Here is a 57163-nt window from a genome sequence, read left to right as displayed (position 1 = left end):
TTCCCGGACGACAACCGCTTCCGCGAGATTATTAAAGATGTCGGCGTGGCGATTATCGGGCAGACCAGCTCCCTCGCTCCGGCGGACAAACGTTTCTATGCCACCCGCGATATTACCGCGACGGTGGACTCCATCCCGCTGATCACCGCCTCGATCCTTGCCAAGAAGCTGGCGGAAGGGCTGGATGCGCTGGTGATGGACGTCAAAGTCGGCAGCGGCGCGTTTATGCCGACTTATGAACTTTCCGCCGCGCTGGCGGAAGCGATCGTCGGGGTCGCCAACGGCGCCGGCGTGCGCACCACCGCGCTGCTGACCGATATGAACCAAGTGCTGGCCTCCAGCGCCGGGAACGCCGTTGAAGTTCGCGAAGCGGTCCAGTTCCTGACCGGCGAATACCGCAACCCGCGTCTGTTCGACGTGACGATGGCGCTGTGTGTAGAGATGCTGATTTCCGGCAAGCTGGCGGCGGACGATGCCGACGCGCGCGCGAAGCTGCAGGCGGTACTGGATAACGGTAAAGCGGCGGAAGTCTTTGGCCGTATGGTCGCGGCGCAGAAAGGACCGAGCGACTTTGTCGAGAATTATGATCATTATCTGCCGACGGCGATGCTGAGCAAAGCAGTCTATGCTGATACCGAAGGTTTTGTCAGCGCGATGGATACACGTGCGCTGGGTATGGCAGTGGTTTCTATGGGCGGCGGCCGCCGTCAGGCATCAGACACCATTGACTATAGCGTTGGCTTTACCGAGATGGCGCGTCTGGGTGACCGCGTGGACGGACAGCGTCCGCTGGCGGTGATCCATGCCAAAGACGAGAACAGCTGGCAGGAGGCCGCGAAAGCGGTCAAAGCGGCCATTAAACTGGACGATAAAGCTCCGGAAATTACACCGACAGTCTATCGCCGTATCACCGAATAGCGATATACTGATCTGATCGCTTTTTTGCAGCGCAAGATGTATGGAGAACAAGATGAAACGTGCATTTATCATGGTGCTGGACTCCTTTGGGATTGGCGCAACGGAAGACGCAGACCGCTTTGGCGACGTCGGCGCCGATACCCTGGGCCACATTGCGGAAGCCTGCGCCAAAGGCGAGGCTGACCACGGCCGCAAAGGCCCGCTGAATTTACCGAACCTGACCCGTCTGGGGCTGGTGAAAGCGCATGAAGGCTCTACCGGTAAAATTGCCGCCGGAATGGATGGCAATGCTGAAGTGATTGGCGCCTGGGCCTGGGCGCATGAACTCTCTTCTGGTAAAGATACGCCGTCCGGCCACTGGGAAATCGCCGGCGTGCCGGTGCTGTTTGACTGGGGCTACTTCAGCGATCATGAAAACAGCTTCCCGCAGGAGCTGCTGGATAAGCTGGTGAAACGCGCCAACCTGCCGGGCTACCTCGGCAACTGCCACTCTTCCGGGACGGTGATCCTCGATCAGCTCGGCGAAGAGCATATGAAAACCGGGAAACCGATTTTCTATACCTCCGCTGACTCCGTGTTCCAGATCGCCTGTCACGAAGAGACCTTTGGCCTCGACAAGCTGTATGAGCTGTGCGAAATCGCCCGTGAAGAGCTGACCGAAGGCGGCTACAACATTGGCCGCGTCATCGCTCGTCCGTTTATCGGCGATAAAGCCGGTAACTTCCAGCGTACCGGCAACCGTCACGATCTGGCGGTCGAACCGCCGGCGCCGACCGTGCTGCAGAAGCTGGTTGACGAGAAGAACGGCCACGTGGTGTCTGTCGGTAAGATAGCGGACATCTACGCAAACTGCGGCATCACCAAAAAAGTGAAAGCCACCGGGCTGGACGCGCTGTTCGACGCGACCATCAAAGAGATGAAGGAAGCCGGCGACGAGACTATCGTCTTCACCAACTTCGTCGACTTTGACTCCTCCTGGGGCCACCGTCGCGATGTCGCCGGCTACGCGGCGGGTCTGGAACTGTTCGACCGCCGTCTGCCGGAGCTGATGGAGCTGGTAGGGGAAGACGACATCCTGATCCTCACCGCCGACCACGGCTGCGACCCGACCTGGACCGGTACCGACCACACCCGCGAGCATATTCCGGTGCTGGTGTACGGCCCGAAAGTGAAACCAGGATCGTTAGGCCACCGCGAAACTTTCGCGGACATCGGCCAGACGCTGGCGACATACTTTGGTACCTCGCCAATGGCCTACGGTAAAAACATGCTGTGATGCAATTGCCCGGTGGCGCTCAGCGATCCGGGCCTACGGTTTTGTCGGCCGGGTCAGGCGTGCCGCCGCCCGGCAAAAACAACAATGTAAAAGGAACTGAAGATGGCAACTCCTCACATTAACGCAGAAATGGGCGATTTCGCTGACGTAGTCTTGATGCCGGGCGACCCGCTGCGCGCCAAGCACATTGCAGAAACCTTTCTCGAAGACGTGCGTGAAGTGAACAACGTGCGCGGCATGCTGGGCTTCACCGGCACCTATAAAGGCCGCAAAATCTCCGTCATGGGCCACGGGATGGGTATTCCGTCCTGCTCTATCTACACCAAAGAGCTGATCACCGATTTCGGCGTCAAGAAAATCATCCGCGTCGGCTCCTGCGGCGCGGTGCGCGAAGACGTCAAACTGCGCGACGTGGTGATCGGTATGGGCGCCTGCACCGACTCCAAAGTGAACCGTCTGCGTTTTAAAGACCACGACTTCGCGGCGATTGCCGATTTCGGCATGGTGCGTAACGCGGTAGACGCGGCGAAAGCGCTGGGCGTTGACGCGCGCGTCGGCAACATCTTCTCTGCAGACCTGTTCTATACCCCGGACCCGTCCATGTTCGACGTGATGGAAAAATACGGCATCCTGGGCGTGGAAATGGAAGCGGCGGGTATCTACGGCGTGGCGGCGGAATTCGGGGCGAAAGCGCTGACCATCTGCACCGTGTCTGACCATATTCGTACCCACGAGCAGACCACTGCCGCGGAGCGTCAGACCACGTTCAACGACATGATTAAAATCGCGCTGGAATCCGTGCTGCTGGGCGATAAAGAGTAAAAGCTGTTGTGCCGGGCGGCGGCTTCGCCTGACCCGGCCTGCGGTTTTCCAGGCCCGCTAAGCGCTACGCCAGCGGGCTTTTTTTTAGCGTACCGCGCCGGCAATCCACACCGACAGCGCTTTGAGTTCCGCTTCCTGCTCCGGGAAGTCCTCCATCAGCGCCTCACACTGCTGCTGCAAAACCTCAGCCCGATACTGACAGCCGATTAAGCGTTCCGCCAGCGCCTCCAGCGGCGCCGGATTCAGGCTATCGGTAAAGGCCTGCGCGCGGGTAATATGGCCCTTCTCAACGTCAAAATGCAGCTCGACGCCACCCCAGGGGAAGCGCTCGTCCAGCAGGTGGGAAAAGGCAGGCGCCTGGCCGAAGTTCCACTCCCAGCTGCTCTGGCGTGCGAAAGTGTCGGCAAAGTTCGGCAGGTCCGGCGTGTTGTCCGGGGAGATCACCTCGGCGTCTACCCGTTCGCCGTAATGGCTGAAGAACGCCTCCTGGATCGCCTCGCAAACTTGCTGATGGGTAATGCCCGGCAGCAGCTCAACCAGGTTCGCCACCCGCCCGCGCACCGAGGTAATGCCTTTAGCCTGCAGCTTTTTCTGGTCCGGGTTGAGGTAGTTGGCGAGACGGCTTAGATCGGCGTTGAGCAGCAGGGTGCCGTGGTGAAAACCGCGGTCCATGGTTTCACGATAGGCGGAGCCGGAGACTTTGCGGTCGCCGCTGTCGGTTTTGACCACCAGATCGTTGCGCCCGGAGGCGTCGGCGGTTACGCCCAGTGAATTGAGCGCCGCCAGCACAATAGCGGTGGAGACAGTTTTGTCGTACTCCGGTTTGCCTGCCATAAAGGTAAAGCAGGTATTGCCGAGGTCGTGGAACACCGCGCCGCCGCCGCTGCTGCGACGGGCCAGCCGCACATGATCTTCCTCCATGCGGCGGGTATTACACTCCTTCCACGGGTTCTGCGCGCGGCCGATGACCACGGTATCGGCATTGCGCCACAGGAACAGCACCCGCTGGGTGGCGGGCATCTGGCGGAAAATGCACTCCTCGACCGCCAGGTTGAACCACGGGTCGTAAGAGTCAGAAAGCAGGAGGCGCAGTGTGGACATTATAGATTTCCTTTCTTTTCATCGTCTTCATCCTCAACCGGCTTGTTGGCGGTGAGCAGGAAGGGCGATTGCTGCCAGCGGGTGCGTTTGCCCTGCAGCAGCGTGCGGGTCAGTACCACGCCGATGGCCAGGGACAGCAACAGCATCAGGCGTAAGATATTGGTGGTATTATCCACCTGCTTCGCCTCGGTCGCCAGCGTATGGGTATCGAGGGTCAGACGCAGGTAGCCCAGCGGACCGTTTTTTCCCGGCACCGGCTCGACAATCTGCTGGTTGAAGTAGCCGCCGGCTTTCTTACCATCCAGCGCCAGCCGGTCGCGAACCTCGACGCTTTCGCCAGAGCGCGCCACCAGGTCGCCCTGGTCGTCATATACCCCGGCGTCCAGTACGCGGCTGTTGTGGGTGAGCTGCGTCAACAGCTGATTGATGCGCTTTTCGTCCGGCGTCTCGCTGCGCATCAGCGGCGCAAGATTCAGCACCACCTGCTGCGCCAGCGTGCGGGCCAGCTCTTCCAGCTGCGGATTGCGTTGTTTCTGACTGTTCTGACTGAACCACGAGGCGCCCTGCATCAGCGCGACGAGCAGGGCGAGACAGATAAGGACAATGACCGCACGATGCAGCCGGAATTTCAGTTTTGCGCGAACCATATTCCACCTTTGAAAATTTGCAGCTTAATGTTGCCAGAAGCGCTGGTTACAAGGTAGCCTCATGCGTTATTTTCCTCGCCTGAATGAAGAGATGTGGAGCCGTAATGCCTAACAGTTTGACCTGGTGCGACCTGCCTGAAGACGTTTCCCTGTGGCCTGGGTTGCCGCTTTCCCTGAGCGGTGACGAGGTCATGCCGCTGGATTATCACGCCGGGCGCAGCGGCTGGCTGCTGTACGGGCGTGGGCTGGATAAACGCCGTCTGACGGACTGGCAGCGTGAGCTGGGCGCCGCGTTAGTGATCGTCGCCTCCTGGGTGGTCGAGGATTACCAGGTGATCCGCCTGGCCGGTTCGCTGACCCCCCGTGCGACGCGACTGGCACATGAGGCGGGGCTGGACGTCGCGCCATTGGGTAAAATCCCTCATCTGCGCACCCCGGGACTGCTGGTGATGGATATGGACTCCACGGCGATCCAGATCGAATGCATCGATGAGATCGCGAAACTGGCCGGCACCGGCGAGCTGGTGTCGGAAGTGACCGAGCGGGCGATGCGCGGGGAGCTGGACTTCACCGCCAGCCTGCGCCAGCGCGTGGCGACGCTGAAAGACGCTGATGCCAGCATTCTGCTGCAGGTTCGCGACGCGCTGCCGCTGATGCCGGGCCTGGCGCAGCTGGTGCTCAAGCTGGAAACGCTGGGCTGGAAGGTGGCGATCGCCTCCGGCGGCTTCACCTTCTTCGCCGAGTATCTGCGCGATAAGCTGCATCTCGACGCGGTGTTCGCCAACGAACTGGAGATCCGCGACGGCAAGCTCACCGGCAACGTGCTCGGCGATATCGTCGATGCCAAATACAAAGCCAATACGCTGCGCAAGCTGGCGGAAAAGTATGAAATCCCGCCAGCGCAAACCGTCGCTATTGGCGATGGCGCAAACGATCTGCCGATGATTAAAGCGGCAGGACTCGGCATCGCGTATCATGCTAAGCCTAAAGTGAATGAACAGGCGGAAGTGACTATCCGCCACGCTGACCTGATGGGGGTATTCTGTATTCTCTCGGGCAGCATGAACCAAAAGTAAGAGGTAAACGTGGCGAAAGCTCCAAAACGCGCATTTGTCTGTAATGAATGTGGTGCGGATTACCCGCGCTGGCAGGGGCAGTGCAGCGCCTGCCATGCCTGGAATACCATCACCGAGATGCGCATCGCCGCGTCGCCGCAGGTGGCGAGAAACGAGCGTTTGTCAGGCTACGCCGGTCACGCCGGCGTCTCGAAGGTGCAGAAGCTGTCAGACATCAGCCTGGAAGCGCTGCCGCGTTTCTCCACCGGTTTTAAAGAGTTCGACCGCGTACTCGGCGGCGGCGTGGTGCCGGGCAGCGCGATCCTGATTGGCGGTAACCCCGGCGCGGGGAAATCGACGCTGCTGCTGCAGACGTTGTGCAAGCTGGCGGAAGGGATGAAAACGCTGTACGTCACCGGGGAGGAGTCCCTTCAGCAGGTGGCGATGCGCGCCCATCGCCTTGGGCTGCCGACGGCGAACCTGAACATGCTGTCGGAAACCAGCATTGAGCAGATCTGTCAGATTGCCGAGGAAGAAAAACCGCAGCTGATGGTGATCGACTCTATCCAGGTGATGCATATGGCCGACGTTCAGTCGTCGCCGGGCAGCGTCGCCCAGGTACGTGAAACGGCGGCCTACCTGACGCGCTTTGCCAAAACACGCGGCGTGGCGATCGTCATGGTCGGCCACGTCACCAAAGACGGTTCGCTGGCCGGCCCGAAGGTGCTGGAGCACTGTATTGACTGCTCGGTGCTGCTGGACGGCGATGCCGACTCCCGCTTCCGCACTCTGCGCAGCCACAAAAACCGCTTTGGCGCGGTGAACGAGCTGGGCGTCTTCGCTATGACCGAGCAGGGGCTGCGCGAAGTGAGCAACCCATCCGCTATCTTCCTCAGCCGGGGAGATGAAATCACCTCCGGCAGCTCGGTGATGGTGGTCTGGGAAGGGACCCGCCCGCTGCTGGTGGAGATCCAGGCGCTGGTGGATCACTCGATGATGTCCAACCCGCGCCGCGTGGCGGTGGGGCTGGAACAGAACCGTCTGGCGATCCTGCTGGCGGTGCTGCATCGCCACGGCGGCCTGCAGATGGCCGATCAGGACGTTTTCGTCAACGTGGTCGGTGGGGTGAAGGTCACGGAAACCAGCGCCGATCTGGCGCTGCTGCTGGCGATGGTCTCCAGCTTGCGCGATCGCCCGCTGCCGCAGGACCTGGTGGTCTTTGGCGAAGTGGGGTTGGCTGGCGAAATTCGCCCGGTGCCGAGCGGACAGGAGCGTATCTCCGAAGCGGCGAAGCATGGCTTCCGCCGCGCCATCGTCCCGGCGGCCAATGTGCCGAAAAAAGTGCCGGAAGGCATGCAAATCTTTGGTGTGAAAAAGCTTTCAGACGCGCTAAGCGTTTTTGACGACTTATAATAAGTTAAAAGGAGATTAGCGATGTCGTCATTTGACTATTTAAAAAGCGCCATAAAGCAGAAAGGCTGTACCCTGCAGCAGGTGGCGGAAGCCAGCGGGATGACCAAAGGGTATCTCAGCCAACTGTTGAATGCCAAAATCAAAAGCCCGAGCGCGCAGAAGCTAGAAGCGCTGCATCGTTTCCTCGGGCTGGAGTTTCCCCGCCGACAGAAAAGCGTCGGCGTGGTGTTTGGTAAATTTTACCCGCTGCATACCGGGCACATCTATTTGATTCAACGCGCCTGTAGCCAGGTCGATGAGCTGCATATCATCATGGGCTATGACGACACTCGCGACCGCGAGCTGTTTGAAGAGAGCGCCATGTCGCAGCAGCCGACGGTGCCTGACCGCCTGCGCTGGCTGCTACAAACCTTTAAATATCAGAAGAATATTCGCATCCACGCCTTCAATGAAGAGGGGATGGAACCCTATCCGCACGGCTGGGATGTGTGGAGTCATGGGATCCGCGCTTTTATGAGCGAAAAAGGGATCGAGCCGAACCGGATCTATACCTCGGAAGAGGCCGATGCGCCGCAGTACCTTGAGCATCTGGGGATCGAGACGGTGCTTATCGATCCTAGGCGGACCTTTATGAATATTAGCGGCGGCCAGATCCGCGAGAACCCGTTCCGTTACTGGGAATATATTCCGACGGAAGTGAAACCGTTCTTTGTGCGGACGGTGGCGATCCTCGGCGGCGAGTCGAGCGGGAAATCAACGCTGGTCAATAAGCTCGCCAATATCTTCAATACCACCAGCGCCTGGGAATATGGCCGGGATTATGTCTTTTCGCATCTCGGCGGCGATGAGATGGCGCTCCAGTATTCGGATTACGATAAAATAGCCCTCGGGCATGCCCAGTATATTGATTTCGCAGTGAAATATGCCAACAAGGTGGCGTTTATCGATACCGACTTCGTCAGCACTCAGGCGTTCTGCCTGAAGTACGAGGGGCGAGAGCACCCGTTCGTGCAGGCGCTGATTGATGAATACCGCTTCGATCTGGTGATCCTGCTGGAGAACAATACCCCGTGGGTGGCCGATGGGTTACGCAGCCTTGGGAGTTCGGTGGATCGTAAAGAGTTTCAGTCGCTGCTGGTGTCGCTGCTGAAAGAGAATGAGATCGAGTTCGTCCATGTTAAGGAGTCGGACTACGATACGCGCTTCCTGCGCTGCGTCGAGCTGGTGAAGCAGCTGATGGGTGAGCAGGGGTAGATCCTCTGCGGGCTGATGCCTTCACCCCGGCCCTCTCCCGGTGGGAGAGGGAGCAAACATTAAAAAAGGCAACTTGCGTTGCCTTTTTGCATTTTATTTTGAGATACGTTTGTACTTGATTCGCTTCGGCTCCAGCGCGTCGGCGCCGAGGGTGCGTTTCTTGTACTCTTCGTACTCGGTAAAGTTACCTTCAAAGAACTCCACCTTACCTTCATCCTGGTAATCCAGAATGTGGGTGGCGATACGGTCAAGGAACCAACGGTCGTGCGAGATAACCATCGCGCAGCCCGGGAACTCCAGCAGGGCGTTTTCCAGCGCGCGCAGGGTTTCGATATCCAGGTCGTTGGTCGGTTCATCGAGCAGCAGTACGTTACCGCCAACCTGCAGCAGCTTCGCCAGGTGCAGACGACCGCGTTCACCGCCGGACAACTCGCCAACGCGTTTGCCCTGGTCTACGCCTTTGAAGTTAAAGCGGCCCACGTAGGCGCGGCTCGGCATCTCGGTGTTGCCGATCTTCATGATATCCAGACCACCGGAGACCTCTTCCCACACGGTCTTGCTGTTGTCCATCGCGTCGCGGAACTGATCGACGGAGGCCAGCTTAACGGTTTCGCCCAGGGTGATGGTGCCGGAATCTGGCTGTTCCTGGCCGGACATCATGCGGAACAGCGTTGATTTACCCGCGCCGTTCGGGCCGATGATGCCGACGATAGCGCCCTTCGGTACCGAGAAGCTCAGATCGTCGATCAGCACGCGGTCGCCGTAGGATTTACGCAAGTTGCTGACTTCCAGAACTTTATCGCCCAGACGCGCGCCTGGTGGAATGAACAGTTCGTTGGTCTCGTTACGTTTCTGGTATTCAACGTTGTTGAGCTCTTCAAAGCGCGCCAGACGGGCTTTGCCCTTGGACTGACGGCCTTTCGCGCCCTGGCGAACCCACTCGAGCTCTTTCTCGATGGATTTGCGACGCGCGGCTTCCTGAGAGGCTTCCTGCGCCAGACGCTGATCTTTCTGCTCCAGCCAGGAGGAGTAGTTGCCTTCCCACGGAATACCTTCGCCGCGGTCAAGTTCGAGGATCCAACCGGCGACGTTATCGAGGAAGTAACGGTCGTGGGTAATTGCCACCACGGTGCCTTCGAAGTCGTGCAGGAAGCGTTCCAGCCAGGCGACGGACTCGGCGTCCAGGTGGTTGGTCGGTTCGTCGAGCAGCAGCATGTCTGGTTTTTCCAGCAGCAGGCGGCACAGCGCGACGCGGCGGCGTTCACCACCGGAAAGATTGGCGATTTTCGCATCCCAGTCCGGCAGGCGCAGGGCGTCGGCCGCGCGCTCCAGCTGCACGTTCAGATTGTGGCCGTCGTGCGCCTGGATAATTTCTTCGAACTTGCCTTGCTGTGCGGCAAGCTTATCGAAGTCTGCATCCGGCTCGGCGTACTTGGCATAGACTTCGTCCAGACCCTTCAGCGCGTTAACCACTTCGGCGACCGCTTCTTCAACGGACTCGCGCACGGTGTGCTCCGGGTTGAGCTGCGGCTCCTGCGGCAGGTAGCCGATTTTAATGCCAGGCTGCGGACGCGCTTCACCTTCGATCTCGGTGTCGATACCGGCCATGATGCGCAGCAGGGTAGATTTACCGGCGCCGTTCAGACCGAGCACACCGATTTTTGCGCCAGGGAAAAAGCTGAGGGAGATATTTTTCAAAATATGACGTTTCGGCGGAACCACTTTGCCGACACGATGCATGGTATAAACGAATTGAGCCACGTTGGACTTCGCCTCTTTCTATTTTGATAGATAGTTCAAAGCCGAAGTGTAGCCTTTTTCGCGCGCTAATCCCAGCGAGGCGACAGGATTCACAGAAGCGTAAAAAAATGTTCAGGACATGGCGCGTTTAGCGTTGTCTGATTAGCATAAGTAAAGCCGCCTGCCGAACCGGCAGGGGCTTTTAAGCGGCACGATGCTGCGAAAATGCACCTGAAAGAGGAAGAGCTTGTGGAAAAAGCCAAAAAAATGGCGTGGCATCTTTTGGCTGCCAGCGTTGGTCTGTTGGCGTTGAGTCAGCTGGCGCATGCGGATTCACTGGATGAACAGCGCAGCCGCTACGCACAAATTAAGCAGGCGTGGGATAACCGGCAGATGGATGTGGTTGACCAGCTGATGCCCACGTTAAGCACCTATCCCCTGTATCCCTATTTGCAGTACCGGCAGATTACCGACGATCTGATGAACCAGCCGGCGCTGGTGGTGAAAAACTTTATTGACGCCAACCCGACGCTGCCCCCCGCGCGTTCATTACGTTCGCGCTTCGTGAATGAACTGGCCCGGCGCAGCGACTGGCGCGGCTTGCTGGCGTTTAGTCCCGATAAGCCGACCAGCACCGAGGCGCAGTGCAACTACTACTACGCCAAACTGAGCGTGGGGCAGTCGCAGGAGGCCTGGAGCGGAGCGAAAGACCTCTGGCTGACGGGCAAGAACCAGCCCGGCGCCTGTGAACCGCTGTTCAGCGCCTGGCGCGACTCCGGCCAGCAGGATCCGCTGGCTTATCTCGAACGGATCCGCCTGGCGATGAAGGCCGGCAATATCGGGCTGGTGAAATCGCTGGCCCAGCAGATGCCCGCCAACTACCAGAGCATCGCCAGCGCCGTGGTCGCTCTGGCTAACGATCCTAACAGCGTCCTGACCTTTGCCCGCACCACCGGGGCGACGGACTTTACCCGCCAGATGGCCGCCGTCGCCTTCGCCAGCGTCGCCCGTCAGGATGTGGAAAATGCCCGTTTGATGATCCCTTCGCTGGTGCAGGCCCAGCAGCTCAATGAGGATCAGACCCAGGAGCTACGCGATATTGTCGCCTGGCGCCTGATGGGGAACGATGTGACCGAAGAGCAGGCCATCTGGCGCGACGATGCGATTATGCGATCGCAGTCCACGCCGCTGGTGGAGCGGCGGGTGCGGATGGCGCTGGGGACGGGCGATCGCCATGGCCTGAATACCTGGCTGGCGCGCCTGCCGATGGAGGCGAAAGAGAAAGACGAATGGCGCTACTGGCAGGCGGATCTGTTGCTGGAGCGCGGCAGGGACGAGGAGGCGCAGGCGATCCTCCGGTCGTTGATGCAGCAGCGCGGTTTCTACCCGATGGTCGCCGCACAGCGTCTCGGCGAGGAGTATACCTTCCGCATCGATAAAGCGACTGGCACGCTCGATCCGGCGCTGGCCTCCGGTCCGGAGATGGCCCGGGTACGCGAGCTGATGTACTGGAATATGGATAACACCGCGCGCACCGAATGGGCGAATCTGGTCACCAGCCGCACGAAATCTCAGCAGGCGCAGCTGGCGCGCTATGCCTTCGATCAGCACTGGTGGGATCTGAGCGTGCAGGCGACGATCGCCGGCAAGCTGTGGGATCAGCTGGAGGAGCGCTTCCCGCTGGCCTATAACGATCTGTTTGCCCGCTATATCAGCGGTAAAGATATTCCGCAGAGCTACGCGATGGCCATTGCCCGCCAGGAGAGCGCCTGGAACCCGAAAGTGCGTTCGCCGGTCGGCGCCAGCGGGCTGATGCAGATTATGCCGGGCACCGCGACGCATACCGTCAGCATGTTCCGCATTCCCGGCTACAGCGGCCCGTCGCAGCTATTGGATCCGGAAACCAACATCAACATCGGCACCAGCTATCTGCAGTACGTTTACCAGCAGTTCGGCAATAACCGCATCTACGCCTCGGCGGCCTATAACGCCGGGCCGGGTCGGGTACGCACCTGGCAGGGGAACAGCGCCGGACGGATCGACGCCGTGGCGTTTGTCGAGAGTATTCCGTTCTCGGAAACCCGCGGCTACGTGAAGAACGTCCTCTCCTATGACGCCTACTACCGCTACTTTATGGGACAGCAGGATAAGCTCTTCAGCGATGCGGAGTGGCGGCAGCGTTACTGATCGCCGGGAAGTATGTTATGCTTTGTACTCGTTGAAGAGTACATTCGACGGGCAGCGTAAGCTGCCCGTCTCAATATGGTGGCGCGATATGACCCAACAATCTCCCTATTCCGCGGCCGTTGCCGAACAACGTCATCAGGAGTGGCTGCGCTTTGTGGCGCTGCTACAGCAGGCCTATGCGCAGGATCTGCATCTGCCGCTGCTGCAGCTAATGCTAACCCCTGATGAGCGCGAAGCGCTGGGAACCCGGGTGCGCATTATCGAAGAGCTGCTGCGCGGCGAGATGAGCCAGCGCGAGCTGAAAAATGAGCTCGGCGCCGGCATTGCGACCATTACCCGCGGGTCGAACAGCCTGAAGTCGGCGCCGGTTGAGCTGCGCCAGTGGCTGGAGCAGACGCTGCTGGCTAGCGATAAATAGCGTTGTGGAACGGGCTTAACGCCAGCACGACCGCCTGATGGTAAACGCTGCTGCGGGTTAATTTGCCGCCGGTGAAAACCCCAATCGCCCCCTCTTTACGACCGATCTGATCGATGCCGGTATACTGCGACATGACCGGCCCGAGGGCTTCGCCAGCGCGAACCTGCTCAAGAATAACGTCAGGCAACGGCAGCGTGGCTGAGCGCGCTTCTCCGCGCTGGCTGGCGCTTTCGATGACCACCCAGCTAAAGGTACTGCCATCGTCAATTCCGGCTTCGATGGCGACCCAGAAATCGGCATGGGGCTGGGCGAGGCGCGCATTGGCGACGCGATTTCGTGCGCCAGCGCGCGTTTCCTCGCTGCCGAAGGGCTGTTCCGGCACGCCGCTCTCGACGGATACGGACTCAATGTGGCAGGATCCTTCGCCGAAAATCTCGTCAAAAGCCTGCAGAATTGCCTGAATTTTGGCGGGATTAGTGGTCGCTGAGACAACATGGTGCATAATCAAAACAACTCAGAATAAACTAACGTCATCGCAGTATACTCTAAATCACCCCCAGGGCAGGCGGTAATGCCTGAAAGCGGTCGATAACGAGTTCAGAACGGAAAAAAAGCATGTTACAGGTATACCTTGTTCGCCACGGTGAAACGCAGTGGAACGCCGAGCGACGTATTCAGGGTCAGTCCGACAGCCCGCTGACCGCACACGGTGAGCGCCAGGCCTGGCAGGTTGGCGAGCGCGCCAGAACGCTGGGGATCACCCATATCATTACCAGCGATCTGGGACGAACCCGCCGCACAGCAGAGATTATCGCCGAAGCCTGCGGCTGCAGCGTGATCGCCGATGCGCGCCTGCGCGAGCTGGATATGGGGGTGCTGGAGAAGCGCCATATCGACTCGCTCAGCGAAGAAGAAGAGGGCTGGCGCCGCCAGCTGGTCAACGGCACGCCGGATGGTCGTATTCCTCAGGGCGAATCGATGCAGGAGCTTAGCGAACGCATGCATGCGGCGCTGGCAGCCTGTCTGGAATTACCGGCCGGTAGTCGACCGCTGCTGGTGAGTCATGGTATCGCGCTGGGCTGCCTGGTGAGCACGATTTTAGGGCTGCCGGCTTACGCAGAGCGTCGGCTGCGTCTGCGCAACTGCTCTATCTCGCGCGTCGATTATCAGCAGAGCCCGTGGCTGGCTTCCGGCTGGGTGGTGGAAACGGCGGGCGACGTCTCGCATCTTGACGCCCCCGCGATGGACGAGCTGCAGCGTTAACGGCGGATCGGGATCAGATATTCGCAGCGCAACTGAATCGGCGTGGCCTGATCCCGGCTTTCATCTTCAGGATAGAAGCGTTCAATATCCAGCCCCTTGCGACGCGTCAGGTTCAGCATCGGCATGCAGGTGCCGTAGACCGTCAGGATGAATTCCTGCAGGCCGGTACCCAGCCCTTCATACGTAAACATGACATACTCGCCGCCCTCCAGCGTCACCGGATGGGCGTTCTGCAGGTGGCCGTTAGCCATCTCCGGCGTCAGCGCGGTGGTATAGAACACTTCCTGTTCATCGTCTTTCTCCAGGCTCGGACGCGGTTCATGCAGCCCATAGAGCACCGGGGGGATCGACGGCGAGTTGCCGAGGAAATCGCGCCAGAACTGGACCCGCATTTGGTTGCGGAAGTCGGAGATTTCCTCCAGCTTACAGGTATAGCTCTGGGTTACCCCCAGCAGTTGAGTCGTGGGCAGGGCGACAAATTCATGTTTCGGCAGGGTAAACTCGCCAAGACGCAGCGGCGGACGCATACCGAACGAGCTCCAGTCCGGCGAGCGGCGGTAGAGCGCCGGCGTCAGCGAGAACTGCTTCTTAAACGCCCGGGTGAAGGTCTGCTGGGAGTCGAAACGGTACTGCAGCGCAATATCAAGGATTGGACGGGCGGTAAGGCGTAATGCGACAGCTGATTTCGACAACCGGCGCGCGCGAATATAGGCACCGATGGCATGGCCGGTGACATCCTTAAACATTCGCTGCAAATGCCACTTGGAATAACCCGCCTTCGCCGCCACATTGTCCAGAGAAAGCGGCTGATCCAGGTGACCTTCCAGCCAGCTAAGGAGATCGCGAATAATCCCTGCTTGATCCATAAAATGTCCCCATCCTTAAACACAGGTGCCTGATATTAAAGTAGCGGATAATAGCATTTTTTGATGTTTTAGCATTCAGTGTTTTTTTTGCTTTTAAATGCGGTAGGTCCGTGGATCTGAACGAGAATTTTGTAAAGCTGTGATCTATAAACCTTTTCCGAAAAGTGCGTGATAATCACTCAGCTATATTTTTTAAGAATGGTAACAATATGAAATACAAGAAGTTTGCGATGGGCCTGCTGCTGCTGGCCGGCTGCCAGGTCGCTCAGGCGGAGCAGATTGGTTCCGTGGATACGGTCTTCAAATGGTTAGGGCCGGATCACAAAATTGTCGTCGAAGCCTTTGACGATCCGGATGTGCAGAACGTGACCTGCTATATCAGCCGGGCGAAGACCGGCGGGATCAAAGGCGGACTGGGTCTGGCGGAAGATACCTCTGACGCGGCCATCTCCTGCCAGCAGGTCGGGCCGATTGAGCTGACGGACAAAATCAAAAATGGCAAAAGCCAGGGCGACGTGGTGTTCCAGAAGCGCACCTCGCTAGTGTTTAAAAAGCTACAGGTCGTTCGCTTCTATGATGCGAAACGCAATGCGCTGGTCTACCTGACCTATTCGGATAAAGTGGTTGATGGTTCGCCGAAGAACGCCATCAGCGCCGTGCCGATTATGCCCTGGAATAAATAAACGGGAGCGCGCATGCAGCAGCCACGGATTTGGTTAGTTGAGGATGAACAGAGTATCGCCGATACCCTGGTTTATATGCTCCAGCAGGAGGGCTTCCAGGTCACCGTCTTTGACCGCGGGTTGCCCGCGCTGGAGGCGGCGGCGCATCAGGCGCCCGATGTGGCCATCCTCGACGTCGGCTTGCCGGATATCAGCGGCTTCGAGCTCTGTCGGCGCCTGCTGACGCGCTTTCCGGCGCTGCCGGTGCTGTTTCTGACGGCGCGGAGCGACGAGGTCGATAAGCTGCTGGGGCTGGAAATCGGCGCTGACGATTACATCGCCAAGCCGTTTTCGCCGCGCGAAGTCTGCGCGCGGGTGCGCAGCGTGCTGCGGCGGCTGCAAAAATTCGCCGCGCCTTCGTCGGTAGTTCGCGTCGGCGAGTTTGTGCTTGACGAGCAGGCGGCGTCGATAAGCTGGTTCGGCCAGCCGCTGAACCTGACGCGCTATGAATTTCTGCTGTTGAAAACGCTGCTTCACGCGCCCGGTCGCGTCTTCTCCCGCCAGCAACTGATGGAGCTGGTGTGGAGCGATGCCTGGGAAAGCCTCGACCGCACCGTCGACACCCACATCAAAACCCTGCGCGCTAAATTGCGGGTCGTTAATCCTGAGGTGGCGCCAATCAATACCCATCGCGGGATGGGCTACAGCCTGGGGCGCGGCTGATGCGCATCGGCATGCGCCTGCTGCTGGGCTATTTTCTTATCGTCGCGATCGCCGCGTGGTTTGTACTGTCGATCTTTGTCCAGGAAGTGAAGCCGGGCGTGCGCCGGGCGACGGAGGGGACCCTCAACGATACCGCCACCCTGCTGGCGGCGCTGGCGCGTGAGGACCTGCTGGCGGCAAACCCGCAGCAGGGCAGGCTGGCGCAGGCCTTTCACCAGCTCAACCAGCAGCGGCTCAACGCCAATATTGGCGGAATTAAAAAGGTGCGGAATGAGTACCGCGTCTATCTGACTGATGCCCGGGGCAAGGTGGTGTTTGACTCGAGCGGAGAGGCGACAGGGCAGGACTATTCACGCTGGAACGACGTCTGGCTCACCCTGCGCGGCCAGTACGGCGCGCGCAGTACGCGCAGCGATCCGCATGATGAAGCCAGCTCGGTGATGTATATCGCCGCGCCGGTGATGGATAAGGGGCGGATTATCGGCGTGCTGAGCGTCGGTAAACCCAACCTGGCGATGACGCCGGTCATTCAGCGCAGCGAGCGGCGGATCCTCTGGGCCGGCGGCGCCCTGCTGGGCATTGCCCTGTTGATTGGCTGCGGCGTCGTCTGGTGGATCAATTTCTCTATCGGCAAGCTGGTGCGCTATGCGGACTCGGTGACCGCTGACCGCCCGCTGCCGCTGCCGGAGGTCGGCAGCAGCGAACTGCGTAAGCTGGCCCAGGCGCTGGAGAGCATGCGGGTGAAGCTCGAAGGCAAAAACGCCATCGAAAATTATGTCTATGACCTGACTCACGAGCTGAAAAGTCCGCTGGCGGCCATCCGCGGTGCGGCGGAGATCCTGCGCGAAGAGCCGCCGCCTGCGGTGGCGGCGCGGTTTACTGAGAATATCCTCGCGCAAAATACTCGCATGCAGCTGTTGGTGGAGCGGTTGCTCCAGCAGGCGCGACTGGAAAGCCGGCTGGAGATAAAGCCGCAGCCGGTGTCGATAGATGCGCTATACCAACGCCTGGCGGAAGAGCGCGACATCGCCCTGGCGGCGAAAGCCATCACCCTGCGCTGGCAGGAGAGTGGGATGCTGGTCAATGGCGATGGCGAACTGCTGTCCCAGGCGCTGGGCAATCTGCTCGACAACGCGATTGATTTTACCCCCCAGGGGGGTGAGATCGCCCTGGCAGTAGAGAAACGAAATGCAGAGGTGCGACTGAGCGTAACGGATAACGGATGCGGTATTCCGGAGTATGCCCTGACGCGGATCTTTGATCGGTTCTACTCGCTGCCGCGTGAAGACGGCCATAAGAGCAGCGGCCTTGGGCTGGCCTTTGTTCGTGAAGTCGCGCGCCTGCATCACGGCGATATCCGTCTACACAATCGGCCCGAAGGCGGCGTGGTCGCCACGCTGAGACTTCACCGTCCCTTCACATAGCTTCAAATTCCCCCCACACAACCGCCCTATTGTGAGGCCATCACGATAGGGAGAAAGCTATGTTGAAATCACCGTTATTCTGGAAAATCACCACGTTAATAGGCTGTATTGTGCTGTTATCTCTGCCTTTGATGATAGTCAGGGAGCTCATCAATGAGCGGGCTGATTATCGCAGCGAGGTTGTGGATGCCATTGAACAGAGCACCAGCGGCCCGCAAAAACTCGCCGGGCCGCTGATCGCTATTCCGGTAACCGAGACGCTGACCCGCAGGGAGAACCAAAAAGAGGTCGAATATCAGCGGAGCTGGGAGTACTACTGGCTGCCGGAGTCGCTGGCGGTCACCGGCAAACAGACCGTGGAGTCGAGGAGGGTGGGCATCTACAGCGGACAGGTCTGGCATAACGCCCTGCAGATTAAGGCTTCGTTTGATCCGCTGCGTCTGGCGGCGCTGAAAAAAACGAATATTGTCTTAGGCCAGCCGCGGCTGGTGGTGAGCGTCGGCGATGCCCGCGGCATTGGCGCCATTCATGCTCCGGAGGTTAACGGCAGCGTATTAAGCGTGGAGCCTGGGCTGGGGATCAGCGGCGATGGGGCGGGCATCCATATGCCGATGCCAGCGCTGGCGGAGGACAACAAGCCGCTTGAGATCGCTTTTTCGCTCGATCTGAACGGGACGGGCGCATTTTCACTGGTGCCGCTCGGGCGCAACAGCGAGCTGCAGCTGACCAGTAACTGGCCGCATCCCGGCTTTCTCGGCAGCTTCCTGCCAACGAAACGCGAAGTGAATGCTGCCGGCTATCGCGCCCACTGGCAAAGCAGCTGGTTCGCCAACGATATGGGCAGCTATTTCAAGGATGATATGGAGATCCCGTGGTCGCGCCTGCCGGCGTTCAGTGCCGATGTCATGTCGCTTGCCGACCAGTATCAGCTAACCGACCGGGCGACAAAATATGCCATCCTGTTAATTGGGTTGACGTTTATGGCCTTTTTCGCTTTCGAAAGCCTGACCCATCGCCCCCTGCATCCGATGCAATATTTGCTGGTGGGCCTATCGCTGGTGCTGTTTTACCTGGTGCTGCTGGCGCTTTCGGAGCACATTGGCTTTACCGCCGCCTGGCTGGCCGCCAGCCTGTCCGGCGCGGTGATGAACGGGATCTACCTCCAGGCGGTGCTCAGGGGATGGCGTAACAGCCTGCTGTTTGTCGCGGCGCTGCTGCTGCTGGACGGGGTGATGTGGTTTCTGCTGCATTCCGAGGACAGCGCGCTGCTGTTGGGTACCGGGGTGCTGGTGCTGGCGCTAAGCAGCCTGATGTTTTTGACCCGGCGAGTGGACTGGTATGCGTTATCGTTACCGAAAGGCAGTGTGCCTCCGCCGCCGTCTGCCGATGACGACAAACTGCGCCTCTGGAAAGAGTGACGGCATAAAAAAACGGCGCCCTCGGGGCGCCGTTTTCACATCATGGCTGCGGAATAAATCGCATTATTCCTGCAGATCGCCACAGAAACGGTAACCTTCACCGTGAATGGTAGCGATGATTTCCGGGGTATCCGGAGTGGATTCGAAGTGTTTACGAATCCGACGAATGGTCACGTCAACGGTACGGTCATGCGGCTTCAGCTCGCGACCGGTCATTTTCTTCAGCAGCTCGGCACGAGACTGAATTTTGCCCGGGTTTTCGCAGAAGTGCAGCATCGCGCGGAATTCACTGCGCGGCAGCTTGTACTGTTCGCCGTTCGGGCTGACCAGGGAACGGCTGTTGATATCGAGTTCCCAGCCGTTGAACTTGTAGCTTTCCACGCTGCGACGCTCTTCGCTCACGGTACCGAGGTTCATGGTACGGGAGAGCAGGTTGCGCGCGCGGATAGTCAGTTCACGCGGGTTAAACGGTTTAGTGATATAGTCGTCAGCGCCGATTTCGAGGCCAAGGATCTTATCCACTTCGTTGTCGCGACCGGTTAAGAACATCAGCGCGACGTCAGCCTGCTCGCGCAGCTCGCGCGCCAGCAGAAGACCATTTTTACCCGGCAGGTTGATATCCATGATCACCAGGTTGATATCATTTTCAGACAGGATCTGATGCATTTCCGCGCCATCGGTCGCTTCGAATACATCGTAACCTTCTGCTTCGAAAATACTTTTTAACGTGTTGCGTGTTACCAACTCGTCTTCAACGATAAGAATGTGCGGGGTCTGCATGTTTGCTACCTAAATTGCCAACTAAATCGAAACAGGAAGTACCAAAGTCCCTGACCTGCCTGCTGCATGTCGCAAATTAACATGCGCGGCGTAACATGACTAAAGTACGTAATTGCGTTCTTGATGCACTTTCCATCAACGTCAACAACATCATTAGCTTGGTCGTGGGTACTTTCCCTCTGGACCCGACGGTGTCAAAAACGGCTGACATCCTAACCATTTTAACAGCAACATAACAGGCTAAGAGAGGCCGAACACCCAATAAAACTACGCTTCGTTGACATATATCAAGTTCAATTGTAGCACGTTAACAGTCTTGTGAAATCATTGCATCGCCATGCTCTTTATAGTCACAATCTTTACCCGGCTCAACTAGTTGCGTGGATAAATTAATAAATACAGTGAATCCAATGCCTGGAACGATGCGTCAGGTGAAATTTCATTGCCCATCATATGGATAAATGGGTTCTGTTAACATACTCCTTGTCATGGCCTCCTGAGAACAGTTTAGATTTTTTTATGGGTAAGAAAACGCAATTTTAGTGATTTTTGTTGCAAATTTGTAAATTTTCACCGCGTAAAATGCGGGGCTCCGCGCCTCGACAACGCCTGAGAGAGAAAAAAACCGCAATGCGTTTAACGATTATTTTAGTCGGTCCTGCCCGGGCCGAGAACGTCGGCGCCGCCGCCAGGGCGATGAAAACCATGGGATTTCGCGATCTGCGGATCGTGGACAGTGAAGCCCATCTGGCGCCGGCGGCACGCTGGGTGGCGCACGGCTCAGGCGACATCCTCGATGGCATCACCACCTATTCCACCCTCGCCGAGGCGCTGCACGACGTCGATTTTACCGTCGCCACCACCGCCCGCAGTCGCGCGCGGTTTCACTATTACGCCACGCCGCAGCAGCTGTTGCCGCTGCTGGAGGAGAAGGCGAACTGGATGACCCATACCGCGCTGGTATTTGGCCGTGAAGACGCCGGATTGACCAATGAGGAGCTGGCCCTGGCCGATGTGCTGACCGGCGTGCCGATGGCCGCGGATTATCCTTCGCTAAACCTCGGTCAGTCGGTGATGGTCTACTGCTATCAATTAGCATCGCTTATGCAACAACCGGCGCCCACCGCCGCCGCGGCAGACCATCATCAGCTGCAGGCGTTGCGCCTGCGCGCCCTGGCCTTGCTTTCGCGTCTGGGCGTGGAGGATGATGCCAAACTGGCCGACTGGCTGTCGCAACGAATGGGGCTGCTGCAGCAGCGCGACACGGCAATGTTGCATCGTTTGCTGCATGATATTGAAAAAAACCTGCCAGAATAAAGCTCTGTTATATATTTTAATTATGGTTGTATGTACTGTTTTTGCGGGGAGTGTTCCGCCGATCTGGATGTTTTTCCTTGTCGGGGTGGCGCAATACGTAAGCTCGCTGAAATGAGGTTAATTGAGAAATTCATTGACTTAAGAGGGCAGATACTTTAACCAATATAGGCAGGACACACAGACAGATAAAAATACAGAGTACACAACATCCATGAATCGCATCGGCATGATTACCACCATTATCACCACCACCATTACCACAGGTAACGGTGCGGGCTGACGCGTACAGGAAACACAGAAAAAAGCCCGCACCTGAACAGTGCGGGCTTTTTTTTTGACAAGAGATCAAGGGGTAAGAACCATGCGAGTGTTGAAGTTCGGCGGTACATCAGTGGCAAATGCGGAACGGTTTCTGCGGGTTGCCGATATTCTGGAGAGTAATGCCAGGCAGGGGCAGGTAGCGACCGTCCTGTCTGCCCCGGCGAAGATCACCAACCATCTGGTAGCGATGATTGAAAAGACCATTGGCGGCCAGGATGCCCTCCCCAATATTGCCGACGCTGAACGCATTTTTACCGAACTTCTTCAGGGCCTTGCCGACGCCCAGCCCGCTTTCCCGCTCGCCCAGCTGAAAGCCTTTGTTGAGCAGGAGTTTGCTCAGATTAAGCATGTCCTGCACGGTATCAGCCTGCTGGGTCAGTGCCCGGACAGCGTCAATGCCGCGCTGATCTGCCGAGGCGAAAAGCTCTCCATCGCCATCATGGCGGGTCTGCTGGAAGCCCGTGGTCATAAAGTCAGTGTGATTAACCCGGTGGAAAAACTGCTCGCGGTGGGCCACTATCTGGAATCCACGGTCGATATCGCCGAATCCACCCGCCGCATCGCCGCCAGCCAGATCCCGGCAGACCATATGATCCTGATGGCCGGGTTTACCGCCGGCAATGAGAAGGGCGAGCTGGTGGTGCTGGGGCGCAACGGCTCCGACTATTCGGCTGCGGTACTGGCCGCCTGCCTGCGCGCCGATTGCTGCGAAATCTGGACCGATGTCGACGGCGTGTACACTTGCGACCCGCGCCAGGTGCCGGATGCGCGTCTGCTGAAATCGATGTCTTATCAGGAGGCGATGGAGCTCTCCTACTTTGGCGCGAAAGTGCTGCACCCGCGCACCATCGCCCCTATCGCCCAGTTCCAAATCCCATGTCTGATTAAAAATACCGGCAACCCGCAGGCGCCGGGAACGCTCATCGGCGCCAGCCGCGACGAGGACGATCTGCCGGTCAAAGGCATCTCTAACCTCAACAACATGGCGATGTTCAACGTCTCCGGGCCGGGGATGAAAGGCATGGTCGGCATGGCGGCCCGCGTCTTCGCCACCATGTCCCGCGCCGGCATCTCGGTCGTGCTGATCACCCAATCTTCTTCCGAGTACAGCATCAGTTTCTGCGTGCCGCAGAGCGACTGTGCGCGTGCTAAACGGGCGATGGAAGATGAGTTTTATCTCGAGCTGAAAGAGGGGCTGCTGGAGCCGCTGGCCATTATGGAGCGTCTGGCTATTATCTCGGTGGTGGGCGACGGAATGCGCACTCTGCGCGGTATCTCGGCAAAGTTTTTTGCCGCGCTGGCCCGCGCCAATATCAATATCGTGGCGATTGCCCAGGGTTCATCCGAGCGCTCCATTTCGGTGGTGGTCAGCAATGACGACGCCACCACCGGCGTGCGCGTGACCCATCAGATGCTGTTCAACACCGACCAGGTGATCGAAGTGTTCGTCATCGGCGTCGGCGGCGTCGGCGGCGCGCTGCTGGAGCAAATCAAACGCCAGCAGAGTTGGCTGAAGAGCAAACATATCGATCTGCGCGTTTGCGGCGTGGCCAACTCTCAGGCGCTGCTGACCAGCGTGCATGGTCTGAATCTGGAATACTGGAGTGAGGCGCTGGCGGAGGCGAAAGAACCCTTTAATCTTGGCCGCCTGATCCGCCTGGTAAAAGAGTACCACCTGCTTAATCCGGTGATCGTCGACTGTACCTCCAGCCAGGCGGTCGCCGATCAGTACGCCGACTTCCTGCGCGAAGGTTTCCATGTGGTCACGCCGAATAAAAAGGCCAATACCTCTTCGCTGGATTATTATCATCAGCTGCGCCACGCCGCGAGCAGCTCGCGCCGCAAGTTCCTCTATGACACTAACGTTGGCGCTGGCCTGCCGGTGATTGAGAACCTGCAGAACCTGCTCAACGCCGGCGATGAACTGCGCCATTTCTCCGGGATCCTCTCCGGCTCTCTGTCGTTTATCTTCGGCAAGCTGGATGAGGGCGTGAGTTTCTCGGCGGCGACGGCGATGGCCCGTGAGATGGGGTATACCGAGCCGGATCCGCGCGACGATTTATCCGGGGTGGATGTCGCGCGTAAGCTGCTGATTCTGGCCCGTGAGACCGGACGTGAACTGGAGCTGTCGGACATTATCGTCGAGTCGGCGCTGCCGGCGGACTTCGACGCCAGCGGTGATGTTGAGACCTTTATGGCCCGTCTGCCGTCGCTGGATGATGCGTTCGCCTCGCGGATCGCTAAGGCGCGCGATGAAGGTAAAGTCTTGCGCTATGTCGGTAACATCGAAGAGGATGGTACCTGCCGGGTGAAAATTGCCGCCGTTGACGGCAACGATCCGCTGTTCAAAGTGAAAAATGGCGAGAACGCGCTGGCCTTTTACAGCCACTATTATCAGCCATTGCCGCTGGTGCTGCGCGGCTATGGTGCCGGGAACGACGTCACGGCGGCCGGTGTATTCGCCGACCTGCTGCGCACCCTTTCCTGGAAGTTAGGAGTTTAAGATGGTCAAAGTATATGCCCCGGCTTCCAGTGCCAATATGAGCGTCGGGTTTGATGTGTTGGGCGCGGCGATCACGCCGGTCGATGGCACGCTGCTGGGCGACAACGTCACTGTCGAAGCGGCGGAGCAATTCAGCCTGCAGAATCTGGGACGCTTCGCCAGCAAACTGCCGACGGCGCCGCAGGAGAACATTGTTTACCAGTGCTGGGAAAGCTTTTGCCGGGAGATCGGTAAAACGGTGCCGGTGGCGATGACCCTGGAAAAAAACATGCCGATTGGCTCCGGGCTGGGCTCCAGCGCCTGCTCGGTGGTCGCCGCGCTGGTGGCGATGAACGAGTTTTGCGGTAAGCCGCTGAACGAGACGCGCATGCTGGCGCTGATGGGGGAGATGGAAGGGCGTATCTCCGGCAGCATTCACTACGACAACGTGGCGCCGTGCTATCTTGGCGGTATGCAGTTGATGATCGAAGAGAACGGGATTATCAGCCAGCAGGTGCCCGGGTTTGATGAGTGGCTGTGGGTGCTGGCCTATCCGGGGATTAAAGTATCCACCGCCGAAGCGCGGGCGATTCTGCCGGCGCAGTACCGCCGTCAGGATTGTATCGCCCATGGTCGCCACCTCGCGGGCTTTATTCACGCCTGCTACACCCGCCAGCCGCAGCTGGCGGCAAAATTGATGAAAGATGTGATTGCCGAACCGTACCGAACCAAACTGCTGCCGGGCTTTAGCGAAGCGCGTCAGGCGGCCATGGAGATGGGCGCCCAGGCTTGCGGCATCTCCGGCTCTGGCCCAACGCTGTTCGCGTTGTGCGATAAGCCGGACACCGCACAGCGCGTCGCCGACTGGCTTGGCGCGCACTATCTGCAGAATCAGGAAGGCTTTGTTCATATTTGCCGGCTGGACACGGCGGGCGCACGCGTAGTGGGATAACCAATGAAACTGTATAACTTAAAAGATCACAATGAGCAGGTCAGCTTTGCGCAGGCCGTTACCCAGGGACTTGGCAAGCATCAGGGCCTGTTCTTTCCGCACGATCTGCCGGAATTCAGCCTGACTGAAATCGACGACATGCTGGCGCAGGATTTTGTCACCCGCAGCGCCAAAATTTTATCCGCCTTTATCGGCGATGAGATCCCGCAGGATATCCTGCAGCAGCGGGTCCGCGCGGCGTTTGCGTTTCCGGCGCCGGTGAGCAAGGTTCAGGAGGATGTCGGCTGTCTGGAGCTGTTCCATGGCCCCACGCTGGCGTTCAAGGATTTCGGCGGCCGCTTTATGGCGCAGATGCTGACCCATATCGCAGGCGATAAGCCGGTCACCATCCTCACGGCGACCTCTGGCGATACCGGGGCGGCGGTGGCGCATGCTTTCTACGGACTGCCGAACGTTAAGGTAGTGATCCTCTATCCGCGCGGCAAGATCAGCCCGCTGCAGGAGAAGCTGTTCTGTACTCTCGGCGGCAACATTGAAACCGTGGCGATTGACGGCGACTTCGACGCCTGCCAGGCGCTGGTGAAGCAGGCGTTTGACGATGAAGAACTGAAGGCGACGCTGGGGCTCAACTCGGCTAACTCCATTAACATCAGCCGCCTGCTGGCGCAGATCTGCTACTACTTCGAAGCGGCGGCGCAGCTGCCGCAGGAAGCCCGCAATCAGCTGGTGATTTCCGTGCCGAGCGGCAACTTCGGCGATCTGACCGCCGGTCTGCTGGCGAAGTCGCTGGGTCTGCCGATCAAACGCTTTATCGCCGCCACCAATGCCAACGACACCGTTCCGCGCTATCTGCAGGGCGGCGAGTGGGCGCCAAAAGCCACCCAGGCGACGCTGTCCAACGCCATGGACGTCAGCCAGCCGAACAACTGGCCGCGTGTCGAAGAGCTGTTCCGCCGTAAAATCTGGCGTCTCAGCGAGCTGGGCTATGCCGCGGTCGATGATGAGACCACCAAAGCGGCAATGCGCGAGCTGAAGGCCATCGGCTACATCTCTGAACCGCACGCGGCGATTGCCTGGCGCGCGCTGCGCGATCAGCTGCAGCCGGGAGAGTACGGTCTGTTCCTCGGCACCGCCCATCCGGCGAAGTTCAAAGAGAGCGTGGAGGAGATCCTGCAGGAGACCCTGCCGCTGCCGAAAGAGCTGGCCGACCGCGCCGACCTGCCGCTGCTGTCTCACAACCTGCCGGCGGATTTCGCCGCGCTGCGTAAGCTGATGATGGGCTAAATCCTTACCGTCCCCCTGTTGCGTCGAACGCCGTAGGGGGACCGTTTACTTACTGCTCGTGGCGTTTAAACACCAGTTCGCCTTTCTCCGACGCCTCCGCATCAAAGAAATAGCCTTCGCTATTAAAGGATTTCAGCTGTTCCGGCTGGGTTAAGCGGTTTTCAATAATGTAGCGACTCATCAGGCCACGGGCCTTCTTGGCATAGAAGCTGATCACTTTGAATTTGCCGTTCTTCTCATCGAGGAATACCGGCTTGATCAGCTGGCCCTGCAATTTTTGCGTTTTCACCGATTTAAAATATTCATCGGAAGCCAGGTTGATGACGATATCGTCGCCCTGAGCCTGCAGCGCCTGATTCAGCTTCTCGGTAATGGTCTCGCCCCAGAACTGGTACAGATCTTTGCCGCGGGGGTTTTCCAGACGGATCCCCATCTCCAGGCGGTAGGGCTGCATCAGGTCCAGCGGACGCAGCACGCCATACAGGCCGGAGAGCATGCGCAGGTGTCGCTGGGCGAAGTCAAAGTCGTCCTCGGTGAGCGTCTCTGCCTGCAGGCCGGTGTAGACATCGCCCTTAAAGGCGAGGATCGCCTGGCGGGCATTTTGCGGCGTAAAGTCAGGGTGCCAGTCGTGGAAACGGGTGGCGTTCAGATCCGCCAGCTTGTCGCTGATGCTCATCAGCTTGCCGATTTGCGGCGCGGTCAGCTGACGGGCGATGCTGATAAGCTGTTGAGAATACTCGAGGAGTTCGGGCTGGGTATAGCGAGTCGTTGCCAGCGGGCTTTGATAATCGAGCGTTTTAGCAGGTGAAATCAGAATCAGCATATCCAGTCCTTGCAGGTAATTTCGACGAATTTTAACAAAAAAAGTGCATGGTGGGATCGATAGCTGCGATTGCCGCGCTATTCGCGCGGCAGTTCATTCCACGCGCCCGGGGCCAGCTGTTGGTGAATCTCAGGATAGCGCGACGCATCGAAAGTAGGCTGAATGCCCAGCTGGCGCTGACGCAGATAATCACTGGCGATAATCCGCACCGTCGGGGAGAGCAGCAGGATGGCCGTCAGGTTGGTCATCGCCATCAGCGCCATAATGATATCCGCGCTCTGCCAGACGACCGGCAGGCTAACCACGGTTCCCAGCAGCACCATCAGGACGGTAAGTATCCGCAGCGCCCAGATATAGCGCGGCTTATCCAGACGCAGAAAGACCAGATTATTTTCCGCGTACAGGTAGTTGGCGACGATAGAGCTAAAGGCGAACAGCAGCACGATGAAAGCGATAAAACCCGCCCCCCAGCCCCCGACCAGCATGCTCATCGCGTGCTGCAGGGCCTGGATGCCGTTGAGCGTATACTCATTGTCGGGGTGAGGCGCCAGCATGACGATAATCGCGCTGGCGGTACAGATGACGATGGTATCGATAAACACGCCAATCATCTGCACGATACCCTGCGCCGCCGGGTGCGGCGGCCAGGAGGCGGCGGCTGCGGCGGCGTTAGGCGAAGAGCCCATTCCTGCTTCATTGGAGAACATGCCGCGCTGAAAGCCGCTGGTCAGCGCCTGACTGATGGTGTAGCCCACCGCGCCGGCGGCGGCTTCCTGCCAGCCGAAGGCGCAGCGAAAGATGGTGGCGAAAATCGTCGGCAGGGCGGTGATATGCCACAGGCCGATAACCAGGCTGGTGGCGATCCACAGCAGCGCCATGATGGGGACGATCCACTGCATCAGGCGCGCCACGCCGCGTAAACCACGGCGGATGGCCAGCAGAACGACAACGGCCAGCACGCCGCCGCTGACTGCCGCCGGCAGATCGAACGCATAGCGCAGGGCATGGGCCACGGAGTTGGCCTGTACGGTATTGAAGATAAAGCCATAGGCCAGCAGCAGGAGGATCGAAAACAGAACGCCCATCCAGCGCATGCCGAGCCCGCGCGCCATATACCAGGCTGGGCCGCCGCGAAACTGCCCGCGGCTATCGCGCTCTTTATACAGCTGGGCAAGGGAACATTCGGCGAAGCTGCTGGCCATGCCGAGCAGGGCGGAGACCCACATCCAGAATACGGCGCCGGGCCCGCCGGCGGCGATAGCCAGCGTGACGCCGGCAAGATTACCGCTGCCGACTCGCGCAGCAAGGCTGGTACAGAGCGCCTGAAAGGAGGTTAAACCGCCCGGCTGCGGGTGCAGGCTTTTTTTCAGGCTGCGGCCAAATTTGCGCACGTAACGGAACTGAATACCCCGGGTTTGCCAGCTAAACCAGATACCGGCGCCCAGCAGCAGATAAATCATCACTGAGCCCCAGAGTATTTCATTGATAAATGAGAGAAAATCAGGCATTAAACATCCTCTTGTCCATGCCGGCACGCCAGTGTAAGCGTTACCAATTAAGTGACAATCCTTGCGCTTTCAGCAAATTAATCTGCATAGTTTATCACACTCTGCGCTCTTCTCTCGTCGGCGGTTGCGCTGACCCGGCAGCGTGTTATCATCTGGGCAGACCGGTTACATCCCCTTAACTGCTGTTTAAGAGAAATATATCATGACGGATAAATTAACTTCTCTGCGTCAGTACACCACTGTCGTCGCTGACACCGGAGATATTGCGGCAATGAAGCTGTATCAGCCTCAGGATGCCACCACCAACCCTTCCCTGATCCTCGGCGCGGCTCAGATCCCTGAGTACCGTAAGCTGATTGACGACGCTGTGGCCTGGGCTCGTAGCCAGAGCAGCGATCGCGCGCAGCAGATCCTCGATGCTTCCGACAAGCTGGCGGTGAACATCGGTCTCGAAATTCTGAAACTGATCCCGGGCCGTATCTCCACCGAAGTGGATGCGCGTCTCTCCTACGACACCGAAGCGTCTATCGCTAAAGCCAAGCGCATCATCAAGCTGTATAACGACGCGGGCATCAGCAACGATCGTATTCTGATCAAGCTGGCTTCCACCTGGCAGGGCATTCGCGCCGCTGAACAGCTGGAAAAAGAGGGCATCAACTGCAACCTGACGCTGCTGTTCTCCTTCGCTCAGGCTCGCGCTTGCGCCGAAGCGGGCGTCTTCCTGATTTCGCCGTTCGTTGGCCGTATCCTCGACTGGTACAAAGCCAACACCGATAAGAAAGAGTACGCGCCGGCAGAAGATCCGGGCGTGGTTTCCGTCAGCGAAATCTACGAGTACTACAAGCAGCACGGTTATGAAACCGTGGTGATGGGCGCCAGCTTCCGTAACGTTGGCGAAATTCTGGAACTGGCTGGCTGTGACCGCCTGACCATCGCCCCGGCACTGCTGAAAGAGCTGTCCGAAAGCGAAGGCGCCGTTGAGCGTAAACTGGTATATACCGGTGAAGTGAAAGCGCGTCCGGAGCGTATTACCGAATCTGAGTTCCTGTGGCAGCATAACCAGGATCCGATGGCGGTAGACAAACTGGCGGAAGGTATCCGTAAGTTTGCGATCGACCAGGAAAAACTGGAAAAAATGATCGGCGAACTGCTGTAATCCCGCAGGTGGCCGACGCCCGTCGGCCACATTACACTGTCTGTCCCGCCAGCAGCAGTGTATCATTTCGTTTAACGCCACAGTTTGAACGGAATAACCATGAATACCTTACGAATCGGCTTAGTTTCCATTTCCGATCGCGCCTCCAGCGGCGTCTATCAGGACAAAGGCATCCCGGCACTGGAAGAGTGGCTGGCGCGTGCCCTTACCACCCCTTTTGAACTGCAGACTCGCCTGATCCCGGATGAGCAGGTCATTATTGAGCAAACGCTGTGCGAACTGGTTGACGAGATGGGGTGCCATCTGGTGCTGACCACCGGCGGCACCGGCCCGGCGCGTCGCGATGTGACGCCCGACGCCACGCTGGCGGTTGCCGATCGCGAGATGCCGGGTTTCGGCGAGCAAATGCGCCAGGTTAGCCTACACTTTGTGCCGACGGCGATCCTTTCCCGGCAGGTCGGGGTGATCCGCAAGCAGGCGCTGATCCTCAATCTTCCCGGACAACCGAAAGCGATTCAGGAGACCCTGGAAGGGGTGAAAGATGCTGACGGCAACGTGCTGGTGCACGGTATTTTCGCAAGTGTACCTTATTGTGTACAGTTGCTGGAGGGGCCTTATGTGGAAACCGATGGCCGTGTGGTAGAAGCATTTCGTCCCAAAAGTGCCCGACGCGAAACTTTATCCTGAATTTGATGCATTTGTGACATAACATGCATCGCTGATGGTGTGCCGTTTTATTTACGATATAGTGCTGTTTACTTTACACACTATAAAATACGCTGCACGCCTCAGGATGAAATCGCGTTATGTCATATGCAAACCGACCGCTCAACCGCCAGGATTATAAAACGCTGACGCTGGCCGCCCTTGGCGGCGCGCTGGAGTTTTATGACTTTATCATCTTCGTTTTCTTCGCCGCCGTCGTCGGCGAGCTCTTCTTCCCCGCGGATATTCCGGAATGGCTTCGCCAGGTACAGACCTTTGGCATTTTCGCCGCCGGTTACCTGGCGCGTCCGCTGGGGGGGATCATCATGGCCCATTTTGGCGATCTGGTTGGCCGCAAGAAAATGTTTACCCTCAGCATCCTGCTGATGGCGCTGCCGACCCTGGCGATTGGTCTGTTGCCGACCTACAGCTCGGTGGGCATCGTGGCGCCGCTGCTGTTGCTACTGATGCGTATTCTGCAGGGGGCGGCGATCGGCGGCGAGGTGCCTGGCGCCTGGGTGTTTGTCGCCGAGCATGTTCCGGAAAAACGCATTGGTATCGCCTGCGGCACGCTGACGGCCGGCCTGACCGTAGGCATCCTGCTGGGATCGGTGGTAGCGACGCTTATCAACACCAGCCTGACGCCGCAGGGGATCCACGACGGCGGCTGGCGGATCCCCTTCCTGCTGGGAGGCGTATTTGGTCTGGTGGCGATGTATCTGCGCCGCTGGCTGCAGGAGACGCCGATTTTTCTTGAGATGCAGCAGCGCAAAGCGCTGGCGCAGGAGCTGCCGGTAAAAGCGGTCGTCCTCAAACACCAGAAGGCGGTGGCGGTCTCTATGCTGCTGACCTGGCTGCTGTCGGCAGGCGTGGTGGTGGTGATCCTGATGTCGCCGGTCTGGCTGCAGAAACACTATGGCTTCGCCCCGGCGATAACCCTGCAGGCCAACAGCATTGCCACGATTATGTTGTGCATCGGCTGTCTGCTCGCCGGGCTGGCGGCGGACCGCTTCGGCGCCAGCCGCACCTTTATCGTCGGCAGCCTGCTGCTGGCGGTTGCCAGCTGGGCGTTTTACCACCTGTCTGGCGCCAGCCCGCAGCGGTTGTTTCTGCTCTACGGCACGGTGGGACTCTGTGTGGGCGTGGTGGGGGCGGTGCCTTATGTTATGGTGCGGGCCTTCCCGGCGGAAGTGCGCTTCACCGGCATCTCCTTTTCCTACAATCTGTCGTACGCGATTTTTGGCGGCCTGACGCCAATTGCCGTCACGATGCTGATGGGGGTGTCGCCGATGGCCCCGGCCTGGTATGTGCTGGCCTTGTCGCTGATGGGGCTGGGATTAGGTATCTGGCTGCGTCAGGGGCTGACGGAGGCGAGCTTGCCGGAAGGGGAGCTGCAGCGCTAGGCAGGTTTGCCGATGATGACCAGCCGCCGCCCTGTCACAGGGCGGCGGCGGAAGATTAACGCGGTTCGCCGATCGGCAGCACGGTGCGGCCGAACTGCTCGTTCAGCACTTCGCCCATCGCCAGGTAAATGGCGCTGGCGCCGCAAACCAGGCCGATCCAGCCAGCAACTTTCACGATGCCTTCGTTATCCACCAGATGACCAATCGCCAGCAGCGCGAACAGCACCGTCAGGCTCAGGAACACGAACTGCAGCATGCGTGCGGCTTTCAGCGTACCGAAGAACATGAACAACGTAAAAATACCCCACAGGCCGAGATACATACCGAGGAAGTGCGCGTTCGGCGCATCAGCCAGGCCCATTTTCGGCATCAGGAGAATAGCAACCAGCGTCAGCCAGAAGCTGCCGTAGGAGGTAAAAGCGGTCAAGCCAAAGGTGTTGCCTTTTTTGTATTCCAGCAGGCCGGCAAAAATTTGCGCAATGCCGCCGTAAAAAATGCCCATCGCCAGGATAGCTACATCGAATGCGAACAGGCCGCTATTCGCCAGGTTAAGCAGAATAGTGGTCATGCCGAAGCCCATAAGGCCCAGCGGTGCCGGATTAGCCAACTTAGTGTTGCCCATAATTCCTCAAAATTATCATTAAAAGGGAAGCATTACCCCGCGACTTGGCGGCGGGGCGCGGCATAATAATGAGGCGCGGAAAGGCTGTCTATGATCTGGCGGGGTATTTTTCACCAATTTCAGTTGTGCCCGACGACGAGTGGAGCATTTGTCGTAAACAGGCAATATGCAGAACCGCGGGGATGGTGACCCGATAAGCGCTGCCGCTTACCGCTTTCACGCTGTTCAGCGCGGCGCCAAGCGGCCCCCCCAGCCCGGCGCCGCGTACCAGGCCATGGCCGATGACGCTCACGGCGGCGTGCGTGCGCAGGATGGCGGTTAACCGCTCATCCAGTAGCAGGGCAACGCCTTCACTCAGCTTGCGGCGCCTCAACAGATGGGGCAGCAGGCTTTCCAGCTCATGACTCCGGCACTCCACCGCGGCGAGAAACTGCGTTTTTTGTTCCTCATCCAGCTTATTCCAGCTGTGCTGCAGAAAATGCGTCAACAACTGTTGCTCGATCTGCGGCGTCGTCATCTGTTTATCGACCTTCGCCTTTAGCCTTTTACACACATCCAGCAGGATGGCGCGATAAAATTTGCCATGGCGGCGCAGCGTATTGGCGATGCTGTCGCCGCCGAAATGCTGTAGCTCGCCGGCGATCAACTGCCAGTTGCGGCGATAGCGCTCCGGGTGGCCCTCCATAGACAGAAAGGTCTCGTTGCGCAGCAGCGTACTGGAGAGACGGGGTTTGCCATTTTCCCCGTGGGTCAGAATACGGGTAAACGCTTCCAGATGCGCCTCGCTGCACTCAGGCAGAAAGGCGAGATCGTCATCATCCAGATAGTTAATATGCAAAACGTTTTCTCTCGGGCAGGGGACGACGTTAGTCGTCGCCGATAATTTTCAGTGAGGCCATATCTGAGGAGTTGACCGTGTGGCCGGAGAAGGCGATTTTTTTCACACAGCGCTTGTTGTCGTTATCGCTGTTGAGGGAGATCCAGCCGGTGGTGTGGCCCTCTTTGATCCCGGCGGGCACGTTCAGGGTGTGGCTGGCGCCGTGGCTGGCCTTAAAGTAGACCGTTGCTCCGGAAAGCTGAATGTCGCCGCGTTCGGCGCTGAGCTGAATACGTTTGACCACCCGGCAGACGGGAAGCTTCAGCGTCAGATCGTTGGTCTCATTGCGCGGCATGGCTATCACGCCGAGGATCTTATGGTCGTTGGCGGCCGCCGAGGTGATAACTGACACGCTAAGGATAAGCCCGGCTGAAAGCCGGAATAGTGATTTCATTAATTTGTCCCCTGAATAAGTTAAGTGCGAGGGCGGGGATCTTATCACTGCGAAAACGGGGCTTTTAGCGCACAAGTATTGCGTTTTATGTCAATGATATTATGAATATATTCGGTTTTTTTATTCGTTACTTGTATGGGTGTTTCGCCATCTTTTTTGCCGCCCGACAACATCGTTTGCTAAGCCATCGACGGCAGCGGGCGAGGGCGTCGGCTGGCCTCCGACAAAAAATTTTTCTGCTTGCCCCTTGATGCCGGGGTGGGCGACCCCATCTTGTAGTCAACCGCAGTGAAGAACCTGAAAAAAAATGATGTCTGGGCAGTTGAAACCGCACGTTTCGCCCTTATTACAGGTTCACAACCACATGTTGATCGAATTTTTAGTGGAGACGTTTAGATGGGTAAAATTATTGGTATCGACCTGGGTACTACCAACTCTTGTGTAGCGATTATGGATGGCACTACTGCACGCGTGCTGGAGAACGCCGAAGGCGATCGCACCACGCCTTCTATCATTGCCTATACCCAGGATGGTGAAACTCTGGTTGGTCAGCCGGCTAAACGTCAGGCAGTGACAAACCCGCAAAACACCCTGTTTGCGATTAAACGCCTGATTGGCCGCCGCTTCCAGGACGAAGAAGTTCAGCGTGACGTTTCTATCATGCCATACAAAATTGTTGCCGCAGACAATGGCGACGCATGGCTGGATGTGAAGGGCACCAAAACTGCACCGCCGCAGATCTCTGCTGAAGTGCTGAAAAAAATGAAGAAAACGGCTGAAGATTACCTGGGTGAACCGGTAACTGAAGCGGTTATCACCGTACCGGCTTACTTCAACGATGCGCAGCGTCAGGCAACCAAAGATGCTGGCCGTATCGCCGGTCTGGAAGTCAAACGTATCATCAACGAACCGACCGCGGCCGCGCTGGCGTACGGTCTGGATAAAGAAGTTGGCAACCGCACGATCGCGGTTTACGACCTCGGTGGTGGTACTTTCGATATCTCTATTATCGAAATCGACGAAGTTGATGGCGAAAAAACCTTCGAAGTACTGGCGACCAACGGTGATACCCACCTGGGCGGCGAAGACTTCGATACCCGTCTGATCAACTACCTCGTTGATGAATTTAAGAAAGATCAGGGCATTGACCTGCGCAACGACCCGCTGGCGATGCAGCGCCTGAAAGAAGCCGCTGAGAAAGCGAAGATTGAACTGTCTTCTGCTCAGCAGACCGACGTTAACCTGCCGTACATCACGGCAGACGCGACCGGTCCGAAACACATGAACATCAAAGTGACGCGTGCGAAACTGGAAAGCCTGGTAGAAGACCTGGTTAACCGTTCCATCGAGCCGCTGAAAGTAGCCCTGCAGGATGCCGGTCTGTCCGTTTCCGATATCAACGACGTCATCCTCGTTGGTGGTCAGACTCGTATGCCGATGGTGCAGAAGAAAGTGGCCGAGTTCTTTGGTAAAGAACCGCGTAAAGACGTTAACCCGGACGAAGCCGTGGCGATCGGCGCTGCCGTTCAGGGCGGTGTACTGACCGGTGATGTGAAAGACGTTCTGCTGCTCGACGTGACCCCGCTGTCGCTGGGTATCGAAACCATGGGCGGCGTGATGACTGCGCTGATCAGCAAAAACACCACTATCCCGACCAAGCACAGCCAGGTGTTCTCTACCGCTGAAGACAACCAGTCCGCGGTTACCATCCATGTGCTGCAGGGTGAGCGTAAACGCGCGTCTGATAACAAATCTCTGGGTCAGTTCAACCTGGATGGTATTAACCCGGCGCCGCGTGGCATGCCGCAGATCGAAGTGACCTTTGACATCGATGCTGACGGTATCCTGCACGTCTCCGCGAAAGACAAAAACAGCGGTAAAGAGCAGAAGATCACCATCAAAGCGTCTTCCGGTCTGAATGAAGAAGAAATTCAGAAAATGGTTCGCGAAGCGGAAGCTAACGCCGAATCTGACCGTAAGTTCGAAGAGCTGGTACAGACCCGTAACCAGGGCGACCATCTGCTGCACAGCACTCGCAAGCAGGTTGAAGAAGCAGGCGATAAACTGCCGGCTGACGACAAAACTGCCATCGAGTCTGCGCTGACCGCGCTGGAAACTTCGCTGAAAGGTGAAGACAAAGCGGACATCGAAGCGAAAATGCAGGCGCTGGCGCAGGTTTCCCAGAAGCTGATGGAAATCGCCCAGCAGCAGCATGCTCAGCAGCAGGCGGGTTCCGCTGACGCTCAGGCGAGCAACGCGAAAGACGACGATGTTGTCGACGCTGAGTTCGAAGAAGTGAAAGATAAAAAATAATCGCCCTTTGAACGGGTAAAACACTGGCACGGGCGAAGAGGTTTCCTCTCCGCCCGTGCACGCATGTTAAGGGGCTGAAAAACACCGATGGCAAAGCAAGATTACTACGAGATTTTAGGCGTCTCCAAAACAGCGGAAGAGCGTGAAATCAAAAAGGCTTATAAGCGCCTGGCCATGAAGTATCACCCGGACCGCAACCAGGGTGATAAAGAGGCCGAAGCCAAATTTAAAGAAATCAAAGAAGCGTATGAAATCCTGACTGATGCCCAGAAGCGTGCGGCCTACGATCAGTACGGCCATGCGGCCTTTGAGCAGGGCGGCATGGGCGGCGGCGGCGGTTTTGGCGGCGGTGCGGACTTCAGCGATATCTTTGGCGATGTTTTCGGCGATATCTTTGGCGGCGGACGTGGCCGGCAGCGCGCGGCGCGCGGCGCCGATCTCCGTTACAACATGGAGCTGACGCTGGAAGAAGCGGTACGTGGCGTCACCAAAGAGATCCGTATTCCGACGCTGGAAGAGTGCGACGTCTGCCACGGCAGCGGCGCCAAAGCAGGCAGCAAACCGCAGACCTGTCCGACCTGTCATGGCGCGGGCCAGGTACAGATGCGTCAGGGCTTCTTTGCGGTACAGCAGACCTGTCCGCACTGTCAGGGACGCGGTACGCTGATTAAAGATCCGTGCAATAAATGTCATGGTCACGGCCGCGTTGAGAAGACCAAAACCCTGTCGGTTAAAATCCCGGCGGGCGTGGATACCGGCGACCGGATCCGTCTGGCGGGCGAAGGCGAAGCCGGCGAGCATGGCGCACCGGCAGGGGATCTGTACGTTCAGGTTCAGGTGAAGCAGCACGCTATCTTTGAGCGTGAAGGTAATAACCTGTACTGCGAAGTGCCGATCAACTTCACCATGGCTGCGCTGGGCGGTGAGATTGAGGTCCCGACGCTCGACGGTCGCGTCAACCTGAAAATTCCGGGTGAAACCCAGACCGGCAAGCTGTTCCGCATGCGTGGGAAAGGCGTGAAATCCGTTCGCGGCGGCGCGCAGGGCGATCTGCTGTGCCGGGTGGTGGTGGAGACGCCGGTGGGGCTGAACGAGAAGCAGAAGCAGCTGCTGAAAGAGCTGCAGGAAAGCTTCGGCGGCCCGACCGGGGAAAACAACAGCCCGCGTTCGAAAAGCTTCTTTGACGGTGTGAAGAAGTTTTTTGATGATTTGACTCGTTAATCATTTCCGTTATTGCTGATAAAAAGCCTGAGATTGAGAAATCCCAGGCTTTTTTATTTGTTCTTGATGCATCCATTAATTTAACTCTTTGATTCAGAATCATTATTTTATTGAATCAGGAGTATTAACAGCGTTCTTCCCATTGATTTATTTTTCCCTTATGGCATAACCTACATGCATTTAATATATGTGCAGTTAATCTCAATAGGGCTTTATTATTTATAACATGAATAATTGATGGTCTGGTCATTTCGATGTTGCTGGGGCATTATGTCTTAATCATCCAGGATAAAGCCCGAACGTTTCATCTGTGGTTGCCCAAATGGGTATTGTCGGACGTCGCTCAAATCAATAACGTCCTTGCGCGCCAGTTATGACAAAAATAGGTAACAGACAAGTGCGTTATGATCGTGCCGGATATTTATAAATAATAACTTACCCTCACTAAAACAACATATTTTGACACATGCCTGATAATACCCATCGTCCCTTTTGATATGAGATTTTCATCACTATTTTGATGGTGTGTTTCGCTAACAATAAGCGCCGCAGAAAAGTAGTGTATGTCTATGGACGAATTATAACTTTGGGAAATACTTTCAATGCCTCGGATAAAAAATACGCTATTGGCTTGTACGATACTTGCAGCATCCTTGGGATTTAGTCACTCCGTACAAGCATCTTTGGACTACCAATATTCTTTTGGATCGATTAATGCAGGTTATGCTGACTGGAACAGCGGCTTTGTCGATGTAGGTCGTGGTGAAGTCTGGAAAGCCACAGCTGATTTTGGCGTCAATTTTAAAGAAGCCGAATTCTATTCTTTTTTTGAAAGTAATGTACTCAACCATTCTGTCGCGGGGCGTAACCATACGGTTTCAGCGATGACGCATGTTCGCCTTTTTGGCTCTGACTATACGCTCTTTGGCAAGATTTATGGCCAGTGGGAAAATACGTGGGGGGATGATCTGGACATGTTTTATGGTCTTGGTTATCTGGGATGGTCCGGGAAATGGGGATTCTTTAAACCTTACCTAGGACTCCACAATGAGTCGGGTGATTATGTTTCACCAAAATATGGGCAAACAAGCGGCTGGAACGGGTATGTGCTGGGCTGGACGGCAGCTTATAACTTCACGCTATTTGACGAGAAATTTGTTCTGTCAGACTGGAATGAAATTGAATTTGAGCGAAATGATGCCTACGCGGAACAGCAACACGGTGATTATGGAATTAATGGTGGTTTAACGCTGGCCTGGAAATTTTATCCTCGCTGGAAGGCAACGGTAACCTGGCGTTATTTTAAAAACAAATTAGGTTATGACGGCTTTGGCGATCAAATGATTTATATGGTTGGGTATGAATTTTAAAAAATGTCAAAGGAGTTAAAATGAAAAGAACAGTTGTTGCCAGTATGATTGGGCTGGCGCTATGTGCCGGGAGCGCGCTGTCAACAGCACATGCCGCAACAGAAAAGCGTCCTAATTTGGTTATTATTCTGGCTGATGATTTAGGGTATGGCGATCTTGCAACTTATGGACATCCCATTGTCAAAACCCCGAATATCGACAAACTGGCGCAGGAAGGGGTGAAATTCACCGATTATTATGCGCCTGCGCCGCTGTGCTCCCCCTCCCGTGCGGGTCTGTTAACCGGTCGTATGCCATTTCGCACTGGTATTCGCTCATGGATCCCGGAAGGCAAAGATGTTGCATTAGGGCGTAATGAACTGACCATCGCCAATCTGTTGAAACAGCAGGGCTATGACACGGCGATGATGGGCAAACTGCACCTGAATGCAGGTGGAGATCGTACCGATCAACCCCAGGCAAAAGATATGGGGTTTGATTACAGTCTGGTGAATCCGGCGGGATTTGTCACGGATTCCACGCTGGATAATGCCAAAGAGCGTCCTCGCTACGGGGTGGTGCATCCGACAGGATGGCTACGCAATGGGCAACGAATTGGTCGCGCAGAGAAAATGAGCGGTGAATTTGTCAGCTCTGAAGTGGTGAACTGGCTGGATAATAAGAAAGATGATAAGCCGTTCTTCTTATATGTCGCGTTTACTGAGGTGCACAGCCCGCTGGCTTCGCCGAAGAAGTATCTCGATATGTACTCGCAATATATGAGCGCGTACCAAAAACAGCACCCGGATCTGTTTTATGGCGACTGGGCTGATAAACCGTGGCGTGGCACGGGGGAGTACTACGCGAACATCAGTTACATGGATGCTCAGGTCGGTAAAGTGCTGGATAAAATTAAGGCAATGGGCGAAGAAGACAACACCATCGTGATTTTCACCAGTGACAATGGCCCGGTAACGCGTGAGGCGCGTAAGGTGTATGAGCTGAACCTGGCGGGTGAGACCGATGGTTTGCGTGGCCGTAAAGATAATCTGTGGGAAGGCGGCATCCGCGTTCCGGCGATTATTAAATATGGCAAACATCTGCCGCAGGGGATGGTGACGGATACGCCGGTTTCCGGTCTTGACTGGATGCCGACGCTGGCGAAGATGATGGATTTTACACTCCCGAACGATCGCACGTACGATGGCCAGTCTTTGGTTCCGCTGCTGGAACAGAAGCCGCTGGAGCGTAATAAGCCGTTGATCTTCGGCGTTGATATGCCATTCCAGGACGATCCAACCGATGAGTGGGCGATCAGGGATGGCGACTGGAAGATGATCATCGATCGTGAAAATAAACCGAAATATCTCTACAACCTGAAGACCGACCGTTACGAAACGCTCAATCAGATTGGCAAACGGCCGGATATTGAGAAACAACTATACGATAAGTTCCTGAAGTATAAAGCAGACATCGATAACGATTCGTTAATGAAAGCCCGTGGCGATAAGCCGACGCCGGTCACCTGGGGCTAACCGAATAACCATAAAACCGTAGTATGCCACTTAGGGCGATGCCCGCCTGATTCGGTGTTTAAACTGAATCAGGTTCTTTTTATTGGGATGGATATAGCGATCATGCGAAGAAAGAGCTGTCAGGTCATGATTAAACCGACAGGTTCAGTATGCAATCTTGATTGTAAGTACTGCTTCTATCTGGAAAAGGAAAAGCTCTACCCGGAGCGAAAGCGCAACTACAGAATGTCAGACGAGATGCTGGAACGCTTCATTAAACAACATATTGCCGCGCAAGAGGTTGATGAGGTGATTTTTGCCTGGCAGGGCGGAGAACCGACGTTGATGGGGCTGCCTTTTTATCGCCGGGCGATCGAACTCCAGCAGCGTTATGCTGCGGGAAAAACGATTGTGAATACCTTCCAGACGAACGGCATTTTGATCGACGACCAATGGGCTGAGTTTTTTCGGGCCAATCAATTCCTGGTCGGTATTTCCATTGACGGTGATGCAGCCTTGCATGACGAATGGCGCGTTACGCGCTCGGGAAAAGCGACGCATGCGAAAGTTGAACAGGCCATACAATGTCTGCACCGCCACGGCGTTGAATTTAATACGCTGACGGTTGTTAATCAGAGCAATATGCGCCATCCGCTTCAGGTATATCGCTATCTGAAGAGCATCGGCAGCCGTTATATGCAATTTATCCCTTTGGTGGAAAGAAGCAGCGAAAAGAGCGGCCTTGGGCTGGCGCACCCTGAAGACAGGCAAACAAAAATGATGCCGTGGTCGGTTGATCCGCTACAGTTTGGCCATTTTCTTAACGCTATTTTTGATGTATGGGTCCGCGAAGACATTGGCGACATAGGCATACAGATGTTTGAACAAACGCTTGCCGCCTGGTGTGGGTTGCCTCCCCAGGTATGCGTATTCGCGCCAACCTGCGGCAGCGCGTTTGCGATGGAGATGAACGGCGACGTTTATAACTGCGATCATTTTGTTTATCCGCAGTACAGGCTGGGAAATATTCAGGATACGACGCTACATGCAATGAATAATAGCGCGCAAAACCAGCAGTTTGGTGATGATAAAAGCCACTCAATGGCGCAGGAGTGTCGCTCTTGTCAGTGGCAATTTGCCTGCTACGGCGGCTGCCCCAAGCACCGCTTCTTGCCATCCGCGACGGGCGAGAGAAACCACAACTATTTGTGCGCAGGCTATAAAGCGTTTTTCTCTCATAGCGCGGTGACTATGAGCGCGATGAAAACACTCCATCAGAATGGTTTTTCACCGGCAGAGATAAAATCAATATTTGTTTGAAAACCATACCGTCACAGGGAGTTAATCATGTTTTCTCAGGTTAATGTCGATAGCTGCAAAACGCCAGGCTGCAAAAATCTGGGCGTGCTGAACAGCCCGGATTACCAGAACCAGGGGAAAAATGTGTTATGCAGGGCATGTGGTTTTCATTTTCCTGTGATTTCGGCAAGATCGCTGAATCTTTTTCGCCAGTCGGTAAATCGGGTATGGAAAGGGTTGATAAAATCCTGCCCCGGATGCGGCGGCGCCTCACTAAAAAAGTATGGCTTTTCCGCGCAGGGAGAGCCACGCGTCTGCTGCCAGCAGTGCCATAAAACATTTCTTTATCCCGTCAGATATAAAACCGATCCGCGCCAGGATTATCTTGCCGCACTCATCCAGGAAGGGGCTTCGCTGGCGGATATCCGATCCGCCCTTGCGTTAGACAGTACCGGACTAAGCCGTGAATTACAGAAGTTATCCCGCAGGGCAAATCAGGCGGAACGCGAGTTTGCCTTTCCCGCTTTCGACATTACCCTCAGCACCCGCGCTTTTCGGGTTAAATTTAACGGCGGTGACAATTTTCTGTATGTGCTGGTCACCGCCGAGGAGACTACCGGTCGGATTATATCCGTAACAACCAATTATTCACTCCAGCCCGTTGAAGCGGAGTATCAATACCACTCCTATTACGAAGAGCGCCTGCCGCCCGGTACGCTGGTACATCTTGTGCAACGGAAAGAAGCGATAACGATGCGGCGCGCAACGCTTTTTGATGTGGATTACGGACCGGCGGCGTTATACAAAAACGATCCGGGAATGCTGGTCAAACCCGTATTGCCGGCTTATCGCCATTTTGAATTAGTCAAAACACTGACAGATGCACGCTCCCTCAATATTCAACACTACATCGATCAGGAATGTTTTATATTAGGTGGCTGCCTGATGGCGAATTTGCAGCAGGTTCAACAGGGGCGATGCCATATCTCATTTGTCAGAGAGCGAGGCATGACGCCGCCGCTGCATGATATCCCGCCGCGCCTGTTTATGGGCGGAGGGAACCGCAACAATGTCTGGCGGACCTTCTCTACACGGGACTATGCGATGGCGGTTTGTAACCTAACCGGCAATAAAAAAACGGCCAATCTGCGGCACGCCACGTTAAATGGCGCGACGAAATTTATTCAATACCTGCACGCGCATCCTTTTTTGCCGCAGCTAAATCGCCTGTCTCCGGCGAACGTGACCGTGACGCTGGATTGTCTGAAATATGAATATAATAAAAGACAGAAAATGTGGGACGATCTGCGCGGTTAATTCTGCTTTCGTCAACGCCTGGCCTTTTGCTGCCCAGTCTATCATTGTCTTATCCCTCCTCTTTAACTCGTAAAAATCGAGCATTAGCGCAACTTAAATCTGATTTTTTCGAGTTATCAGTCTGTGTATTATACTTTTATCGAGTTATTCACCAACAGGATGAAAGTAAAAGTGAAACATCTGCAACGATTCTTCAGTAGCGATGCTTCCGGCGGCATTGTCTTAATCATCGCCGCGGCGCTGGCGATGGTCATGGCCAATACCAGCGTGACCAGCGGTCTGTATCACTCCTTCCTTGATACGCCTGTACAGCTGCGGGTGGGAGCGCTGGAGATCAACAAGAATATGCTGCTATGGATCAATGATGCCCTGATGGCGGTGTTCTTCTTGCTGATTGGCCTGGAGGTCAAACGCGAGCTGATTCAGGGCTCGCTGGCGAGTCGCCGTCAGGCGGTCTTTCCGGTGATTGCCGCGCTCGGCGGGATGATCGTCCCGGCGCTGGTCTATCTGGCCTTTAACGCTCAGGATCCTGTCGCCAGAGAGGGATGGGCGATCCCGGCGGCGACGGATATTGCCTTTGCCCTCGGCGTGCTGGCGCTGTTAGGCAGCCGCGTCCCGACGGCGCTGAAGATTTTCCTGATGGCGCTGGCGATTATTGATGACCTTGGGGCTATCGTGATTATCGCGCTGTTTTATACCCACGACCTGTCAATGCTCTCGCTGGGCGTGGCGGCGGCGGCGATTGCGGTGCTGGTGGTTCTGAATCTGAGCGGCGTGCGACGCACCGGGATCTATATTCTGGTCGGTGCGGTGCTGTGGACCGCGGTGCTGAAGTCCGGCGTTCACGCGACGCTTGCCGGGGTCATCGTCGGCTTTATGATCCCGCTCCAGGAGAAGCAGGGTCAGTCACCGGCTAAAGTGCTTGAGCATGTCCTGCATCCGTGGGTGGCGTTTATGATCCTGCCGCTGTTTGCCTTCGCCAACGCGGGCGTCTCGCTGCGGGGGGTTACGCTTGATGGACTGACGTCGCTGCTGCCCCTGGGTATCATGGCCGGCCTGTTTATCGGTAAGCCGCTGGGGATCAGCCTGTTCTGCTGGCTGGCCCTGAAGCTGAAGTGGGCCTCGCTACCGGAGGGGACCACCTGCCGGCAGATTATGGCGGTGGGCATTCTGTGCGGGATTGGCTTTACGATGTCGATTTTTATCGCCACGCTGGCCTTCGGCAATGTCGATCCCGCGTTAATCAACTGGGCCAAGCTTGGCATCTTAATTGGATCGGTGGTATCAGCTGTTACCGGCTACCTCATACTGCGTCAGCGCGTAACGGATACTCGCCTCGCGGTATAACCTTTCTGCAGGAGGGCCTGCCAGGCTCTCCTGGACATTATCAGGGAGAGAAGCATGTCACATATCAACTACAACCATCTGTACTACTTCTGGCACGTCTATAAAGAAGGGTCTGTCGTGGGCGCGGCGGAGGCGCTGTTTCTGACGCCGCAAACCATTACCGGGCAGATCAAAGCGCTGGAGGAGCGTCTGCAGGGTAAGTTATTTAAGCGCAAGGGAAGAGGGCTGGAGCCGAGCGAGCTCGGGGAGCTGGTTTTTCGCTATGCCGACCGGATGTTTACCCTGAGCCAGGAGATGCTCGACATCGTCAACTACCGCAAAGAGTCGAATCTGCTGTTTGACGTCGGCGTGGCCGATGCGCTATCGAAACGGCTGGTCAGCGGCGTACTGGATGCCGCCGTTGTCGAAAGCGAGCAGATCCATCTGCGCTGTTTTGAATCCACCCATGAGCTGCTGCTGGAGCAGCTGAGCCAGCATAAGCTCGATATGATTATCTCTGACTGCCCGATCGACTCGACGCAGCAGGAAGGGCTGTTTTCGGTGAAGATTGGCGAGTGCAGCGTCAGCTTCTGGTGCATGAACCCGGCGCCAATGAAGCCGTTCCCGGCCTGTCTTGAAGAGCGACGGCTTCTGATCCCTGGTCGACGCTCGATGCTGGGACGTAAGCTGCTGAACTGGATTAACGTGCAGGGGCTGAAGGTGGAGATCCTCGGCGAGTTTGACGACGCGGCGCTCATGAAAGCCTTCGGCGCCGCGCATAATGCGATTTTTGTCGCGCCGACGCTCTACGCGCATGATTTCTACCATGATGAATCGATTGTCGAAATTGGCCGCATGGATAGCGTGATGGAGGAGTATCACGCCATTTTCGCCGAACGGATGATTCAGCATCCGGCGGTACAGCGCATCTGCAATCGCGATTATTCGTCGCTGTTTACTGAACCCAGATAGCCGGAAAGCGTGGGCTGGCGTGGCTCAGGTCGCGCCAGGACGGGAAAGATGACAGGCATAAAAAAACCCGCTTTCGCGGGTTTTTTCACAAAGCGACAACAAGCAGCGATTAAGCCAGTTTGTTGATCTGAGCGGTCAGGTTAGCCTTATGACGCGCAGCTTTGTTTTTGTGGATCAGACCTTTAGCAGCCTGACGGTCCACGATCGGTTGCATTTCGTTAAATGCTTTTTGTGCAGCAGCTTTGTCGCCAGCTTCGATAGCTGCGTATACTTTCTTGATGAAAGTACGCATCATAGAGCGACGGCTAGCGTTGTGCTTGCGAGCCTTTTCAGACTGAACGGCGCGCTTCTTAGCTGATTTGATATTAGCCAAGGTCCAACTCCCAAATGTGTTCTATATGGACAATTCAAAGGCCGAGGAATATGCCCGTTTAGCCTTCTTTTGTCAATGGATTTGTGCAAATAAGCGCCGTTTAACACCACAGCGCTTCATTACGTAGTGATGGCGCAAGATTCTACCAGCTTGTTGCAGGCGAATACAGCTTTTCCACCATAAAAATCGCCGGGGGCGGGCGGTTTTCCGGCTGACTCGCGCTGAGTGAATGAATTCCTGAGAACTTTCGTTGCCGAGGAGCAATCGCTGGTTAACGTTGACAGTTGTACAAGGTATACTCGGACGATTTTCACTGTTTTGAGCCAGACATGAAGCTGATACGCGGCATACATAATCTCAGTCAGGCCCCGCACGGGTGCGTGCTGACCATTGGCAATTTTGACGGCGTGCATCGTGGGCATCAGGCGCTGCTGCAGCGCTTGCGCGAAGAGGGCCGCCAGCGCGGTTTACCGGTGGTGGTGATGATTTTCGAACCCCAGCCGCTCGAGCTCTTTGCCGCCGATAAAGCCCCGGCGCGGTTGACCCGCCTGCGTGAAAAGCTGAGCTATCTGGCTGAAAGCGGGGTCGACTATGTGCTGTGCGTTCGCTTCGACCGCCGGTTCGCCGCGCTGACGGCGCAGGATTTTATCAGTGAACTGCTGGTGCGCCGCCTGGGCGTGCAGTTCCTTGCCGTCGGTGACGATTTCCGCTTTGGCGCTGGTCGCCAGGGGGATTTCTTGTTATTACAAAAGGCGGGGGCGGAATACGGCTTCGACGTCACCAGCACCCAAACCTTCTGCGAAGGCGGGGTGCGGATCAGCAGCACGGCGGTGCGTCAGGCGCTGGCCGACGACGATCTCCTGCTGGCGGAGACGCTGCTCGGCCATCCGTTTAGCATTTCCGGACGCGTCGTGCATGGCGACGAACTGGGCCGTACCATAGGTTTTCCGACGGCGAACTTACCGCTGCGTCGTCAGGTTTCCCCGGTTAAAGGGGTCTATGCGGTAGAAGTGACAGGGCTGGGCGACAAGCCGATCGCCGGCGTCGCCAATATTGGCACCCGTCCAACGGTAGCGGGCGTGCGTCAGCAGCTCGAAGTGCATCTGTTGGATGTTGTAATGGACCTCTACGGTCGCCATATCAATGTAGTACTGCGTAAAAAGATACGTAATGAGCAGCGGTTTGCGTCGCTCGACGAGCTGAAGGCGCAAATCGCACGTGATGAGTTAACGGCCCGCGAATTATTTGGGCTGACCAGCCAGGCCTGAGCCACTGGTGTTTATCAAACCGAAATACGGAACCGAGAATCTGATGAGTGACTATAAATCGACCCTGAATTTGCCGGAAACAGGGTTCCCTATGCGTGGCGACCTCGCCAAACGCGAACCGGGAATGCTGGCGCGTTGGACCGATGATGACCTGTACGGCATCATTCGTGCAGCCAAAAAAGGCAAAAAAACCTTCATTCTGCATGATGGCCCTCCTTATGCGAATGGCAGTATTCATATTGGTCACTCGGTTAACAAGATTCTGAAAGACATTATCGTTAAGTCCAAAGGACTGACGGGCTATGACTCGCCTTACGTTCCGGGCTGGGACTGCCACGGTCTGCCGATCGAGCTGAAAGTAGAGCAGGAATACGGCAAGCCGGGCGAGAAGTTCACCGCCGCAGAATTCCGCGCCAAGTGCCGCGAATATGCCGCTCTGCAGATCGAGGGTCAGCGTAAAGATTTCATCCGTCTCGGCGTGCTGGGCGACTGGTCGCATCCGTATCTGACCATGGACTTCAAAACCGAAGCCAACATCATTCGCGCGCTGGGTAAAATCATCGGCAACGGTCACCTGCATAAAGGCGCCAAGCCGGTGCACTGGTGCGTAGACTGCCGTTCCGCGCTGGCGGAAGCGGAAGTGGAGTATTACGACAAGACTTCTCCATCCATCGACGTGGCGTTCCACGCGGTAGATAAAGCCGCGGTGCTGGCGAAATTCGGCGTCGCCGACGTCAACGGCCCGGTGTCGCTGGTTATCTGGACCACCACCCCGTGGACCCTGCCGGCTAACCGCGCCATCTCCCTGTCGCCAGAGTTCGACTATGCGCTGGTGCAGGTGGACGGCCAGGCGCTGATCCTGGCGAAAGACCTCGTTGAGAGCGTGATGAAGCGCGTTGGCGCGGCCGATTACACCATCCTGGCGGCGGTGAACGGCGCCGAGCTTGAACTGATGCGTTTCCAGCACCCGTTCCTCGATTTCGACGTGCCGGCGATCCTTGGCGACCACGTGACGCTGGATGCCGGTACCGGTGCGGTGCATACCGCCGGCGGCCACGGTCCGGACGATTACACGATCAGCCAGAAATACGGTCTGGAAATCGCTAACCCGGTTGGCCCGGACGGGGCTTATCTGCCAGGCACCTATCCGTCTCTGGACGGTATCAACGTCTTCAAAGCCAACGATATCATCGTTGAGATGTTGCGTGAGCGCGGCGCGCTGCTGCATGTGGAAAAAATGCAGCACAGCTATCCGTGCTGCTGGCGCCACAAGTCGCCAATTATCTTCCGCGCCACCCCGCAGTGGTTCGTGAGCATGGATCAGAAAGGTCTGCGCGCGCAGTCGCTGAAAGAGATCAAAGGCGTGCAGTGGATCCCGGACTGGGGCCAGGCGCGTATCGAATCGATGGTCGCCAACCGTCCTGACTGGTGCATCTCCCGTCAGCGTACCTGGGGCGTGCCGATGTCGCTGTTCGTGCATAAAGAAACTCACGAACTGCACCCGCGTACCCTTGAGCTGATGGAAGAAGTCGCGAAGCGTGTTGAAGTCGACGGCATCCAGGCGTGGTGGGATCTCGATTCCCGCGACATCCTTGGCGATGACGCTGACAGCTACGAGAAAGTGCCGGATACCCTCGACGTCTGGTTTGACTCCGGGTCGACCCACTCTTCCGTGGTTGACGTGCGTCCGGAATTCGCCGGTCACGCCGCCGATATGTATCTGGAAGGCTCCGACCAGCATCGCGGCTGGTTCATGTCCTCTCTGATGATTTCCACGGCGATGAAAGGCAAAGCGCCATATCGTCAGGTACTGACCCACGGCTTCACCGTCGATGGTCAGGGCCGCAAAATGTCCAAGTCTATCGGCAACACCGTTAGCCCGCAGGACGTGATGAACAAGCTGGGCGCCGATATCCTGCGCCTGTGGGTGGCTTCCACCGACTACACTGGCGAAATGGCGGTCTCTGACGAGATCCTCAAACGCGCCGCGGACAGCTATCGTCGTATCCGTAACACCGCGCGCTTCCTGCTGGCCAACCTGAACGGTTTCGATCCGGCAAAAGACATGGTCAAACCGGAAGAGATGGTGGTGCTGGATCGCTGGGCGGTCGGCTGCGCGCAGGCGGCACAGGAAGATATCCTGAAAGCCTACGAATCCTACGACTTCCACGAAGTGGTGCAGCGCCTGATGCGCTTCTGCTCCATTGAGATGGGCTCGTTCTACCTCGACATCATCAAAGACCGTCAGTACACCGCCAGAGCGGACAGCGTGGCGCGTCGCAGTTGCCAGACCGCGCTGTTCCACATCGTGGAAGCGCTGGTGCGCTGGATGGCGCCGATCATGTCCTTTACCGCGGACGAAATCTGGGGTTACCTGCCGGGCGAGCGTGAGAAATACGTCTTTACCGGCGAATGGTATCAAGGTCTCTTCGGTCTGGCCGACGACGAAGCGATGAATGACGGCTTCTGGGATGAGCTGCTGAAAGTCCGTGGCGAAGTCAACAAAGTGATTGAACAGGCGCGTGCGGATAAGAAAGTCGGCGGCTCGCTGGAAGCCTCGGTGACGCTGTATGCTGATGCCGATCTGGCCGCTAAGCTCAACGCGCTGGGCGATGAATTGCGATTTGTCCTGTTGACCTCCGGGGCGAACGTCGCAGACTATGCGAGCGCGCCTGCTGATGCCCAGCAGAGCGAACTGCTCAAAGGGCTGAAAGTCGCATTGAGCAAAGCTGAAGGTGAGAAATGCCCGCGCTGCTGGCATTACACCACCGATATCGGCAAGGTGGCGGAACACGCGGAAATCTGCGGACGCTGTGTGAGCAACGTCGCCGGTGACGGCGAGCAACGTAAATTCGCCTGATGAGTAAATCGATTTGTTCAACGGGGCTACGCTGGCTGTGGGTGGTCGTAGCCGTGCTGATTATCGATCTGGGCAGCAAATTCCTGATCCTCCAGAACTTCGCTCTGGGGGAGACGGTTCCGCTGTTCCCGTCGCTTAATCTGCATTATGCCCGCAACTATGGCGCGGCCTTTAGCTTCCTCGCCGACAGCGGCGGCTGGCAGCGCTGGTTCTTTTCCGGGATCGCCATCGGCATTTGCGTGGTGCTGACGGTGCTGATGTACCGTTCGAAGGCGACGCAAAAGCTGAACAATATTGCCTACGCCCTGATTATCGGCGGCGCGCTGGGCAACTTGTTCGATCGCCTGTGGCACGGCTTTGTGGTCGATATGATCGACTTCTACGTCGGCGACTGGCACTTCGCCACTTTCAACCTCGCCGATAGCGCTATCTGCATCGGCGCGGCGATGATTGTGCTGGAAGGCTTCCTGCCGAAACCGACCGCAAAAGAGCAGGCGTAAATGTTAATGCCGGGTGGCGCCACGTCAGCCCGGCCTACAGAATGTGTGGTCTCCCGTCGCCCGGTAAGCGTAGCGCCTCCGGGCAACAGGAGACCGAAAACAAGCGAGCAATTTGCATGTCTAAATCCGTACAGAGCAACAGCGCGGTTCTCGTTCACTTCACGCTGAAGCTGGACGATGGATCCACCGCCGAGTCCACCCGTAACAATGGCAAACCGGCGCTGTTTCGCCTCGGCGACACCTCCCTGTCTGAGGGGCTGGAGCAACAGCTTCTTGGTCTGAAAGAGGGCGAGAAAAAGGCCTTTTCGCTGGAGCCTGACGCCGCATTTGGCGTCCCGAGCCCGGACCTGATTCAGTATTTCTCTCGCCGCGAGTTTATCGACGCCGGCGAGCCGGAGATCGGCGCGATTATGCTCTTTACCGCAATGGATGGCAGCGAAATGCCTGGCGTGATCCGTGAAGTGAACGGCGATTCCATCACCGTCGACTTCAACCATCCGCTGGCCGGGCGCACCGTTCATTTTGATATTGAAGTGCTGGAGATCGATCCGGCGCTGGAGGATTAACATGCAGATCCTGTTGGCTAACCCGCGCGGCTTTTGCGCTGGCGTTGACCGCGCTATCAGCATTGTAGAAAACGCGCTGACGCTGTACGGCGCGCCGATCTATGTTCGTCATGAAGTGGTGCATAACCGCTATGTGGTGGATAGCCTGCGCAAGCGCGGCGCCATTTTTATCGAACAGATCAGCGAAGTACCGGATGGCGCGATCCTGATCTTCTCCGCTCACGGCGTATCGCAGGCGGTACGGAATGAAGCGAAGAGCCGCGATCTGACGGTGTTCGACGCCACCTGTCCGCTGGTGACGAAAGTGCATATGGAAGTCGCCCGCGCCAGCCGCCGTGGCGAAGAGTCGATTCTGATCGGCCATGCCGGGCACCCGGAAGTCGAAGGCACGATGGGGCAGTACAATAACCCGCAAGGGGGCATGTACCTGGTCGAGTCGCCGGAAGACGTTCTCAAGCTGGAAGTCAAAAACGACGCCCGGCTGTCGTTTATGACCCAGACCACCCTCTCGGTGGATGATACCTCGGATGTGATTGACGCGCTGCGCGCGCGTTTCCCGAAAATCGTCGGCCCGCGCAAAGACGACATTTGCTATGCCACCACTAACCGTCAGGAAGCGGTGCGCGCGCTGGCGGAGCAGGCTGACGTGGTGCTGGTGGTTGGTTCGAAAAACTCCTCCAACTCAAACCGTCTCGCCGAACTGGCGCAGCGGATGGGTAAGGCGGCTTACCTGATTGACGATGCCTCCGATATTCAGGAAGCGTGGGTCAAGGATGCGGCCTGCGTTGGCGTGACGGCGGGCGCGTCGGCGCCGGATATTCTGGTGCAGAACGTCATTACCCGCCTGCAGGAGCTGGGCGGCGGCGAAGCCGTACCGCTGGAAGGCCGGGAAGAGAATATCGTCTTTGAAGTGCCGAAAGAGCTGCGTGTGGATGTCCGTGAAGTAGAGTAAGTTCTTTCCGTCAGCAGTATGAGAAGATGCCAGACTTAACGTCTGGCATTTTTTTTTAGGGAGAAACCATGCGCTTACCGATCATTCTTGATACAGACCCGGGCATCGACGATGCTGCCGCTATTGCCGCGGCGCTGTTCGCCCCTGAGCTGGATCTGCAACTGATGACCACCGTGGCGGGCAATGTCTCGGTAGAGAAGACGACCCGTAACGCGCTGCAGCTGCTGCACTTCTGGCATGCCGATGTGCCGCTGGCGCAGGGCGCCTCGATGCCGCTGGTGCGTCCCCTGCGCGATGCCGCCTCGGTGCATGGCGAATCCGGTATGGAAGGGTATGACTTTGTTGAGCATCACCGGCAGCCGCTGGCGAAGCCGGCCTTCCAGGCGATCCGCGATGCGCTGATGCATGCTGCCGAGCCGATCACTCTGGTGGCGATTGGCCCATTGACCAATATTGCGCTGCTGCTGACCCAGTATCCGGAATGCCTGTTCAACATTCACCGGCTGGTGATCATGGGCGGCTCGGCGGGCCGGGGCAACTTTACGCCGAATGCCGAATTCAATATTGCCATCGACCCGGAAGCCGCCGCGAAAGTCTTCCACAGCGGGCTGGAGATTATCATGTGCGGGCTGGACGTCACCAATCGGGCGCTGCTGACGGCGGATTATCTGGCGACCCTGCCGACGCTGAATCAGACCGGTAAAATGCTCCATGCGCTGTTTAGCCACTATCGTAGCGGCAGCATGAGTAGTGGTCTGAGAATGCACGATCTCTGCGCTATCGCATGGCTGGTCCGCCCGGAACTGTTCACCCTACAGCCGTGTTTTGTGGCGGTGGAGACGCAGGGAACCTGGACCGCCGGCGCCACGGTGGTGGATATCGAAGGGCGACTGGGCCAGCCGGCCAATGCCCAGGTGGCGCTGGATATCGATGTCGACGGGTTTCAGCGCTGGGCGGCGGAGGTGATCGCCCTGGCGCCGTGATACTCACCCAATCTTCAAGGAGAGAAGTGATGACCTATGGACAGGCGTATTTAAGCGGCTGGAAAGAGACCTTTAATTTTAGCGGCCGGGCCAGCCGACAGCAGTTCTGGACGTTTTTTCTTATCAATCTACTGATCGCCAGCGCGCCGCTGGCCGTCTGGTGGCTGGCAACCAGCTTTAACCCTCAATACGGCATCCTCAGTTTTGTTGTTATTCCCTTTGCTGCGCTGTGGTTGCTGCTGATGACTCTCCCTCTGCTGGCGATCGGCTGCCGGCGGATGCATGATATCGGCCGCTCCGGGCTCTGGTTCGTGCTGGGGGTTATCATTCCGTGGTTTGCGGTTATTTCGCTGGCGCTATGCTGCCTGCGTTCAGCGCCGGCACCGTCTCGCTGAGATAATCAATCATCGCCCGCATTCTTGCGGGCATATGCTTATCTCCCGCCCAGAGCAGCCACAGATCGCCGGAGTAGCTGCTGATAAATTCCCATTCGGGCAGCACCTGCACGATATCGCCATTCGCCAGCGCCTCGCGGGCGGTGAACAGCGGCAGGCTGCCGATCCCTAAATGCTGCCTGACCGCGTCGAGGCGCACGGCGGTATGGTTGGCGGCGTACCGCCCGTATGTTTGCACCGTTTCGGTTTTCCCTTCCCGACGGAACTTCCAGCGCGCGTCGGCGGGCGTTTCGCCAAGGCTGATGCAGCTGTGCGCGCGCAGTTCCTGCGGCGTGCGCGGCATACCGTGGCGCTGTAAATAGACCTCAGTGGCGCAGATAACGTGCGTGACTGGCATCAACGGTTTGCCATGCAGACCGGGCGAGGGGGTATCGGTGATGCGTAACGCCAGATCGATACCGTCATCGATAAAATCCAGAGGGCGATCTTCCAGCCGCAGGCAGACGTCAACCTGCGGGTAACGCTGAAAAAACGCCATCATCAGCGGATGGATCACGAAGCGGCCGACGGCTTTCGGTACGCTGAGCGTCAGCTTTCCCTGGGCGACCGTTTGGCGACTGCCGGCGGAATCCATCGCCTGTCGCGCCGCTTCCAGCATCTGCTGGGCATGCTGATACACCGTTTCCCCGGCATCGCTCAGACGCAGCTTGCGGGTGGTACGCTGCAGCAGTTTGCAGCCCATCTCTCGCTCCAGCCGCGACACGCTGCGGCTAACGGCGGAAGGGGTAATGCCGCTCTGGCGGGCGACGGCGGAGAAGCTGCCCTGGTCGACGATCTGGACGAAAAGGGCAAGGTCGGGCAGGAGGCTGAGATTCATTTGTGCTCCCGGAGCAAGAGTGCATTGGCTGGTGATAGGATTATCGCTGTCGGTATTAATAATATACTGGGCGGACAGAGAGGAGAATCACTATGACTGAACGGGTTTATTACACCAGCGACGCTACCGATGGGCGCGCCCAGATCATCGCCTGCACTGCGGAAGCGGATGGCCGCTACGCCATCGAACTGGATCGGACGCTGTTTCACCCGCAAGGGGGCGGTCAACCGGCGGATCGCGGCTGGATAGCTGGTCAGGCCGTTGAGACGGTTATTGTGCGCGGCGACAGCGTGCTGCATATTCTGTCGCAACCGCTTCCCCTCGGTGAAGTGGAGATGAGAATAGATGCCTCCGCGAGACACCTGCATGCCCGCCTGCATTCCGCCGGCCACCTGCTTGGCCTGGCGGGCGAACAGCTTGGCTGGCAACCGGTGAAAGCGCACCACTGGCCTGGCGAGGGGCGGATCGCTTTCACCGGCGGGAACCACGCCGTGATACCCGACGCCAGCGCGCTGTTGAGCCAGGTGAAGGCATGGCAGGCGCAGGACCTCCCGCGTCAGGTGATCTTCGCTGAGGGTTTGCGCATGGTGGGGTTTGGCGAACTGCCCGCCTATCCCTGCGGTGGCACACATGTCGCCCGCCTGGCGGAGCTGGGCGACATTCTTATCAGTCAGATTAAGATGAAGAAGGGGCAGCTGGTGGTTAGCTATTCCCTGGCGTAAACGTTTCAGACCTGCTCAGGGGAGGTCTGTTTGCCGCGATAAATACGCTCCGGTCGACCAACCTTGCCGTAGCTAATTTCCGCTTCCAGAAAGTCGTTCTTCACCCCTTGTTCCAGATAACGGCGGGCGGTGGTTTTGCTGCTGCCAAGGATACGCGCCAGCGAGTCGGCGGTATGCACCACCCCCGTGTCGGCAAACAGCTGGAGTACGCGCTGAAAGGTGCTTTCATCAATCCCGCGTAGCGGTGCGCTGGCCGGTTCCGTCTGTTCCCGAGCCTGAATATTAAACAGCGCATCGACGTGGATCTGGCTGGCCTGTTCGCTGGAACGCAGCGAGCTGCGATAGCGAGCGAAGCGCTCCAGGGTGTGCTGCAGGCGCTGATAGTGCACCGGCTTAATCAGATAGTCGAACACCCCCAGGCGCAGTGCTTCGCTGATGGTATCCATATGATTATCAGCGGTAATAAAGATAATCCGCCCCTTGTAATGGGTACTGACCGCATGGCGGATCAGGTCGATACCTTTGCCGTCAGGTAAGAAATTATCCAGCAGGATCAGCTGCGGTTGATACAGTCTGAGTTGTTTCCTGGCGCTCTCGAGTTTATCCGCAATGCCAATGACGTCGAACTGGGGAAACTGTTTGATGTTATCCACCAGGATCTCCGCCAGCATAGGTTCGTCTTCAACGATAAGAGTGGTGATGCTATCCATGATGTTCATCTCGGGTCAGGGGAATATAAAGAGTAAAGATGGTGCCAAAGGGAAGGTTATTTTCGACGACGATGCTGCCACCTGCCTGTTCCACGTAGCTGCGAACCAGCCAGAGTCCGATGCCATGATCTTTGCTGACGCTGCTGGTGACGCCGCGCTCGAAGATCCGATCGCGCAGCGTCTCGTCAATGCCGCATCCCTGATCGGCGACCTCGATAATCACCTCGTGGCCGTCACTGTTGATCAGGCACTCTATCTGCCTTGAGCCCTGCGGCTGTTGCAGGCTGGCATTGTAGGCGTTATCAAGCAGATTCCCCACGATCGAGATCCATTCGTTGTGAGAAAGGGCGGTGGGTAATCTGTCGACGAAGCAGGCTGGATCGAAAATCAGCTCAAGTCCAAGCTCTTTGGCCCGGTAATATTTGCCGATCAACAGCCCGGCCAGGTGGTTGTCCTGGAAATTACGCGCGATAAAATCGATGACCTTCTGGTGACTTTCCGACTGCTGTTGGATCAGATCCAGCGCATGATCGTAGCGTTTAAGAAACAGCAGGCCGGCGATGGTGGAGATCAGATTGCGATGCTCATGCTGCACGGCGCGCAGGTTATCGGCATATTGTTGTACCTGGCTAAGCTGCAGGCTGAGGGTGTTGATATCGTCTTTACTACGAAAGCTGATCACCCAGCCCTGTGGCTCATTATTTAAGATCACCGCCATCCGGCTGGCGATCACTTTGATCTGATTGAAGGTGACGATCTCGTCTTTTTTATTGGTCTGCGGCGCATCGTAGAAGAAAGCCTCCTGCGAAATCACGCTGCTGATCCCTTTACCAATAAGCGTTGTTTCCGGTTGGCTCAGGTTGAGCAGCCGGCGGGCAGTCTGATTAATCGCGGTGATCTTGTAACGGGAGTCGATGGCGATAAGCCCTTCGAACACGGATTCAAACAATACGTTTTGCTGGATCAACAGCTGCGACAGCTGTTGGGGTTCCATATTCAGCATCTGCTTTTTGATATGCAACGAGAAGCGGCGGGCGCAGTAGAGCAGGAGCAGTAACATGATCGCCATCGGGATCAGCAGCGAGCTTATCTGCAGGCTGAGCCAGTTCTCTAACTGTTCAATGGTATAGCCTACCGACACAATGCCGAGCACCTTGCCGGTCTCGTCCTGAATCGGTGATTTACCGCGCAGCGAGGAACCCAGCGAGCCTTTGCGCACTGACACGTAGCTTTTCGCGTTTAACAGTGCTTCATCGCTGTCGCCGCCCTCCATCGATTTGCCGATTTCATCAGGGTTGACGTGATAGAGGCGCTGGCCGCTAGCATCACCGACGGTGATATAGGTGGCGTCGGAGAACGAACGCATGGGGTCGATAAGCGCTTTGATTCTGGCGAGGTCGCGTTTCTGAACCGCCTCGACCAGCTCCGGCATCGCCGAAATCTGCATTGCCTGAATCAGCGCCCGCTGCCCGACCTGGTAATGCAGACGCTCTTCGGTAATGTCGGTCAGATACCATGACATCGCCAGCATAACGATCGTCGAGGTGAATAAGATCAGCAGGAAGATGCGATTCTGAAACGATCGCCTGGCAAACCAGTGGGTGATTTTTCGGGTATACATAGCGCCAATAGACATTAAATGATTAGTTTCCCCGTTTCGCGGCCCGAGAACCCGCAGATGGCGCACAGAACCGCTAATTTCAGAAAAGTGATCGATGGCAAAGGGGTGTTGTTAATCCTGACCCGGAGGCGGGGCAACGGCCACGCCTCCGGGGAGGACGCCGGCCTACATCGCCAGCACGTACTTGAGCATCACCCCGGCGGCGATCGCCGAG

The 57163-nt window shown here is 57.1% G+C and carries 53 protein-coding genes and 1 other annotated feature (1 of these 54 cut by a window edge); of the genes, 38 read left to right on the top strand and 15 right to left on the bottom strand.

Annotation, left to right across the window (positions count from 1 at the left end):
• The 3 genes from deoA to deoD all read left to right on the top strand — a co-directional run.
• Positions 1-918, top strand: the 3' portion of a protein-coding gene (gene deoA / locus ABLV54_RS19390) for a thymidine phosphorylase (RefSeq protein ID WP_032429093.1). 405 nt of this gene lie to the left of the window's left edge; only the last 918 of its 1323 coding nucleotides appear in the window; the start codon falls outside the window, past its left edge; the stop codon is at positions 916-918.
• Between the two features lie 52 nt (positions 919-970).
• Positions 971-2194 carry a phosphopentomutase gene (deoB, locus tag ABLV54_RS19385; RefSeq protein ID WP_023291895.1) on the top strand — a complete coding sequence of 408 codons (1224 nt, stop codon included), beginning with the start codon at positions 971-973 and terminating at the stop codon, positions 2192-2194.
• Positions 2195-2296: 102 nt separating this feature from the next.
• On the top strand, positions 2297-3016 hold the full coding sequence (deoD, locus tag ABLV54_RS19380) for a purine-nucleoside phosphorylase (RefSeq protein WP_002887789.1): 720 nt from the start codon (positions 2297-2299) through the stop codon (positions 3014-3016).
• An 84-nt stretch (positions 3017-3100) separates the two neighbouring features.
• Here deoD and lplA read toward each other — a convergent pair whose 3' ends face one another.
• Positions 3101-4117: a lipoate--protein ligase LplA gene (gene lplA / locus ABLV54_RS19375; protein ID WP_032452385.1), complete on the bottom strand. Its 1017-nt coding sequence runs from the start codon at positions 4115-4117 to the stop codon at positions 3101-3103.
• Positions 4117-4764: a YtjB family periplasmic protein gene (locus ABLV54_RS19370; protein ID WP_023291897.1), complete on the bottom strand. Its 648-nt coding sequence runs from the start codon at positions 4762-4764 to the stop codon at positions 4117-4119. The genes lplA and ABLV54_RS19370 overlap by 1 nt, the downstream gene beginning before the upstream one ends.
• 104 nt (positions 4765-4868) lie before the next feature.
• Here ABLV54_RS19370 and serB point away from each other — a divergent pair, with 104 nt between their 5' ends.
• From serB to nadR, 3 genes are read left to right on the top strand one after another with little or no spacing between them, the layout of a single operon-like run.
• A complete protein-coding gene (gene serB / locus ABLV54_RS19365; RefSeq protein ID WP_032452386.1) occupies positions 4869-5840 on the top strand; it encodes a phosphoserine phosphatase in 972 nt (323 codons plus the stop codon).
• 9 nt (positions 5841-5849) lie between these two features.
• On the top strand, positions 5850-7232 hold the full coding sequence (radA, locus tag ABLV54_RS19360; RefSeq protein ID WP_023291899.1) for a DNA repair protein RadA: 1383 nt from the start codon (positions 5850-5852) through the stop codon (positions 7230-7232).
• A gap of 21 nt (positions 7233-7253) precedes the next feature.
• On the top strand, positions 7254-8486 hold the full coding sequence (nadR, locus tag ABLV54_RS19355; RefSeq protein WP_050534032.1) for a multifunctional transcriptional regulator/nicotinamide-nucleotide adenylyltransferase/ribosylnicotinamide kinase NadR: 1233 nt from the start codon (positions 7254-7256) through the stop codon (positions 8484-8486).
• 93 nt (positions 8487-8579) lie between these two features.
• On the opposite strand, the gene ettA is transcribed toward nadR, so the two are convergent.
• On the bottom strand, positions 8580-10247 hold the full coding sequence (gene ettA, locus ABLV54_RS19350) for an energy-dependent translational throttle protein EttA (RefSeq protein WP_023291900.1): 1668 nt from the start codon (positions 10245-10247) through the stop codon (positions 8580-8582).
• 228 nt (positions 10248-10475) lie between these two features.
• On the opposite strand from ettA, the gene sltY reads away from it, so the two are divergent.
• Together sltY and trpR are read left to right on the top strand one after the other, a co-directional pair.
• Positions 10476-12413, top strand: coding sequence for a murein transglycosylase (sltY, locus tag ABLV54_RS19345; RefSeq protein ID WP_044525328.1), 1938 nt, complete (start codon positions 10476-10478; stop codon positions 12411-12413).
• 88 nt (positions 12414-12501) lie between these two features.
• The gene (trpR, locus tag ABLV54_RS19340) at positions 12502-12831 is read left to right on the top strand and encodes a trp operon repressor (RefSeq protein ID WP_004204213.1); all 330 of its coding nucleotides are present in this window, start codon (positions 12502-12504) and stop codon (positions 12829-12831) included.
• On the opposite strand, the gene yjjX is transcribed toward trpR, so the two are convergent.
• On the bottom strand, positions 12818-13333 hold the full coding sequence (gene yjjX / locus ABLV54_RS19335) for an inosine/xanthosine triphosphatase (protein ID WP_032452387.1): 516 nt from the start codon (positions 13331-13333) through the stop codon (positions 12818-12820). The two genes, trpR and yjjX, sit on opposite strands and share 14 nt — an antisense overlap.
• A gap of 113 nt (positions 13334-13446) precedes the next feature.
• On the opposite strand from yjjX, the gene gpmB reads away from it, so the two are divergent.
• Positions 13447-14094 (top strand): 2,3-diphosphoglycerate-dependent phosphoglycerate mutase GpmB, encoded by a 648-nt coding sequence (gpmB, locus tag ABLV54_RS19330; protein ID WP_004204216.1) that lies wholly within the window; start codon positions 13447-13449, stop codon positions 14092-14094.
• On the opposite strand, the gene robA is transcribed toward gpmB, so the two are convergent.
• On the bottom strand, positions 14091-14960 hold the full coding sequence (gene robA / locus ABLV54_RS19325) for an MDR efflux pump AcrAB transcriptional activator RobA (RefSeq protein WP_004204217.1): 870 nt from the start codon (positions 14958-14960) through the stop codon (positions 14091-14093). The two genes, gpmB and robA, sit on opposite strands and share 4 nt — an antisense overlap.
• A 209-nt stretch (positions 14961-15169) precedes the next feature.
• Between robA and creA the strand changes: the two genes are divergently transcribed.
• From creA to creD, 4 genes are read left to right on the top strand one after another with little or no spacing between them, the layout of a single operon-like run.
• Positions 15170-15643 (top strand): protein CreA, encoded by a 474-nt coding sequence (gene creA, locus ABLV54_RS19320; protein ID WP_009309170.1) that lies wholly within the window; start codon positions 15170-15172, stop codon positions 15641-15643.
• Positions 15644-15655: 12 nt separating this feature from the next.
• On the top strand, positions 15656-16345 hold the full coding sequence (gene creB / locus ABLV54_RS19315; RefSeq protein WP_023291904.1) for a two-component system response regulator CreB: 690 nt from the start codon (positions 15656-15658) through the stop codon (positions 16343-16345).
• On the top strand, positions 16345-17769 hold the full coding sequence (gene creC / locus ABLV54_RS19310; protein ID WP_044525307.1) for a two-component system sensor histidine kinase CreC: 1425 nt from the start codon (positions 16345-16347) through the stop codon (positions 17767-17769). Before creB ends, creC begins: the two co-directional genes overlap by 1 nt.
• A 59-nt stretch (positions 17770-17828) precedes the next feature.
• Positions 17829-19187 carry a cell envelope integrity protein CreD gene (gene creD, locus ABLV54_RS19305; RefSeq protein ID WP_050534031.1) on the top strand — a complete coding sequence of 453 codons (1359 nt, stop codon included), beginning with the start codon at positions 17829-17831 and terminating at the stop codon, positions 19185-19187.
• Between the two features lie 63 nt (positions 19188-19250).
• Here the strand turns inward: creD and arcA are convergent, their stop codons facing one another.
• Entirely contained in the window at positions 19251-19967 is a 717-nt protein-coding gene (gene arcA, locus ABLV54_RS19300; protein WP_002887843.1) for a two-component system response regulator ArcA, read from the bottom strand.
• Positions 19968-20062: 95 nt separating this feature from the next.
• Here arcA and yjjY point away from each other — a divergent pair, with 95 nt between their 5' ends.
• The 6 genes from yjjY (at position 20063) to thrC (ending at position 26323) form a co-directional block, all read left to right on the top strand.
• On the top strand, positions 20063-20203 hold the full coding sequence (yjjY, locus tag ABLV54_RS19295) for a protein YjjY (protein WP_004146984.1): 141 nt from the start codon (positions 20063-20065) through the stop codon (positions 20201-20203).
• A gap of 394 nt (positions 20204-20597) precedes the next feature.
• Complete coding sequence (locus ABLV54_RS19290; RefSeq protein WP_044525309.1) at positions 20598-21284, top strand: tRNA/rRNA methyltransferase; 687 nt, start codon at positions 20598-20600, stop codon at positions 21282-21284.
• A 211-nt stretch (positions 21285-21495) separates the two neighbouring features.
• On the top strand, positions 21496-21564 hold the full coding sequence (gene thrL, locus ABLV54_RS19285; RefSeq protein WP_004222578.1) for a thr operon leader peptide: 69 nt from the start codon (positions 21496-21498) through the stop codon (positions 21562-21564).
• Positions 21503-21620, top strand: a sequence feature (Thr leader region). (Overlaps the previous gene by 62 nt.)
• Positions 21621-21645: 25 nt before the next feature.
• Complete coding sequence (thrA, locus tag ABLV54_RS19280) at positions 21646-24108, top strand: bifunctional aspartate kinase/homoserine dehydrogenase I (protein WP_050534029.1); 2463 nt, start codon at positions 21646-21648, stop codon at positions 24106-24108.
• A gap of 1 nt (position 24109) precedes the next feature.
• Positions 24110-25039: a homoserine kinase gene (gene thrB / locus ABLV54_RS19275; RefSeq protein ID WP_050534028.1), complete on the top strand. Its 930-nt coding sequence runs from the start codon at positions 24110-24112 to the stop codon at positions 25037-25039.
• Positions 25040-25042: 3 nt separating this feature from the next.
• The gene (thrC, locus tag ABLV54_RS19270; RefSeq protein ID WP_050534027.1) at positions 25043-26323 is read left to right on the top strand and encodes a threonine synthase; all 1281 of its coding nucleotides are present in this window, start codon (positions 25043-25045) and stop codon (positions 26321-26323) included.
• Between the two features lie 49 nt (positions 26324-26372).
• On the opposite strand, the gene yaaA is transcribed toward thrC, so the two are convergent.
• Positions 26373-27146: a peroxide stress protein YaaA gene (gene yaaA, locus ABLV54_RS19265; RefSeq protein WP_032452393.1), complete on the bottom strand. Its 774-nt coding sequence runs from the start codon at positions 27144-27146 to the stop codon at positions 26373-26375.
• Positions 27147-27223: 77 nt separating this feature from the next.
• Entirely contained in the window at positions 27224-28654 is a 1431-nt protein-coding gene (locus ABLV54_RS19260) for a sodium:alanine symporter family protein (RefSeq protein ID WP_032452394.1), read from the bottom strand.
• Positions 28655-28856: 202 nt separating this feature from the next.
• Here ABLV54_RS19260 and tal point away from each other — a divergent pair, with 202 nt between their 5' ends.
• The 3 genes from tal (at position 28857) to ABLV54_RS19245 (ending at position 31918) form a co-directional block, all read left to right on the top strand.
• The gene (tal, locus tag ABLV54_RS19255) at positions 28857-29810 is read left to right on the top strand and encodes a transaldolase (RefSeq protein WP_004204228.1); all 954 of its coding nucleotides are present in this window, start codon (positions 28857-28859) and stop codon (positions 29808-29810) included.
• A 99-nt stretch (positions 29811-29909) separates the two neighbouring features.
• Entirely contained in the window at positions 29910-30497 is a 588-nt protein-coding gene (mog, locus tag ABLV54_RS19250) for a molybdopterin adenylyltransferase (RefSeq protein WP_023291912.1), read from the top strand.
• 119 nt (positions 30498-30616) lie between these two features.
• Positions 30617-31918 carry an MFS transporter gene (locus ABLV54_RS19245; protein WP_050534025.1) on the top strand — a complete coding sequence of 434 codons (1302 nt, stop codon included), beginning with the start codon at positions 30617-30619 and terminating at the stop codon, positions 31916-31918.
• 55 nt (positions 31919-31973) lie between these two features.
• Here ABLV54_RS19245 and satP read toward each other — a convergent pair whose 3' ends face one another.
• From satP to ABLV54_RS19230, 3 genes are all read right to left on the bottom strand, one after another.
• The gene (satP, locus tag ABLV54_RS19240) at positions 31974-32540 is read right to left on the bottom strand and encodes an acetate uptake transporter (RefSeq protein ID WP_050534024.1); all 567 of its coding nucleotides are present in this window, start codon (positions 32538-32540) and stop codon (positions 31974-31976) included.
• Between the two features lie 88 nt (positions 32541-32628).
• Complete coding sequence (msyB, locus tag ABLV54_RS19235; RefSeq protein WP_050534023.1) at positions 32629-33378, bottom strand: acidic protein MsyB; 750 nt, start codon at positions 33376-33378, stop codon at positions 32629-32631.
• Between the two features lie 28 nt (positions 33379-33406).
• Positions 33407-33811: a DUF2541 family protein gene (locus ABLV54_RS19230; protein ID WP_023291916.1), complete on the bottom strand. Its 405-nt coding sequence runs from the start codon at positions 33809-33811 to the stop codon at positions 33407-33409.
• Between the two features lie 396 nt (positions 33812-34207).
• On the opposite strand from ABLV54_RS19230, the gene dnaK reads away from it, so the two are divergent.
• From dnaK to nhaR, 8 genes are all read left to right on the top strand, one after another.
• Positions 34208-36124: a molecular chaperone DnaK gene (dnaK, locus tag ABLV54_RS19225; protein ID WP_023291917.1), complete on the top strand. Its 1917-nt coding sequence runs from the start codon at positions 34208-34210 to the stop codon at positions 36122-36124.
• An 87-nt stretch (positions 36125-36211) separates the two neighbouring features.
• Positions 36212-37345, top strand: a complete 1134-nt coding sequence (dnaJ, locus tag ABLV54_RS19220) for a molecular chaperone DnaJ (RefSeq protein WP_002887955.1) — start codon at positions 36212-36214, stop codon at positions 37343-37345.
• A 602-nt stretch (positions 37346-37947) separates the two neighbouring features.
• The gene (locus ABLV54_RS19215; protein WP_023291918.1) at positions 37948-38715 is read left to right on the top strand and encodes an outer membrane protein OmpK; all 768 of its coding nucleotides are present in this window, start codon (positions 37948-37950) and stop codon (positions 38713-38715) included.
• Between the two features lie 20 nt (positions 38716-38735).
• Complete coding sequence (locus ABLV54_RS19210) at positions 38736-40229, top strand: sulfatase-like hydrolase/transferase (RefSeq protein ID WP_050534021.1); 1494 nt, start codon at positions 38736-38738, stop codon at positions 40227-40229.
• Between the two features lie 99 nt (positions 40230-40328).
• Entirely contained in the window at positions 40329-41528 is a 1200-nt protein-coding gene (locus ABLV54_RS19205; protein ID WP_101881742.1) for an anaerobic sulfatase maturase, read from the top strand.
• Positions 41529-41555: 27 nt separating this feature from the next.
• On the top strand, positions 41556-42824 hold the full coding sequence (locus ABLV54_RS19200; protein WP_044525318.1) for a hypothetical protein: 1269 nt from the start codon (positions 41556-41558) through the stop codon (positions 42822-42824).
• A gap of 171 nt (positions 42825-42995) precedes the next feature.
• Entirely contained in the window at positions 42996-44171 is a 1176-nt protein-coding gene (gene nhaA, locus ABLV54_RS19195; protein WP_032429094.1) for a Na+/H+ antiporter NhaA, read from the top strand.
• Positions 44172-44225: 54 nt separating this feature from the next.
• Positions 44226-45122 carry a transcriptional activator NhaR gene (gene nhaR, locus ABLV54_RS19190; protein WP_023291923.1) on the top strand — a complete coding sequence of 299 codons (897 nt, stop codon included), beginning with the start codon at positions 44226-44228 and terminating at the stop codon, positions 45120-45122.
• 109 nt (positions 45123-45231) lie between these two features.
• Here the strand turns inward: nhaR and rpsT are convergent, their stop codons facing one another.
• Entirely contained in the window at positions 45232-45495 is a 264-nt protein-coding gene (gene rpsT / locus ABLV54_RS19185; protein ID WP_002887965.1) for a 30S ribosomal protein S20, read from the bottom strand.
• 329 nt (positions 45496-45824) lie between these two features.
• Here rpsT and ribF point away from each other — a divergent pair, with 329 nt between their 5' ends.
• The 7 genes from ribF to ABLV54_RS19150 all read left to right on the top strand — a co-directional run bounded on the left by ribF (position 45825) and on the right by ABLV54_RS19150 (position 53019).
• Complete coding sequence (gene ribF / locus ABLV54_RS19180) at positions 45825-46763, top strand: bifunctional riboflavin kinase/FAD synthetase (RefSeq protein WP_004204236.1); 939 nt, start codon at positions 45825-45827, stop codon at positions 46761-46763.
• Between the two features lie 43 nt (positions 46764-46806).
• The gene (gene ileS, locus ABLV54_RS19175) at positions 46807-49623 is read left to right on the top strand and encodes an isoleucine--tRNA ligase (RefSeq protein ID WP_044525330.1); all 2817 of its coding nucleotides are present in this window, start codon (positions 46807-46809) and stop codon (positions 49621-49623) included.
• On the top strand, positions 49623-50123 hold the full coding sequence (gene lspA / locus ABLV54_RS19170; protein ID WP_023291926.1) for a signal peptidase II: 501 nt from the start codon (positions 49623-49625) through the stop codon (positions 50121-50123). The genes ileS and lspA overlap by 1 nt, the downstream gene beginning before the upstream one ends.
• A 116-nt stretch (positions 50124-50239) precedes the next feature.
• Positions 50240-50689, top strand: coding sequence for an FKBP-type peptidyl-prolyl cis-trans isomerase (gene fkpB / locus ABLV54_RS19165; protein WP_023291927.1), 450 nt, complete (start codon positions 50240-50242; stop codon positions 50687-50689).
• Between the two features lies 1 nt (position 50690).
• A complete protein-coding gene (gene ispH, locus ABLV54_RS19160; protein ID WP_002887979.1) occupies positions 50691-51641 on the top strand; it encodes a 4-hydroxy-3-methylbut-2-enyl diphosphate reductase in 951 nt (316 codons plus the stop codon).
• Between the two features lie 68 nt (positions 51642-51709).
• Complete coding sequence (gene rihC, locus ABLV54_RS19155; protein WP_050534019.1) at positions 51710-52624, top strand: ribonucleoside hydrolase RihC; 915 nt, start codon at positions 51710-51712, stop codon at positions 52622-52624.
• A 29-nt stretch (positions 52625-52653) separates the two neighbouring features.
• Positions 52654-53019, top strand: coding sequence for a DUF805 domain-containing protein (locus ABLV54_RS19150; protein WP_049014574.1), 366 nt, complete (start codon positions 52654-52656; stop codon positions 53017-53019).
• Here the strand turns inward: ABLV54_RS19150 and ABLV54_RS19145 are convergent.
• Positions 52967-53896: a LysR family transcriptional regulator gene (locus ABLV54_RS19145; protein WP_032452406.1), complete on the bottom strand. Its 930-nt coding sequence runs from the start codon at positions 53894-53896 to the stop codon at positions 52967-52969. The two genes, ABLV54_RS19150 and ABLV54_RS19145, sit on opposite strands and share 53 nt — an antisense overlap.
• 92 nt (positions 53897-53988) lie before the next feature.
• On the opposite strand from ABLV54_RS19145, the gene ABLV54_RS19140 reads away from it, so the two are divergent.
• A complete protein-coding gene (locus ABLV54_RS19140; protein ID WP_050534018.1) occupies positions 53989-54618 on the top strand; it encodes a serine-tRNA(Ala) deacylase AlaX in 630 nt (209 codons plus the stop codon).
• 5 nt (positions 54619-54623) lie between these two features.
• Here the strand turns inward: ABLV54_RS19140 and ABLV54_RS19135 are convergent, their stop codons facing one another.
• Both ABLV54_RS19135 and ABLV54_RS19130 read right to left on the bottom strand, forming a co-directional pair.
• Positions 54624-55328: a response regulator gene (locus tag ABLV54_RS19135; protein ID WP_044525323.1), complete on the bottom strand. Its 705-nt coding sequence runs from the start codon at positions 55326-55328 to the stop codon at positions 54624-54626.
• A complete protein-coding gene (locus ABLV54_RS19130; protein ID WP_050534017.1) occupies positions 55321-56949 on the bottom strand; it encodes a sensor histidine kinase in 1629 nt (542 codons plus the stop codon). Before ABLV54_RS19130 ends, ABLV54_RS19135 begins: the two co-directional genes overlap by 8 nt.
• Between the last annotated feature and the right edge of the window lie 214 nt (positions 56950-57163).

Origin of the sequence: Klebsiella sp. JB_Kp042 (assembly GCF_040065275.1) — a bacterium.
Taxonomy (GTDB): domain Bacteria; phylum Pseudomonadota; class Gammaproteobacteria; order Enterobacterales; family Enterobacteriaceae; genus Klebsiella; species Klebsiella quasipneumoniae.
The sequence above is the reverse complement of the archived record's forward strand: the minus strand, read 5'-3'. Positions and strand labels throughout refer to the sequence as shown.

Bases quoted from the DNA above. Each gene is read 5' to 3' on its own strand.
- ispH (WP_002887979.1), top strand. From the start codon at position 50,691: ATGCAGATCCTGTTGGCTAACCCGCGCGGCTTTTGCGCTGGCGTTGAC.
- thrC (WP_050534027.1), top strand. From the start codon at position 25,043: ATGAAACTGTATAACTTAAAAGATCACAATGAGCAGGTCAGCTTTGCG.
- yjjX (WP_032452387.1), bottom strand. From the start codon at position 13,333: ATGCACCATGTTGTCTCAGCGACCACTAATCCCGCCAAAATTCAGGCA.
- creA (WP_009309170.1), top strand. From the start codon at position 15,170: ATGAAATACAAGAAGTTTGCGATGGGCCTGCTGCTGCTGGCCGGCTGC.
- yjjY (WP_004146984.1), top strand. From the start codon at position 20,063: ATGACTAAAGTACGTAATTGCGTTCTTGATGCACTTTCCATCAACGTC.
- deoD (WP_002887789.1), top strand. From the start codon at position 2,297: ATGGCAACTCCTCACATTAACGCAGAAATGGGCGATTTCGCTGACGTA.
- dnaJ (WP_002887955.1), top strand. From the start codon at position 36,212: ATGGCAAAGCAAGATTACTACGAGATTTTAGGCGTCTCCAAAACAGCG.
- rihC (WP_050534019.1), top strand. From the start codon at position 51,710: ATGCGCTTACCGATCATTCTTGATACAGACCCGGGCATCGACGATGCT.
- creC (WP_044525307.1), top strand. From the start codon at position 16,345: ATGCGCATCGGCATGCGCCTGCTGCTGGGCTATTTTCTTATCGTCGCG.
- deoB (WP_023291895.1), top strand. From the start codon at position 971: ATGAAACGTGCATTTATCATGGTGCTGGACTCCTTTGGGATTGGCGCA.
- creB (WP_023291904.1), top strand. From the start codon at position 15,656: ATGCAGCAGCCACGGATTTGGTTAGTTGAGGATGAACAGAGTATCGCC.
- ABLV54_RS19215 (WP_023291918.1), top strand. From the start codon at position 37,948: ATGCCTCGGATAAAAAATACGCTATTGGCTTGTACGATACTTGCAGCA.
- ABLV54_RS19145 (WP_032452406.1), bottom strand. From the start codon at position 53,896: ATGAATCTCAGCCTCCTGCCCGACCTTGCCCTTTTCGTCCAGATCGTC.
- robA (WP_004204217.1), bottom strand. From the start codon at position 14,960: ATGGATCAAGCAGGGATTATTCGCGATCTCCTTAGCTGGCTGGAAGGT.
- fkpB (WP_023291927.1), top strand. From the start codon at position 50,240: ATGTCTAAATCCGTACAGAGCAACAGCGCGGTTCTCGTTCACTTCACG.
- ABLV54_RS19135 (WP_044525323.1), bottom strand. From the start codon at position 55,328: ATGGATAGCATCACCACTCTTATCGTTGAAGACGAACCTATGCTGGCG.
- thrB (WP_050534028.1), top strand. From the start codon at position 24,110: ATGGTCAAAGTATATGCCCCGGCTTCCAGTGCCAATATGAGCGTCGGG.
- ABLV54_RS19140 (WP_050534018.1), top strand. From the start codon at position 53,989: ATGACTGAACGGGTTTATTACACCAGCGACGCTACCGATGGGCGCGCC.
- ileS (WP_044525330.1), top strand. From the start codon at position 46,807: ATGAGTGACTATAAATCGACCCTGAATTTGCCGGAAACAGGGTTCCCT.
- gpmB (WP_004204216.1), top strand. From the start codon at position 13,447: ATGTTACAGGTATACCTTGTTCGCCACGGTGAAACGCAGTGGAACGCC.
- satP (WP_050534024.1), bottom strand. From the start codon at position 32,540: ATGGGCAACACTAAGTTGGCTAATCCGGCACCGCTGGGCCTTATGGGC.
- creD (WP_050534031.1), top strand. From the start codon at position 17,829: ATGTTGAAATCACCGTTATTCTGGAAAATCACCACGTTAATAGGCTGT.
- lspA (WP_023291926.1), top strand. From the start codon at position 49,623: ATGAGTAAATCGATTTGTTCAACGGGGCTACGCTGGCTGTGGGTGGTC.
- ribF (WP_004204236.1), top strand. From the start codon at position 45,825: ATGAAGCTGATACGCGGCATACATAATCTCAGTCAGGCCCCGCACGGG.
- tal (WP_004204228.1), top strand. From the start codon at position 28,857: ATGACGGATAAATTAACTTCTCTGCGTCAGTACACCACTGTCGTCGCT.
- ABLV54_RS19245 (WP_050534025.1), top strand. From the start codon at position 30,617: ATGTCATATGCAAACCGACCGCTCAACCGCCAGGATTATAAAACGCTG.
- yaaA (WP_032452393.1), bottom strand. From the start codon at position 27,146: ATGCTGATTCTGATTTCACCTGCTAAAACGCTCGATTATCAAAGCCCG.
- ABLV54_RS19210 (WP_050534021.1), top strand. From the start codon at position 38,736: ATGAAAAGAACAGTTGTTGCCAGTATGATTGGGCTGGCGCTATGTGCC.
- serB (WP_032452386.1), top strand. From the start codon at position 4,869: ATGCCTAACAGTTTGACCTGGTGCGACCTGCCTGAAGACGTTTCCCTG.
- ABLV54_RS19150 (WP_049014574.1), top strand. From the start codon at position 52,654: ATGACCTATGGACAGGCGTATTTAAGCGGCTGGAAAGAGACCTTTAAT.
- trpR (WP_004204213.1), top strand. From the start codon at position 12,502: ATGACCCAACAATCTCCCTATTCCGCGGCCGTTGCCGAACAACGTCAT.
- ABLV54_RS19130 (WP_050534017.1), bottom strand. From the start codon at position 56,949: ATGTATACCCGAAAAATCACCCACTGGTTTGCCAGGCGATCGTTTCAG.
- mog (WP_023291912.1), top strand. From the start codon at position 29,910: ATGAATACCTTACGAATCGGCTTAGTTTCCATTTCCGATCGCGCCTCC.
- nadR (WP_050534032.1), top strand. From the start codon at position 7,254: ATGTCGTCATTTGACTATTTAAAAAGCGCCATAAAGCAGAAAGGCTGT.
- ABLV54_RS19290 (WP_044525309.1), top strand. From the start codon at position 20,598: ATGCGTTTAACGATTATTTTAGTCGGTCCTGCCCGGGCCGAGAACGTC.
- thrA (WP_050534029.1), top strand. From the start codon at position 21,646: ATGCGAGTGTTGAAGTTCGGCGGTACATCAGTGGCAAATGCGGAACGG.
- lplA (WP_032452385.1), bottom strand. From the start codon at position 4,117: ATGTCCACACTGCGCCTCCTGCTTTCTGACTCTTACGACCCGTGGTTC.
- ABLV54_RS19230 (WP_023291916.1), bottom strand. From the start codon at position 33,811: ATGAAATCACTATTCCGGCTTTCAGCCGGGCTTATCCTTAGCGTGTCA.
- ABLV54_RS19370 (WP_023291897.1), bottom strand. From the start codon at position 4,764: ATGGTTCGCGCAAAACTGAAATTCCGGCTGCATCGTGCGGTCATTGTC.
- ABLV54_RS19200 (WP_044525318.1), top strand. From the start codon at position 41,556: ATGTTTTCTCAGGTTAATGTCGATAGCTGCAAAACGCCAGGCTGCAAA.
- nhaR (WP_023291923.1), top strand. From the start codon at position 44,226: ATGTCACATATCAACTACAACCATCTGTACTACTTCTGGCACGTCTAT.
- ABLV54_RS19260 (WP_032452394.1), bottom strand. From the start codon at position 28,654: ATGCCTGATTTTCTCTCATTTATCAATGAAATACTCTGGGGCTCAGTG.
- arcA (WP_002887843.1), bottom strand. From the start codon at position 19,967: ATGCAGACCCCGCACATTCTTATCGTTGAAGACGAGTTGGTAACACGC.
- dnaK (WP_023291917.1), top strand. From the start codon at position 34,208: ATGGGTAAAATTATTGGTATCGACCTGGGTACTACCAACTCTTGTGTA.